This window comes from Clostridium sp. YIM B02506 (assembly GCF_022324845.1).
Classification (GTDB): domain Bacteria; phylum Bacillota; class Clostridia; order Clostridiales; family Clostridiaceae; genus Clostridium_T; species Clostridium_T intestinale.
This window is the reverse complement of the sequence record NZ_JAKGTG010000004.1, coordinates 115,343-173,013: the sequence shown is the minus strand read 5'-3', so window position 1 is coordinate 173,013 and position 57,671 is coordinate 115,343. Positions and strand designations below refer to the sequence as shown.

The 57,671-nt window shown below is 31.1% G+C and carries 52 protein-coding genes and 2 pseudogenes (2 of these 54 running past the window's edge); 34 read left to right on the top strand and 20 right to left on the bottom strand.

The genetic code is table 11. The features are described from left to right. On the top strand, positions 1–1,849 hold the 3' portion of the coding sequence (locus tag L1S49_RS05545; RefSeq protein ID WP_238902962.1) for a glycoside hydrolase family 2 TIM barrel-domain containing protein. 410 nt of this gene lie to the left of the window's left edge; only the last 1,849 of its 2,259 coding nucleotides appear in the window; its start codon lies off the left edge, out of view; its stop codon occupies positions 1,847–1,849. A 300-nt stretch (positions 1,850–2,149) separates the two neighbouring features. On the opposite strand, the gene L1S49_RS05540 is transcribed toward L1S49_RS05545, so the two are convergent. Continuing rightward, a complete protein-coding gene (locus tag L1S49_RS05540) occupies positions 2,150–2,311 on the bottom strand; it encodes a hypothetical protein (RefSeq protein WP_238902961.1) in 162 nt (53 codons plus the stop codon). A 450-nt stretch (positions 2,312–2,761) separates the two neighbouring features. Between L1S49_RS05540 and L1S49_RS05535 the strand changes: the two genes are divergently transcribed. From L1S49_RS05535 to L1S49_RS05510, 6 genes are all read left to right on the top strand, one after another. Further along, positions 2,762–3,028, top strand: a complete 267-nt coding sequence (locus L1S49_RS05535) for a CD3324 family protein (protein ID WP_238902960.1) — start codon at positions 2,762–2,764, stop codon at positions 3,026–3,028. A gap of 98 nt (positions 3,029–3,126) precedes the next feature. Then, a complete protein-coding gene (locus L1S49_RS05530) occupies positions 3,127–4,023 on the top strand; it encodes a GNAT family N-acetyltransferase (RefSeq protein WP_238902959.1) in 897 nt (298 codons plus the stop codon). A 306-nt stretch (positions 4,024–4,329) separates the two neighbouring features. After that, positions 4,330–4,557, top strand: coding sequence for a hypothetical protein (locus L1S49_RS05525; RefSeq protein WP_238902958.1), 228 nt, complete (start codon positions 4,330–4,332; stop codon positions 4,555–4,557). Positions 4,558–4,569: 12 nt separating this feature from the next. Beyond that, the gene (locus tag L1S49_RS05520) at positions 4,570–5,313 is read left to right on the top strand and encodes an AAA family ATPase (RefSeq protein WP_238902957.1); all 744 of its coding nucleotides are present in this window, start codon (positions 4,570–4,572) and stop codon (positions 5,311–5,313) included. 62 nt (positions 5,314–5,375) lie between these two features. Further along, a complete protein-coding gene (locus L1S49_RS05515) occupies positions 5,376–5,627 on the top strand; it encodes a kinase to dihydroxyacetone kinase (protein ID WP_238902956.1) in 252 nt (83 codons plus the stop codon). A 53-nt stretch (positions 5,628–5,680) separates the two neighbouring features. Beyond that, positions 5,681–5,989 (top strand): methylated-DNA--[protein]-cysteine S-methyltransferase, encoded by a 309-nt coding sequence (locus L1S49_RS05510; protein WP_238902955.1) that lies wholly within the window; start codon positions 5,681–5,683, stop codon positions 5,987–5,989. Positions 5,990–6,107: 118 nt separating this feature from the next. Here the strand turns inward: L1S49_RS05510 and L1S49_RS05505 are convergent, their stop codons facing one another. The 3 genes from L1S49_RS05505 to uxaC are packed head-to-tail and all read right to left on the bottom strand — an operon-like array spanning position 6,108 to position 9,427. Then, a complete protein-coding gene (locus tag L1S49_RS05505; RefSeq protein WP_238902954.1) occupies positions 6,108–6,965 on the bottom strand; it encodes an SDR family oxidoreductase in 858 nt (285 codons plus the stop codon). Position 6,966: 1 nt separating this feature from the next. Continuing rightward, on the bottom strand, positions 6,967–8,022 hold the full coding sequence (gene uxuA / locus L1S49_RS05500; protein WP_238902952.1) for a mannonate dehydratase: 1,056 nt from the start codon (positions 8,020–8,022) through the stop codon (positions 6,967–6,969). A 13-nt stretch (positions 8,023–8,035) separates the two neighbouring features. Further along, positions 8,036–9,427, bottom strand: coding sequence for a glucuronate isomerase (uxaC, locus tag L1S49_RS05495; RefSeq protein WP_238902951.1), 1,392 nt, complete (start codon positions 9,425–9,427; stop codon positions 8,036–8,038). A gap of 132 nt (positions 9,428–9,559) precedes the next feature. On the opposite strand from uxaC, the gene L1S49_RS05490 reads away from it, so the two are divergent. Next, positions 9,560–10,423 carry an AraC family transcriptional regulator gene (locus L1S49_RS05490; RefSeq protein WP_238902949.1) on the top strand — a complete coding sequence of 288 codons (864 nt, stop codon included), beginning with the start codon at positions 9,560–9,562 and terminating at the stop codon, positions 10,421–10,423. A 30-nt stretch (positions 10,424–10,453) separates the two neighbouring features. Here L1S49_RS05490 and L1S49_RS05485 read toward each other — a convergent pair whose 3' ends face one another. Further along, the gene (locus L1S49_RS05485) at positions 10,454–11,686 is read right to left on the bottom strand and encodes an AraC family transcriptional regulator (RefSeq protein ID WP_238902947.1); all 1,233 of its coding nucleotides are present in this window, start codon (positions 11,684–11,686) and stop codon (positions 10,454–10,456) included. A 153-nt stretch (positions 11,687–11,839) separates the two neighbouring features. Between L1S49_RS05485 and L1S49_RS05480 the strand changes: the two genes are divergently transcribed. Together L1S49_RS05480 and L1S49_RS05475 are read left to right on the top strand one after the other, a co-directional pair. Further along, a complete protein-coding gene (locus tag L1S49_RS05480) occupies positions 11,840–12,487 on the top strand; it encodes a bifunctional 4-hydroxy-2-oxoglutarate aldolase/2-dehydro-3-deoxy-phosphogluconate aldolase (RefSeq protein ID WP_238902945.1) in 648 nt (215 codons plus the stop codon). A 14-nt stretch (positions 12,488–12,501) separates the two neighbouring features. Beyond that, a complete protein-coding gene (locus tag L1S49_RS05475) occupies positions 12,502–13,449 on the top strand; it encodes a sugar kinase (protein WP_238902943.1) in 948 nt (315 codons plus the stop codon). Between the two features lie 157 nt (positions 13,450–13,606). On the opposite strand, the gene L1S49_RS05470 is transcribed toward L1S49_RS05475, so the two are convergent. Further along, positions 13,607–13,924 carry a hypothetical protein gene (locus tag L1S49_RS05470; RefSeq protein ID WP_238902941.1) on the bottom strand — a complete coding sequence of 106 codons (318 nt, stop codon included), beginning with the start codon at positions 13,922–13,924 and terminating at the stop codon, positions 13,607–13,609. A 527-nt stretch (positions 13,925–14,451) separates the two neighbouring features. Between L1S49_RS05470 and L1S49_RS05465 the strand changes: the two genes are divergently transcribed. Next, a complete protein-coding gene (locus tag L1S49_RS05465) occupies positions 14,452–15,201 on the top strand; it encodes an SDR family oxidoreductase (RefSeq protein ID WP_238902939.1) in 750 nt (249 codons plus the stop codon). Positions 15,202–15,410: 209 nt separating this feature from the next. On the opposite strand, the gene L1S49_RS05460 is transcribed toward L1S49_RS05465, so the two are convergent. Continuing rightward, entirely contained in the window at positions 15,411–16,388 is a 978-nt protein-coding gene (locus tag L1S49_RS05460; RefSeq protein ID WP_238902937.1) for an AraC family transcriptional regulator, read from the bottom strand. Between the two features lie 263 nt (positions 16,389–16,651). Here L1S49_RS05460 and L1S49_RS05455 point away from each other — a divergent pair, with 263 nt between their 5' ends. The 5 genes from L1S49_RS05455 (at position 16,652) to L1S49_RS05435 (ending at position 24,536) form a co-directional block, all read left to right on the top strand. Continuing rightward, entirely contained in the window at positions 16,652–18,010 is a 1,359-nt protein-coding gene (locus L1S49_RS05455; RefSeq protein WP_238902935.1) for a PTS transporter subunit EIIC, read from the top strand. 153 nt (positions 18,011–18,163) lie between these two features. Next, complete coding sequence (locus L1S49_RS05450; RefSeq protein ID WP_238902932.1) at positions 18,164–18,727, top strand: PTS glucose transporter subunit IIA; 564 nt, start codon at positions 18,164–18,166, stop codon at positions 18,725–18,727. Between the two features lie 27 nt (positions 18,728–18,754). Beyond that, entirely contained in the window at positions 18,755–21,562 is a 2,808-nt protein-coding gene (locus L1S49_RS05445) for an alpha-L-rhamnosidase (RefSeq protein WP_238902930.1), read from the top strand. A gap of 21 nt (positions 21,563–21,583) precedes the next feature. Continuing rightward, positions 21,584–23,014, top strand: a complete 1,431-nt coding sequence (locus L1S49_RS05440; RefSeq protein WP_238902929.1) for a 6-phospho-beta-glucosidase — start codon at positions 21,584–21,586, stop codon at positions 23,012–23,014. A 101-nt stretch (positions 23,015–23,115) separates the two neighbouring features. Then, positions 23,116–24,536 (top strand): IS3 family transposase gene (locus L1S49_RS05435; RefSeq protein WP_238902927.1). Its coding sequence is split into 2 segments (ribosomal slippage): positions 23,116–23,602 and positions 23,602–24,536, totalling 1,422 coding nucleotides; the frame shifts between segments, so codons are not numbered across the junction. A 323-nt stretch (positions 24,537–24,859) separates the two neighbouring features. On the opposite strand, the gene L1S49_RS05430 is transcribed toward L1S49_RS05435, so the two are convergent. The 3 genes from L1S49_RS05430 to L1S49_RS05420 are packed head-to-tail and all read right to left on the bottom strand — an operon-like array spanning position 24,860 to position 26,956. Beyond that, positions 24,860–25,708, bottom strand: coding sequence for a class II fructose-bisphosphate aldolase (locus L1S49_RS05430; RefSeq protein ID WP_238902926.1), 849 nt, complete (start codon positions 25,706–25,708; stop codon positions 24,860–24,862). A 24-nt stretch (positions 25,709–25,732) separates the two neighbouring features. After that, positions 25,733–26,254, bottom strand: a complete 522-nt coding sequence (locus L1S49_RS05425; protein ID WP_238902925.1) for a YjbQ family protein — start codon at positions 26,252–26,254, stop codon at positions 25,733–25,735. Between the two features lie 15 nt (positions 26,255–26,269). Then, positions 26,270–26,956 carry a triose-phosphate isomerase gene (locus tag L1S49_RS05420; protein WP_021803318.1) on the bottom strand — a complete coding sequence of 229 codons (687 nt, stop codon included), beginning with the start codon at positions 26,954–26,956 and terminating at the stop codon, positions 26,270–26,272. A 259-nt stretch (positions 26,957–27,215) separates the two neighbouring features. On the opposite strand from L1S49_RS05420, the gene L1S49_RS05415 reads away from it, so the two are divergent. Then, a complete protein-coding gene (locus L1S49_RS05415; RefSeq protein ID WP_238902924.1) occupies positions 27,216–27,941 on the top strand; it encodes a GntR family transcriptional regulator in 726 nt (241 codons plus the stop codon). Between the two features lie 141 nt (positions 27,942–28,082). Continuing rightward, positions 28,083–28,922, top strand: coding sequence for an aldo/keto reductase (locus tag L1S49_RS05410; protein ID WP_343073970.1), 840 nt, complete (start codon positions 28,083–28,085; stop codon positions 28,920–28,922). 64 nt (positions 28,923–28,986) lie between these two features. On the opposite strand, the gene L1S49_RS05405 is transcribed toward L1S49_RS05410, so the two are convergent. Both L1S49_RS05405 and L1S49_RS05400 read right to left on the bottom strand, forming a co-directional pair. Then, positions 28,987–29,199: a DUF2922 domain-containing protein gene (locus L1S49_RS05405; protein ID WP_238902922.1), complete on the bottom strand. Its 213-nt coding sequence runs from the start codon at positions 29,197–29,199 to the stop codon at positions 28,987–28,989. Between the two features lie 38 nt (positions 29,200–29,237). Beyond that, positions 29,238–29,465: a DUF1659 domain-containing protein gene (locus L1S49_RS05400; RefSeq protein ID WP_238902921.1), complete on the bottom strand. Its 228-nt coding sequence runs from the start codon at positions 29,463–29,465 to the stop codon at positions 29,238–29,240. A 282-nt stretch (positions 29,466–29,747) separates the two neighbouring features. On the opposite strand from L1S49_RS05400, the gene L1S49_RS05395 reads away from it, so the two are divergent. From L1S49_RS05395 to L1S49_RS05375, 5 genes and pseudogenes are all read left to right on the top strand, one after another. Continuing rightward, complete coding sequence (locus tag L1S49_RS05395; protein WP_238902920.1) at positions 29,748–30,194, top strand: hypothetical protein; 447 nt, start codon at positions 29,748–29,750, stop codon at positions 30,192–30,194. An 85-nt stretch (positions 30,195–30,279) separates the two neighbouring features. After that, on the top strand, positions 30,280–31,056 hold the full coding sequence (locus L1S49_RS05390; protein ID WP_238902919.1) for a hypothetical protein: 777 nt from the start codon (positions 30,280–30,282) through the stop codon (positions 31,054–31,056). 148 nt (positions 31,057–31,204) lie between these two features. Beyond that, positions 31,205–32,584: a 6-phospho-beta-glucosidase gene (locus L1S49_RS05385; protein ID WP_238902917.1), complete on the top strand. Its 1,380-nt coding sequence runs from the start codon at positions 31,205–31,207 to the stop codon at positions 32,582–32,584. A 342-nt stretch (positions 32,585–32,926) separates the two neighbouring features. Further along, positions 32,927–34,183, top strand: a pseudogene (locus L1S49_RS05380) (6-phospho-beta-glucosidase); the annotation flags it as partial. A gap of 172 nt (positions 34,184–34,355) precedes the next feature. Then, positions 34,356–36,659, top strand: coding sequence for a glycoside hydrolase family 2 TIM barrel-domain containing protein (locus L1S49_RS05375; RefSeq protein WP_238902915.1), 2,304 nt, complete (start codon positions 34,356–34,358; stop codon positions 36,657–36,659). Positions 36,660–36,734: 75 nt separating this feature from the next. On the opposite strand, the gene L1S49_RS05370 is transcribed toward L1S49_RS05375, so the two are convergent. After that, positions 36,735–37,976 carry a helix-turn-helix domain-containing protein gene (locus L1S49_RS05370; RefSeq protein WP_238902913.1) on the bottom strand — a complete coding sequence of 414 codons (1,242 nt, stop codon included), beginning with the start codon at positions 37,974–37,976 and terminating at the stop codon, positions 36,735–36,737. A gap of 245 nt (positions 37,977–38,221) precedes the next feature. Here L1S49_RS05370 and L1S49_RS05365 point away from each other — a divergent pair, with 245 nt between their 5' ends. The 8 genes from L1S49_RS05365 to L1S49_RS05330 all read left to right on the top strand — a co-directional run bounded on the left by L1S49_RS05365 (position 38,222) and on the right by L1S49_RS05330 (position 49,361). Further along, on the top strand, positions 38,222–39,031 hold the full coding sequence (locus L1S49_RS05365; protein ID WP_238902911.1) for an SDR family NAD(P)-dependent oxidoreductase: 810 nt from the start codon (positions 38,222–38,224) through the stop codon (positions 39,029–39,031). A 62-nt stretch (positions 39,032–39,093) separates the two neighbouring features. After that, positions 39,094–40,497 (top strand): MFS transporter, encoded by a 1,404-nt coding sequence (locus L1S49_RS05360; protein ID WP_238902909.1) that lies wholly within the window; start codon positions 39,094–39,096, stop codon positions 40,495–40,497. Between the two features lie 27 nt (positions 40,498–40,524). Then, the gene (locus L1S49_RS05355) at positions 40,525–41,826 is read left to right on the top strand and encodes a family 1 glycosylhydrolase (RefSeq protein ID WP_275299531.1); all 1,302 of its coding nucleotides are present in this window, start codon (positions 40,525–40,527) and stop codon (positions 41,824–41,826) included. A 42-nt stretch (positions 41,827–41,868) separates the two neighbouring features. Then, positions 41,869–43,680: a family 43 glycosylhydrolase gene (locus tag L1S49_RS05350; protein WP_238902905.1), complete on the top strand. Its 1,812-nt coding sequence runs from the start codon at positions 41,869–41,871 to the stop codon at positions 43,678–43,680. A gap of 24 nt (positions 43,681–43,704) precedes the next feature. Beyond that, complete coding sequence (locus L1S49_RS05345; RefSeq protein WP_238902904.1) at positions 43,705–44,550, top strand: TIM barrel protein; 846 nt, start codon at positions 43,705–43,707, stop codon at positions 44,548–44,550. Between the two features lie 55 nt (positions 44,551–44,605). Continuing rightward, positions 44,606–46,855 carry an alpha-L-rhamnosidase gene (locus L1S49_RS05340; protein WP_238902902.1) on the top strand — a complete coding sequence of 750 codons (2,250 nt, stop codon included), beginning with the start codon at positions 44,606–44,608 and terminating at the stop codon, positions 46,853–46,855. A gap of 211 nt (positions 46,856–47,066) precedes the next feature. Next, positions 47,067–48,518, top strand: coding sequence for a methyl-accepting chemotaxis protein (locus tag L1S49_RS05335; protein WP_238902900.1), 1,452 nt, complete (start codon positions 47,067–47,069; stop codon positions 48,516–48,518). A gap of 39 nt (positions 48,519–48,557) precedes the next feature. Next, complete coding sequence (locus L1S49_RS05330) at positions 48,558–49,361, top strand: SDR family oxidoreductase (protein ID WP_238902898.1); 804 nt, start codon at positions 48,558–48,560, stop codon at positions 49,359–49,361. Positions 49,362–49,483: 122 nt separating this feature from the next. Here L1S49_RS05330 and L1S49_RS05325 read toward each other — a convergent pair whose 3' ends face one another. Together L1S49_RS05325 and L1S49_RS05320 are read right to left on the bottom strand one after the other, a co-directional pair. Beyond that, entirely contained in the window at positions 49,484–50,098 is a 615-nt protein-coding gene (locus L1S49_RS05325) for a LysE family transporter (RefSeq protein WP_238902897.1), read from the bottom strand. Positions 50,099–50,221: 123 nt separating this feature from the next. Next, the gene (locus L1S49_RS05320) at positions 50,222–51,670 is read right to left on the bottom strand and encodes a PLP-dependent aminotransferase family protein (protein WP_238902896.1); all 1,449 of its coding nucleotides are present in this window, start codon (positions 51,668–51,670) and stop codon (positions 50,222–50,224) included. Positions 51,671–51,831: 161 nt separating this feature from the next. Here L1S49_RS05320 and L1S49_RS05315 point away from each other — a divergent pair, with 161 nt between their 5' ends. After that, the gene (locus L1S49_RS05315) at positions 51,832–52,677 is read left to right on the top strand and encodes a Cof-type HAD-IIB family hydrolase (protein ID WP_238902895.1); all 846 of its coding nucleotides are present in this window, start codon (positions 51,832–51,834) and stop codon (positions 52,675–52,677) included. Positions 52,678–52,803: 126 nt separating this feature from the next. Here L1S49_RS05315 and L1S49_RS05310 read toward each other — a convergent pair whose 3' ends face one another. Further along, a complete protein-coding gene (locus L1S49_RS05310) occupies positions 52,804–53,160 on the bottom strand; it encodes a NifB/NifX family molybdenum-iron cluster-binding protein (RefSeq protein ID WP_238902979.1) in 357 nt (118 codons plus the stop codon). A 232-nt stretch (positions 53,161–53,392) separates the two neighbouring features. On the opposite strand from L1S49_RS05310, the pseudogene L1S49_RS05305 reads away from it, so the two are divergent. Both L1S49_RS05305 and L1S49_RS05300 read left to right on the top strand, forming a co-directional pair. Beyond that, positions 53,393–53,869, top strand: a pseudogene (locus L1S49_RS05305) (4Fe-4S binding protein); the annotation flags it as partial. A gap of 98 nt (positions 53,870–53,967) precedes the next feature. Next, complete coding sequence (locus L1S49_RS05300; protein ID WP_238902893.1) at positions 53,968–54,420, top strand: DUF134 domain-containing protein; 453 nt, start codon at positions 53,968–53,970, stop codon at positions 54,418–54,420. A 70-nt stretch (positions 54,421–54,490) separates the two neighbouring features. On the opposite strand, the gene L1S49_RS05295 is transcribed toward L1S49_RS05300, so the two are convergent. The 4 genes from L1S49_RS05295 to L1S49_RS05280 form a co-directional block, all read right to left on the bottom strand. Continuing rightward, positions 54,491–54,970: an S-ribosylhomocysteine lyase gene (locus tag L1S49_RS05295; RefSeq protein WP_238902891.1), complete on the bottom strand. Its 480-nt coding sequence runs from the start codon at positions 54,968–54,970 to the stop codon at positions 54,491–54,493. Between the two features lie 100 nt (positions 54,971–55,070). Next, positions 55,071–56,303 carry a Ger(x)C family spore germination protein gene (locus L1S49_RS05290; protein ID WP_238902889.1) on the bottom strand — a complete coding sequence of 411 codons (1,233 nt, stop codon included), beginning with the start codon at positions 56,301–56,303 and terminating at the stop codon, positions 55,071–55,073. Continuing rightward, the gene (locus tag L1S49_RS05285) at positions 56,300–57,394 is read right to left on the bottom strand and encodes an endospore germination permease (protein WP_238902887.1); all 1,095 of its coding nucleotides are present in this window, start codon (positions 57,392–57,394) and stop codon (positions 56,300–56,302) included. The genes L1S49_RS05290 and L1S49_RS05285 overlap by 4 nt, the downstream gene beginning before the upstream one ends. A 5-nt stretch (positions 57,395–57,399) precedes the next feature. Further along, positions 57,400–57,671 carry the 3' end of a spore germination protein gene (locus L1S49_RS05280; protein WP_238902885.1) on the bottom strand. It continues 1,237 nt past the right edge of the window, so only the last 272 of its 1,509 coding nucleotides appear in the window; the start codon falls outside the window, past its right edge; its stop codon occupies positions 57,400–57,402.

Genomic DNA, 57,671 nt, shown 5'->3' with positions numbered 1-57,671 from the left:
AATAATTGGGGAAAGTCTTCACTTTGATCTAATGGATAATAGTAGAGATGGTATATATTTAACTCAAAAGGGTATAGCTGAAGACACCTTTGAATTAAAGATAAACGGAAATATAATAAATGAATTATCTGAAACAAAAGAAGTAAAGGTGGATTTTAAGTTAATAAATAAAGAAAATCAAATAGTATGTAGTAAGATAATTGACGTTAATGTTTCTAAAGAAGAGAACTTTGAATTATTAGAAACAATAAATGATGTTATTGTTTGGCAAGGAATAGAAAATCCATACCTTTATAAATCACAAATTGAGTTAGTTTATGATGGTCAAACATATGATAAGAGAGTTATAGAGATTGGTTTTAGAACAGTAGAAATAACTCCAGATAGAGGAGTATTCTTAAATGGTAAGTCTATTAAACTTAATGGTGTTAGTAGACATCAGGATTTTGATGGAATAGGTAATGCTTTAACTAAAGAACATATGGAATTAGACATGTCAATAATTAAGGAAGTAGGAGCAAACAGCGTAAGACTTTCTCATTATCAACATGATGATTATTTCTACACTCTTTGTGATCGAGAAGGAATATTGGCATGGGCAGAGATACCATTTATAAGTGTTCCAACAACAGCAGATAAAGAAAACAAAAATGCTAAGGACCAGTTAGAAAGATTAATTAAGCAAGCATATAATCATAGTTCTATATATTGTTGGGGAGTTCAAAACGAAATTACAATAGCTATAGAAAATGAACAAATATATGAAATGGTTAAAGAACTTGCTACTATAGCTAGAGAGTTAGATTCAAGCAGATTTATTGCACAAGCTAATATCCATTCTGTAGCAAATGAAAGTCCATTAAATGATATAACAAATTTTGTTGGATATAATCTATATTATGGCTGGTATTATAAAGAGATGAAAGATCTAGCAATCAGATTAGATGAATTCCATAATGTAAGACCTAATATACCTGTTATGGTTACAGAGTATGGGGTAGATACTAACCCTGATCTTCATTCATACAGCCCAACAGTAAAAGACTATACTGAAGAATATCAATTGTTATTCCAAAATAACGCTCTAAAAACTTTTAATGAAAGAGAGTTTATTTTAGGTGGTTATGTATGGGCTATGTTCGATTTCGGTAGTGAAATTAGAAATGAAGGTGGCAAAAAAGGAAGAAATCAAAAAGGATTAGTAACTATAGATAGAAAGATTAAAAAGGACGCCTTCTATTTATGTAAGGCTTACTGGTCAAAAGAGCTGTTTGTAAAACTAGCAGGAAGCAGATTTGTAAATAGACATGAAGAATTAAATGATATAGTAGTATTATCAAATGTAGAGAATATCAAGCTTTATATAAATGAGAAATTTATAGCTGAACTAAATGACAAAGAGCCAATGAAGAAATTCTCTAATATTAAATTAGAATTAGGAAAGAATGTAGTAAAAGTAGAAGCTATAGATAGTGAAAATAATACTTATACTGATGAAATAATATTAAACAGAACTGAAGAAGCAGATGAAAGTTATGTCCTTAAAAAGCCAGAAACAACAACCCATGTAACTAACTGGTTCCAAAAATTTGACTTAACGGATGTTCAAGAAGTGACACTTAAAGAAGGATATTATTCAACTTTTGATACACTTGATGAATTATATAAAAACGAAGAAGCAAAAGCTGTATTTAAGAAATACTTTGGAGATATTGCAGAAAGCGATCAAATGAGTGCAATGAGAGGATTAATGACTATAGACAGTATGTCTAAGAGATCAAGATTCAATATACCAAAGGAATTACTAAGCGTTATAAATAAGGAACTAAATGTTATACCTAAAAATTAAGATAAGCTTCAGAGAATTGAACTTACTCTTGTAGTAAAGGTAAGAAATATAATAAGATATATAGGATAGGTAGTTAACTTTACTGCTGAATCCTATATCTTTTTTAGTAATTATTAAACATAATTTGTAATTTTATGTGATTTGAAATTTGAAAATAAAAATTAAAAGGTTTATTTTTTATAAAAATTTGATATAATATAAATAAGAGAAGCTTAGTGCGCTAACACTAAGCTAATCCTTAGAACATTTATTTTGTTTTAGGGCTATTGGATTTAACAGAATATAGTAACAAAAAGGATGCTAATCTTGTGAGGATGGAGCATCTTTTTGTTTGCTCTTAATTTCAATATCAAGACCAATAAATTTTATTGAAATCTTTAGATAATGAACAAAAAGGTTATGTTTCAAAATCAATCGTATAACATAAACAGTAACAACACTCTTTATAATTAATTCAAGCATATCCAATACCACCCCCTAACTATTGATGAATAGCACCAATAGTCCTAGGGAGAGAAAATGTCCAAAACCCCCGTAGCCATCCTACTACGGAATTTAGAATATTACTTTAGAATTATACCATAAATGGGTAATTATATACATAAGAATAAAATGGAAAAAGTATATATGAAGTATGTAATCAAGATATAGGAACTAAATCCTGTATCTCTTCTATTTACAAATAACTATAGTTTTATTAAAATATGGTACAATTAAATATATATTCACTAAAAATTTTAGAGGGAGGTAATTTAAGATGTATAGAATGATTAGATTGAGAAATAGTCTAAGACAAGCTTTATCCCATGCAGAGTAAGGTATAGTAATGCTATTTCTGTATGGGAGTAATAGATTTACTATCTGCTAAGCTCTGCACTTTGTTTATAGATAAGTAAACAAGGAGTGGATAGTATGAAATATATAAATGCATCGGAAGTACTGCCAAAACATTTGTTGATGGAAATTCAAAGACATGTAAATGGCAAGATTCTATATATACCAAGTTGTGAAGAACATTCAGCTTGGGGTGAAAAGAATGGCTCAAAAAGCTATTTTGAAAATAGAAATAAAGAGATTAGAAATCTATATAAGTTAGGGTGTAATATAGAGGAACTATCTAAGAAATATGGATTGGCTTATGATACGATACGTAAAATAGTTTATAAAAAACTTGATTAGTTTATCTATATTTTTGGGGCAAGAATGACTATATATAAAGTTGGAATATTTATCATTCTGTCATGAATATATAATATTTTCATGAGGGGTGATTTTATATGAAGATAGGTTTTAGAAGTTATACTAATAAAGAAGGTATTATAGATGATTATCATAAAGTTAGAGATTTTTTTATTAAACTTGGATATGCAGAATTTACTTATGCTAGATGGGATTGGATGATAACACATAGCTGTTTAGACAGGTATTCTATAAGTAAAATAGGAATATGGGAAGAGGCAAATAATATTGTAGGAATAGCAACCTTTGATTGTCAGTTAGGAAAAGCATTTTGTTTGACATTACCTAAGTATGATTTTTTTAAGAAGGAGATGTTAATTTACTCTGAAGACAAACTTTCTAATAAAGGAGAATTTGGGATAGTAATTCCAGACAATGACTTGATATTTCAAGAGATTGCTTCAAATCTTGGATTTTATGCTACGCCAGAAAAGGAAAATGACTCTATATTTTACTTAGATAACACAGTTATAGAGTATAGGCTTCCAGAAGGATTTTATATTACTGATATGAGAGAAGCTTATGATCCTTATCAGTATCTTCGTGTACTTTGGAAAGGCTTTAACCATGAGCTTGATGGAGAAGGAGAATTAAAATATTCAAGCAAGGAAGAACAATTAGTAAAGGAAGAAATGATTCGTCCTAATGTAGATTTAAAACTTAAAATAACTGTAGTTTCACCAGATGGAGATTTTGTTTCTTACTGTGGAATGTGGTATGATCCTAAGGCTGGATATGCTGTGATAGAACCTGTAGCAACAGACCCAAGATATCGAAAAATGGGTTTAGGAAGAGCAGCAGTTTTAGAGGGAATTAAACGAGTAGGAGAGCTTGGAGCTAAGTTTGTAGTAGTAGGTTCCTCACAGCAATTCTACTACAGTATAGGATTACGTCCATTTAAAACATCAACTATTTGGAGAAAAAATTTATATTAAAGAATAAAAGATATTAATATTTAAGTCTGATTGTCAAAGGGTTAGTAAACTTTTCACTTAGTTTTATTAGCCTTTTCTATTTACAAGATTTAATAAGGCTATGAAAATTATGGTACAATTAAACTAGTCACATATGTATTTAATATTAATAAAATTTAAAATGACTAAAGATGATTTAATTTAATTATAAGATTTCAAATAAAATAGGACTTATATAAGTAATTTTGAATACATAAAAATTGTATGAATATACTATAATCTTTTAAAACTTATAGTATTCAAAATAGTAAAAGGGTGGATGTATACATGAGTAATAAATTTGATAGAAAGATCTCATTAAATAATAAACTAATTAATTTATCAATTTTTATTGGATGGATTATAATAATATTTGCTGTGATTACTGGGTTCATAATGTGGCAGAAAACCAAAGATTTATTTCGTATTGCATTTATAACTATTGGTATTTTAGGTGTTCTATTCAATATATATCTTTTATCAAGAGCAAAAGATAAGAAGCAAAAGAAACAATGAGGTGATACATACATGATAAAGGATAATGTGTTTATAAAAGAAATCTGTTTAAAGAAAGAAATTTATAAAGAAGAGAGTTATATTAAAAACCTACCTGTAGTTAGTAATTTAGATAGCCTAGATTTATCAAGTAATGTAACTTTTTTTGTTGGTGAAAATGGAAGTGGAAAGTCAACGTTACTAGAAGCTATTGCAGTTAATAGCGGCTTTAATGCAGAAGGAGGAACTAAAAATTTCAACTTTTCATCAATGGAAACTCATTCTGATTTATATAAGTATATTACTGTAGTAAAAAGTGTGAAGCGGCCTAAGGATGGATTTTTTCTTAGAGCGGAAAGTTTTTATAATGTAGCTACGGAAATAGAAAGGCTAGATTTAGAAGGCGGGGGCCCACCTATTATAGATAGCTATGGAGGAACCTCATTACATAAAATGTCACATGGTGAAAGCTTTATTACACTCATGACTAACAGGTTTGGTGGAAATGGATTATATATTTTAGATGAACCAGAGGCTGCACTATCACCATTAAAACAGATGTCTATGCTTACCGTTATTAATGAACTTGTGAAGAAAAATTCTCAGTTTATTATAGCAACTCATTCACCTATATTGATGGCATATCCAGATGCAGATATATTTGTTATTGATGATAATGGCATTATGAAAACCCCATATAAAAAGACCGATAATTACATGATAACAAGAAAGTTTTTAGAGAATCCTGAAAAGATGATGCATTATTTGTTTGAGTAAATTAGTATAAATATTTAGCTTTATATAATATAATAGTTCTAAAAAAGAAAAGGAGATAAGTTATGATAGAATATAAATTTGATACACAGTTATTAATTGAAGGAAAAAATCTTTCAGAAGATGAAATAAACGACTATATAACAAAAAATATTGAAGGTGATTGTTTACTTGCAGTTGGGGATGAAGAGTTAATAAAAATTCATTTTCACACAAATACTCCATGGAAAGTACTTGAGTATTGCGCCTCTTTAGGAGAAATTTATGATGTTGTTATAGAAAACATGGAAAGACAATCGAATGGGCTTCAAGGTTAAGAAATTTTAAAATATTTATGTATTTACTTTAGAAATAAGAGTTTGGAGAATACATGAAAAAGATTATGAATGAACAATTAATTTATGAAATACTTTCTGTTGTGGAAGAAATTCCAGAAGGGAAAGTAGCGACCTATGGACAAATTGCCAGCCTTATTGGAAGAGACAAAAATGCAAGGCTTGTGGGGAAGGTTCTAAGTATGTCAGAATTTTATGGTAGATATCCATGTCATCGTGTAGTAAATCATGCTGGAAGATTGGCACCAGGGTGGCAGGAACAACGACTTTTGCTACAAGAAGAAGGTGTATCCTTTAAGGATGAAAATCATGTTGATATGAAGAAAAATCATTGGGATTATTAGGATATAGTATAGAAAAAAATTGTGTTTTTAATAATGATGATTTATTTAATGAATACTTTTATATATAATAACAAAGTCCAGCTTTTGCTGGACTTTACTAATATACTTATAAATCTTATTAAACACCAGAATATGCTGAGAATCCACCGTCAATCGGAAGAACTACACCATTTATAAAGCTTGAAGCAGATTCATTTACTAAGAATAACAATGCTCCTATAAGTTCTTCTGGTTCTCCAAATCTTCCCATTGGAGTACTGTTTAGGATTTTGTGTGAACGCTCAGTTAAACTTCCATCAGAATTCTTTAAAAGAGCAGCATTTTGAGCTGTTACAAGGAAGCCTGGAGCTATAGCATTTACTCGTATTCCTACCTTAGCAAAATGTACAGCAAGCCATTGAGTAAAGTTTGATATAGCTGCTTTAGCACCTGAATATGCAGGTATCTTTGTAAGTGGAGTAAATGCATTCATTGAAGAAACATTTATTATACTACAACCTTCTCTACCTATCATATCTCTTGCAAATTCTTGTGATGGTAGTAAAGTTCCAAGGAAGTTAAGGTCAAATACAAATCTTACTCCTTGCTCATCTAAGTCAAAGAAAGTAATTAAATCTTTGTTATCTTCAGCTAAATCTTCTGGGAATAAGTATTCTTTTGTTGTTGTTCCCTTTGGATTATTTCCTCCAGCACCATTTATAAGAATGTCACATGGTCCTAACTTTTCTAATATAATTTCATGAGCTTTTTTAAGACTTTCTTTATTAAGGACATTAGCCTCAACACCTAAAGCTATTTTACCATTAGCTATAACTTCAGCTGCTTTTTTTTCAGCATTTTCAAGTTTTAGGTCAAGTATTGCTACTTTTGCACCACATTCTGCAAGAGCATCTACCCAATATCCCCCAATAACTCCAGCGCCTCCAGTTATAACAACTACTTTATCAGTTAAATCTATATTAAATGGAAGTTTCATTTTAATTTTCTCCTTTATCTGTTTTAGTTAGTGTTTCCCATATTCCAGTTAAGTACATTGCTCCTAAAGCGCGGTCATATAATCCATAACCAGCTCTTCCTGTTTCTCCCCAAATCATTCTTCCGTGGTCTGGGCGAAGGTATCCTTCATAATTGTGTTTGTGAAGAGCTTTCATTATTTCAACAAGGTCTAAAGATCCACAAGGTGAATAGTGAGCACTTTCTTCAAAGCCTCCATCTTCTAGAAGCTTAACATTTCTAACATGCATGAAGTGGATACGTCCTTGAGCAGCATATTTATCTATCATTTTTACTACATTATTAAAGCTTCCAGATCCAAGAGAACCAGTACAGAAAGTTAAACCGTTGTATTCACTATCAACAAGCTTTAAGAATCTATCTAGGTTTTCTTCGTTTGTAATTATTCTTGGAAGACCAAAAATATCATATGGTGGATCATCTGGATGGATTGCCATTTTAACGCCAGCTTCCTCAGCAACAGGTATTATCTCCTTAAGGAAATATTCTAGATTACTCCATAAATCCTCTTTAGTTACTTTTGAGTATTTATCAAATACTTCTTTAAGACTTTCTTTAGTATAACTTGAATCCCAGCCTGGTAAAGAAAGTTCACCAGTAAGTGGGTCCATGTCTTTAATTTGATCAACGTAATAAACTAAAGCAGTTGAACCATCATCTAATACCTTGTCCAACTGAGTTCTTGTCCAGTCAAATACAGGCATAAAGTTGTAGCATATTACCTTAACTCCAGCTTTACCTAAGTTTCTTATGTTTTCTTTGTAGTTTTCTATATATTTATCTTTTGTTTGTAAGCCAAGTTTAATGTCTTCATGTACAGGAACACTTTCAATTACATCAAAATTTAAACCAGCATTTTCAACTGTTTCTTTAAGAGATAATATGCTGTCCATACTCCATTTTTCACCTACAGGAACATCATATATTGCAGTTACAATACTGTGCATGCTTGGGATTTGTCTAATATATTCTATTTTTACAGGATCATCATTTCCGTACCATCTAAATGATAATTTCATAAGTTTATTCCTCCTACATTTCTAAATATTTCTTTATATTTTTAAAGCATATAGCTTCAACTATTTCTTTAAGAAGTTCGTCATCCTTCTCAAATTCACCAGAATCCACAAGGTTTCCTATAAAGCTGCATAAAATTCTTCTAAAGTATTCATGTCTAGCATAGGATAGAAAACTTCTTGAGTCTGTAAGCATTCCTAGAGAATAAGCTAACATTCCTTGTTCTCCTAGGGAAGTTAAGTGATCAGTAATGCCTCTTTTATGATCATTTAACCACCAAGCTGTACCAAACTGTACTTTACCTTGAACACCATCTTCACTAAAACATTGAGGAAGAGTTGATAAAACTATATTATCTTTTGGGTTTAATGTATAAAGTATAGTTTTTGGTAAGGAAGTTTCATTATTAATATCATTAAGTAATTTTGAAAGATGTGATGCAATTTCAAAGTCATTAGTAATATCAAAACCAGAATCAGGACCTGTTTTACCTTGCATTACTTCATTATTGTTTCTAAGAGCACCTATATGCAGCTGCATTACCCAGTTTCTATCATTATATTCTTTAGCAAGCTGTTTTAAAGTAAAGAACTTATATTTCTCTGCTTCAGACTTTGAGATAGAATCACCTTTTAATCTTTTACTAAAGATTAGGCTTACTTCAGCTTCATCTGTGGAAAAGTATTCTAAACTTTCAAGTGAGTGATCTGAAAGTTTACAACCAGCTTCATTAAAATAGCTAACCCTTAATTTTATAGCCTTTAAGAAATCTGAGTAAGTTTCAATAGATATAGAAGCTACGTTTGAAAGTTTTTTAATATAATCCTCAAAGTCTTTATTTAATAAATTTAGTGATTTATCTGGTCTAAAGGTTGGAAGTACTTTAAAAGTTAAATCACTTTTTTCACCTAATAGTTTATGATATTCTAAATCATCAATTGGATCATCCGTAGTACATATAAGCTTAACATTAGAGTTTTCTATAAACTTTACAGGAGATAGATTTTCATCTTTGATTTTTTTATTGCAGTAGTTATAAATTTCTTCAGAATTACTTTCTTTTAAAATTTCATTTACACCAAAGAAGTTTTTAAGTTCTAAATTTGTCCAATGATATAAAGGGCTTCCTATTAATCTTTCACAAGTTTTTGCCCACATTTTAAATTTACTAAGATCATCTGAATCTCCTGTTACATACTTTTCAGGAACTCCAGCATATCTCATTGCTCTCCACTTATAGTGATCAAACCCAAGAAAAATCTTAGAAATATTATCAAATGTGTTGTCTTCATATATTTCTTTAGCAGATAAATGACAATGGTAGTCATAAATCGGAGCATTTTTTGCAATACTGTGATAAAGGCTTTTAGCCGTTTTACCATTTAATATAAAATCGTTATCTAGCAATAACATCACCTCAATTAAGTTTGAAAGTATAATCTTTTTTACAAATTGATTATAACAATAACAAAAATTAAAAAGTATGTTATTATTGCTATATAACATGCAAAAATTGCTCAAATAATAAAGGAGTTTTAAATGAGAAATAAGGTTCAGCAGTACTCAAACAGACAGTATATGCTTTCTACTGATTATGAAATATTTCATTATAAAAATACTGAAATGACAGGAGTAAGCCTTCATCATCACGATTTTTATGAATGTTATCTTTTTATTTCTGGTGATGTAACTTACCATATAGAAGGTAGAATATATAATTTAGCACCTGGTGATATAGTACTTATTAATTCAAAGGAACTTCACAAGGCAATTATAAATAACAAGGATGCAGCTTATGAGAGAATTGTATTGTGGTTAAATAGATCTTTTTTAAGGAAAATATCAAGTGAGGAAACAGATTTAACCCTTTGTTTTGAAAGTGATAAGAAAAAAAATGTTTTAAGAATGGACTTTGAAACTCAAAAAAATGTAAGATTAGTATTAAATAAAATATTAAGTATTCAAAAAAATAGAGGTTTTGGGTATGAACTTTTATACTCAGCCTATATCACTGAACTTATGGTTTATATAAATACAATACTGTTTAATAAAGAGCTTGTTCTTGATATAGATATAAAAAAGAGCAATTTAATAGACAGTATAATAGAGTACATAAATAATAATATTGAAGAGGACATAAAAATAGATGAGATTTCAGAATATTGCTACCTTAGTAAGTTTCATCTCTCAAGAGAATTTAAGAGACATACAGGTACAACAATTCATAAATATATAGTTCAAAAAAAGCTTATTCAGTCAAAGGAACTTATACTTAACAATATATCTATAAAAGAGGTATATAAAAAATGTGGTTTTGGGGATTATTCTAATTTCTTTAGAGCCTTTAAAAATGAGTATGGAGTAACACCAAAGCAATTCTATGAAAGCATGTATAAAGAGTAAAAGGCTTAAAGCTGATTACCTAAATCAGTTTTAAGCCTTTAGTAAATATTCTTTTGGAGTATAAGAAGTTAGTTTTTTAAATACTGAACAGAAGTAATTATGGTTTTCAAAACCTACCTTTAAAGCAATATCAGTAATGGAAAGCTCATTTTGCTTTATTAGAAATTTTGCTTCTTCAATTTTCACCTTATTTATAAATTCAGTTATAGTAAGGTTAGTTTCCTTCTTAAAACTTCTTGAAAGGTGAGAAGGACTTATTCCTATTTCATTAGATATAGTCTTTAAAGATATCTTGTTGTAGAAATTTACTTTTATATAATCAATACATTTTCCTACTACAGGACTATATTGAGAAATTGAAAAACTTTTTACTAGATCACAATATTGTAAAGTCATCTCTTTCAATAAACTATCCAATTCTGCCTTACTTGTTACTTTTTCTATCAATATAGCGAACTTATCAGAAATATTGTGTATATAAATAGGGGAAACTCCACCTTTATCTGCACCTATTCTAAGAAGAGTATTAATAACAAAACCGTAATTTTTCCATGCTCTTAAAGGGTTATTAGGAACTCTGTGGGTTGGATTAAACTCAAAGCTGTTCATAAGCTTGAGTGCTTCTTCACTTTCACCTTTAGCTACTGAATTCTGAATTTCTCTTTCTAATTTATATCTAAATTCTATATCAGAATAAAACTTTCTATCATCTGTCTCTTGGGAGTCCTTTATATTTGAAATACCATTATTGCTTTGAACAAAGGATATATTGCTATTAATAAGAGGATTTGACGATAGATTTACCATAAGAGAGCCTATATTTTTATAAGTTTTACTATCTAATATAGTAATGGCTTTGTAGTATTCTCTAAGTTCTTGCCTATATCCAAGAGGAAGATTATTTAATTGAATGATCTTAGATATTAATAAGTCATCTGGAATATCTGAGAGAAAAGGGCCTACAATAATTGTTCCAGAAGAATAGTTTTGTTCAGTAAAAATTCCTAAACACAAATAATTAAGATTAAAATTATCAGTGTAGTACAATAAATCATTGGAGTTTTTATTCTTAAGAAGATTCTCCATATCTAATATACTTGAAAATCTTAAGTCTTCTATTATAAGAGGTTTTTGAAACTTGAACAATTGAAGTGAAGAGTTATGAGAACTATCAAAAAATTCCACATCTATATTAACTAGGTTATGAATTAATGAGCATAGATTATAAATCCCTTCGTCTATAGTATCAATTCCAACATTCATAGTGAACCTCCGTAAGTTTTTATATTTTTTATATTATAAGAATTTTATAATTAATGCAATAATTTTATACTTTATAGCAAAAAACTGAAAGTAATAATTGTCTAAAAGTTATAAATTTAAATTATTAATAATTTAAAGGGAGGATATAATCAAATGAAACGTTCAGAGATTATAAAAAACATAGTTGATATAGGGGTAGTTGCAGTTATAAGAGCTGAGTCAAAAGGGGAAGCAATTAAAATAATTGAAGCAGTTAAAAATGGAGGTATTAAGGTACTTGAAATTACCATGACTGTTCCTGGTGCTGTAGACATAATTAAGGAATTATCTGAAACCTATAGAGGAGAAGATGTAATTATAGGAGCAGGAACTGTACTTGATCCTGAAACAGCAAGAGTTTGTATACTAGCTGGAGCAGAATTCATTGTTAGTCCATGCCTAAGTATAGAAACTTTAAAAATGTGTAATAGATACGGGGTAGCTGTTATACCAGGAATAATGACAGTAACTGAAATTGTAGAAGCTTTAGAATATGGTGTAGAAATATTAAAAGTATTCCCGGGAAATGCTTATGGTCCATCCATTATAAGTTCCTTCAAAGCACCTTTACCACAAGCTAACTTTATGCCTACTGGAGGAGTAAATTTAGATAATGTAGCTGAGTGGATAAAAGCTGGAGCAATAGCAGTAGGTACAGGTGGTGATCTTACTAAAGGAGCTAAAACAGGAAACTATGAAGAAATCACAAAAGTAGCAGCTGAATTCGTGGAAAAAGTAAGAGAAGCTAGGAATAATATTTAGGTGGGGGTATAAAGATGAAAGAAGTATTAACCTTTGGAGAAACTATGGTGCTTTTTAATCCTCAAGCTAATGGTCCGCTAAGATTTGTAGAGAGTTTTAGTAAATCTATAGGAGGAGCAGACTCTAATGTTGCTATAGCACTTGCAAGATTAGGACATCATGTAGGATGGTTTTCCAAAGTTGGAGATGATGAATTTGGTAGATACATTAAAAATACAGTTCGTGGAGAAGGTGTAGATGTATCTAGATTAAAAGTTGATAAGGGAGCCAGTACGGGAATACTTTTTAAAGAGAGAGTTAATAATGGAAATCCAAATGTTTATTATTATAGAGCAGGTTCTGCTGCAAGTAGATTATCTATAGAAGATTTAGACATAGAGTATATAAAAGACACTAAAATCATTCACGTTACAGGAATAACACCAGCATTATCTGAAAGCTGTAGAGAAACTGTATTTAAGGTGCTAGAGATTGCAAAAGAAAATGGAATAACTATTTCTTTTGATCCTAATATAAGATTGAAATTATGGACTTTAGAAGAAGCAAGACCGGTACTTCTAAAAATTGCAGAAGTGGCAGACATCATATTCCCTGGAATAGAAGAGGGAGAGATGTTATTAGGATTAGAAACTGAAAAAGACATAGGAGAAAAGTTTTTAGAAATGGGCTGCAAAACAGTAGTAGTTAAGCTTGGAGAAAAAGGCTGTTATGTAGCAACTAAAGCTGAGAAGGAATATGTACAAGGATTTCAAGTAACAACAGCAGATACAGTTGGAGCAGGAGACGGCTTTGCAGCAGGATTTTTATCAGGAGTATTGAAAAACTTAAGTGTAAGAGAATGTGGAATACAGGGAAATGCAGTTGGTGCCATGGCAACACTTGTAAAAGGTGATATGGAAGGTTATCCGTATTATGATCAGCTTATGGCATTTATGGGGAATAAAAAAGGTATAGATAGATAAATAACAATAAGAGTTCAGCTATGATTAGTGCTGAACTCTATTTTATTATATTAGTTTGTTTTCTTCATTCTTGACGATCTTTACAGCATTGATAGCTACCAATGAACCGTTTTTTGTTTCAAAATAACTTTTTTTAAACATAGAAGGTAGCAACCAACTATTTGGTTGCTTTTCTTATATCGTTAAGTTTTATGATATCAAAAACAATATTTAGTGAGGATATAAAAATACCTAGCCTGAATCCATTTGCTAGTAACTTGGAGAAGTCTGTCAGGTTTTTAGAGGACATATAGAATAATAAATCTATTGTAACTATGAGGATCATAGATAAAAAGAAAAATGATACTATATTTTTTCTTTTTATAAATTTATTTGATATTTTTTTTGATAAAGAAAGATTCTTATTAATTAAAATAGCAACTAAATATATAGATGCAGATATGGCTAAAGGTACTAGGATTTCATTGTTTATCATTACTATCAATCTCCTTCATATTGTGTATTATTCTTTTTGTAATATATTTCAAAGCAAGAGGGTCACTTCGTGTCCCTCAATTATCTCCGGGCATAAATAAGCTTTCATCCTATTTTCTTTATCTGATGTCTAGCCACTGTAACACTCCCACCTTCTATTAAAGTGGGAGATAACAGTGGCACGACCCTAGATAAGTTCAACTAACCTTCAGTGGGAGATTAAAACTCCATCTGAAGCTAAGTTTCACTTTATAATACCATATTAAAATTTTCTTGTGTTTATTTTGTAATAAACGTATTAGATTTATGATTAATCGTATGAAAATAGGAGTTCCCCCATAAATGTGAATTTCAAATTTTTTAATATTATATTAAAGGAGAGAAACTTTTGTAGTAAGAAAAATTAAATTTTCACCTGAGGTTAAATAAGAAGGTTTGACTCTAAAGTTAACTTTAAGGCTATAATTTAAGGGAAAGTAGAAAATCATAAAGTCATAGAATCATGCAGTAATAAGAAGGAGGACTAATATGAAACGTGGAATCTTAGTAACAGGTGGTGCTCATGGCATAGGCAAAGCGATATGTTTAGAATTTTTATATGCAGGAGATATGGTTTGTTTTATAGATATTGATGAAGAACTTTCTAAAGAATTTGAAGGTCAATTTCAAAATTTATTCTTTTATAAAGGTGATGTAGCCAATCCTCAGGATTTAAAAAACTTTGTTGAGTTTTCTAAAGAGAAGCTAGGGAGAATTGATATATTAGTAAATAATGCCTGCAAAGGTTTGAAAGGGATTTTATCAGATCTTGATTATGAAGGTTTTGACTATGTATTATCTGTTGGTTTAAAAGCACCCTATGAACTTAGTCGTTTGTGTAAAGAAGAGCTTGTTAAAAATCGTGGAAGAATTATTAATATTGCTTCCTCAAGAGCTTTTCAATCAGAACCTGATAGTGAGGCTTATGCAAGTGCAAAAGGCGGAATTGTTGCTCTAACCCATGCCCTTGCAATATCTCTAGGTCCGGATGTTTTAGTAAACTGTATTGCTCCAGGCTGGGTTAATGTAGAAGAAGGTAGAAATGATTATTCTGATGAAGATAAAGCTTCCATTCCTGCTGGAAAGATAGGTAATCCTAAGGATATTTCTAGCATGGTTATGTACCTTTGCAGTAATAGTTTTATTACAGGAGAGACAATAACTATTGATGGTGGAATGAATAAGAGGATGATTTATCATAATGATTGGAATTGGAAGTATGAATTAGAAAAGAAGTAAATCTTCTTTATCATAAAATAAATCCTGTAGATAGTTTTTATATCTACGGGATTTATTATTAATGGATATCTATGAAAGTTGTCATCTCTTGTTCCTGAGCCTCCATGGAGAAATGATGGGACTTCTACACAGTATATTTCAACTAAGTTAGCAATGCAAAGAACTAATGTTAGCAGAGTTTTAAATCAATTTTCTTCTTAATAGGTATCTTATTGTACAGTAAAATCACTTAAAGTATCTTTATACTCCTTAGGAAGCACCCCATATTTCTCTTTGAATTTCAAATAAAAATAATTTAGATTTGTATATCCAACTTGCTCAGCAATTGAGTAAGCTGGCAGATTAGTAGATTTTAAAAGAAAAATAGCTTGTTTTAATCTTTGTTCATGAACAAGTTCTTTGAAAGACTTCCCCGTAGATTTTTTTAATATTCTTGAGATATGTGTAGGTGAAAATAAAAAATGATTCGCCGTTTTTTCTAAACTACCTTCTACATAATTTGTTTCAATATAGTGTAGAATACTAGCAATTGAAACACTTTTTGAGGGTATAGGGCTTATCATATCTACATAATATTGAGTGCTTCTAAGCAGTTGACCAAATAAAATCATCATATGAGCATTTATCATCTGTTGAGATCCTATTTGTAAATGGTCATAGTATTCACATAAAATATTTTTAATACTTTGACGAACAACAATATTTCTATTAGTATGAAAGATTATATAATTATTATCTTGTTTATCAGAAATAATTGAAGCTATTGTATCACCAACTATTGAGTTTCCCCAAAGCTGTTGCAAAAAAGTAAGATTAAAAAAGCTACTTTGCATTTGAATATTAATCAGTATATCTTTTTCACCTGCCCCTTCTATTGAATGAACTACTTTTTTATCAAGAATAATAATGTCGCCTTTCTGTAATTTGATTTTTTCACCATTAATATATTGTACGAATTCACCACTATAAATATAATTAATTTCACATGTCCCATGAAGATGAGGAGTTACTGGCCTAAACCTGTTTTGTTTAGAAATAAAGTATTCCTGACCATCGGTTTCGGGTGTAAATTTATAGAAGTAAACTTCACCCGTATATTCCTTAGGTGACGGGTAAGTTTGAGTTTTATATATCGTTTCTTTATCATTGAGTATATAAAGTTTTTTTTCTAAGCTTTTATAATCCATAGGTATTTCTCCTTTTAACGTAAGAAATTAGATAAAAGTTTATTTATATTATAACATGTTAGATTTTGATAGGAAACATGCTTTATAATGTCATTGTTGAAAATGTTTACTAAGAATATAATACACTTATAGAACAAATAAAAGCCGGCAAGAGTTCTTATGTATATGTATTAATTTGATATTTATTAAGTGTTAGATTTTAAGTTCAAGTATTAGTGTTACTGTAATTATACAATATAAATAGAGATTTAGGAGGAATCATGATGGATCATAAAAAAGTTGCTACTGAGGTTTTAAAAGCAGTAGGTGGTAAAGAAAATGTAAATAATTTAACACATTGTGTTACACGATTAAGATTTAAACTTAAAGATGAACAAATAGTAAAAAAAGAAGAAGTTGAGAAGATTGACGGTGTAATTCAAGTTATTGAAAAAGGTGGACAATATCAAGTTGTAATAGGAAACCAAGTACAATCAGTTTATAACGAAGTAGCAAAACTAATTGGTGAACTAAATGAAGCAGAAGATAAAAATGAAAAACAAGGTGGTATTATTGATAGAATAACATCGACAATTTCAGGAATCTTTATACCTGTACTAGGGGTACTAGCAGCTACTGGTATGTTAAAAGGTGTATTATTTGCCTTAAAAGTATTAAATATTTTACCTGAAGTATCAGGAACATATCAAGTTTTATATGCAGTTTCAGATACATTAATTTATTTCTTTCCTATATTCCTAGGTTCATCAGCGGCTAAGCAATTTAAAATTAATCAATATTTAGGTATGGCTATTGGAGGAGCAATGATTTATCCTACAATAATTGATTTTGTAACCAAAGGAGAAGGAATAAGTTTCTTAGGACTACCAATGGGTTTAATTAATTATTCTTCATCAGTTTTCCCAGTAATTATAGCTGTTTGGATAGCATCATATTTAAATAAAGCTGTAGAAAAAATAACACCTCAAGCAATTAAATTCTTCTTTGTACCTCTAATTGTTTTAGTTGTTATGGTCCCTTTAACATTCTTTATAGTTGGACCAGTTTTGACTTATGGAAGTAATTTATTATCACAAGTAACAATGACTTTATATAATGCTAGTCCAATTCTTGCAGGACTTGTTATTGGTGGACCTTGGATTCTAATTGTAATGTTTGGTCTTCATTGGGCATTCATTCCAATATTCATAAACAACTTTATGACACTCCACTTTGACCCAATTAATGGGCTTCTAGGAGCAAATCAATTAGCTATGGCTGGAGCAGCAATTGCTATTGCAATTAAAACAAGAGATTCCAAATTAAAAGGGTTATCTTATTCAACTGGAATTGCATGTGCTTTAGGAGTAAGCGAACCAGTTCTTTACGGTGTAATTATTCCTGCAAAGAAACCGTTAATAACATCTATAATTGGAGGAAGTATTGGTGGAGCTCTAGCAGGATTCTTTGGAGCAAAATCATTTGCTTTTGGAGTAGCGGGAGTATTTGGAATTCCAGGATATATTAACCCTGCAGGAATAGATTCAGGTTTTTATGGCTATGTTGGATCAATGGTTGTTGGATTTGTTGTAGCATTTATATTAACTTATATTTGGGGATATAAAAATAAAACTGAAGCTTAACAGTATGAAATTTGATTACGTTATAAAATACAATAATTTTTGTTGCCGATTCTTAACTTAAGAATCGGCATATATAGGTTATATGATTAGAGGGTTTTATTTTTATAACTTGATTTGTAGAAAATATTAAATTGTCGATAAGTGGAGGGTAATATGAAATTATCAGTATTTATTAAGAAAATATTTGGAGTAAAAGATAATTTACAAGAAGAAGTTAAGAAAGCAACGAGTAATAAAACAGATAATATTGATAAAAAACAGGAACTAGAATCAATTTATAGTCCCTTAAATGGTAGGCTTGTAAAGCTAAGTGAAGTAAATGATGAAACATTTTCAAGTGAACTGATGGGAAAGGGTATAGCTATAGAACCTTCAAATGGACGTGTTGTTTCGCCTGTTAATGGGACAGTTGAAGTACTTTTTAATACTAAGCATGCAGTGGCTATTAAAAGTGATAATGGTGCCGAAATACTAATTCATGTGGGAATTGATACAGTTGAACTTGAGGGTAAATATTTTAAATCACATATAAATCAAGGGGATAGGGTTGAAGCAGGGGATTTATTAGTAGAATTTGATGGTAAAGCAATTAAAGATGAAGGATATGATATTGTAACTTCAATAATTATAACAAATACAACTAGCTATAGTGAAATTAGAGCAAGTGAGCAAGAGAAAATAAAAGAAAAAGAAGTTCTAATTAATATTGTCAGATAGCAAATAGAGTGGAGGGACGTAGTTAATATGGAGATTATAGAGTTAAGAGTAAATCATATAAAAGAGCCACTAGGTTTTAATTTTGAAAAACTTCATTTTTCTTATAAAGTTCTTAATGCAAAAGGGAAAAAGCAAATAGCTGCACAGATTGAAGTCTCCTTAGATAAGGACTTTAATTTGTTAATAATGGATACAGGAAGAAGTGAAAAGATAAAGAGTAATTTTTATGACCATCAATTAAGACTTAATCCTATGACAAGATATTTCTGGCGTGTAACAGTATGGTCTGATGAAGAAGAAGTAGCTACAAGCGAAATTTCTTGGTTTGAAGCAGGTAAGCAGGATGAAAGATGGACTGCTGAGTGGATAACATCAACCCTCAATCAAAACATACATCCTGTGATTTGGAAAGAAGTAATCGTAGATAAAAAAATAAAAGAAGCCAGACTATATATTTGTGGATTAGGAGTGTATGAAACATATATAAATAAAGAGAAGGTAGGTAATGAATACTTAGCTCCAGGAAATAATGATTATAATAAATGGATACAATATCAAACTTACGATATTACAGAGTCATTAACTCATGGTAACAATGTAATTGAAGTTATTCTAGGGGATGGATGGTACAAAGGTAACTTTGGTTTTAATGGAGGAATGAATAATATTTTTGGTGATACTTATGCTCTAATTGCTGAAGTTCACATTATATTCAGTGATAACTCAAAAGAGATTTTAGTAACTGACGAAACCTGGAGTTCATATGAAAGTAAAGTTAGAGATAGTAGCATTTATAATGGTGAAGTTTTAGATTTAACATTTACTCCAGAAAAAATTTATGGTGTAAGGAAATTAGAATTAAGTAAAGATTTGTTAACAGAAAGATTAGGAGTGCCTGTCATTGTTAAGGAAGAAGTTATTCCAGTAGAATTAATTAAAACCCCAGCCGGTGAAACAGTTATTGATATGGGTCAAAATATGGTAGGATGGTTGAAGTTTAAGAATACCCTTCCAAAAGGAAGTAAATTAATTTTTCAACATGGTGAAATTTTGCAAGGTGGTAATTTTTATAGAGAAAATCTTAGACATGCTAAAGCAGAATTTGTTTTTACTTCAGATGGGATTGAAGGATGGATACGTCCACATTTCACTTTTTTTGGATTTAGATATGTAAAAATAACTGGATGGAATGCTGAAATTGATCTTAAGAATTTTATTGGTGAAGTAGTATATTCGGATTTGGAAATGATTGGAGAGGTTAAAACTAGTAATTCAAAGGTTAATCAGCTATTTTCAAATGCTTTATGGGGGCAAAAGGGTAATTTCTTAGATATACCAACAGATTGTCCACAACGTGATGAACGTATGGGGTGGACTGGAGATGCTCAGGTATTTTCTGCAACAGCGGCTTATAACATGAATGTATATCCTTTTTTCACCAAGTTTACTCATGACTTATGGCTTGAGCAAAAAGAACTTGATGGTGCGGTACCTATGATAATCCCAGTTATTCCAAATCCATCAATGCCAAGTAACAATATAACTTCTAGCGGGTGGAGTGATGCTGCTACAATTATTCCTTGGAATATGTACTTATTTTCAGGAGATAAAAGTATACTAGAAAGTCAATTTGAAAGTATGCGTGGATGGGTAGATTATATTAGTAAGAAGTCAGGAGATAGCTATCTATGGCATGAAGGATTCCACTTTGGCGACTGGCTTGCATTAGATGGTGAAAATCCTAAGGCACCAAATGGAGGTACAGATCCTTATTTTGTAGCATCAGCTTATTACTACTATTCAACAACTATTGTTGAGAAGGCGGCTAAAGTAATAGGAAATAAAAGTAATGCGGAGCATTATGGGGAATTAGCAAATGAAATTAAGTATGCAATACAGAAGGAATATATATCTGATAATGGTAAGTTAACTATTGATAAGCAAGCTGCATATGTACTTACATTATATATGGGATTATGCAGAGATGAGCATAAAGAAAGGGTTGCAAGGGATTTAGCAAATCGTATTAAGAAGGATGATAATCATATAAAAACTGGTTTTATTGGAACTCCATATATTTGTAAGGTTTTATCAGAGTTTGGTTATAATGATTTAGCTTATACTCTTTTATTAAATGAAGAATTCCCGAGTTGGTTATATGCAATTAATCTTGGAGCCACTACAATTTGGGAACGTTGGAACTCAGTACTACCTGACGGGACCATGAATCCTCAAGGAATGAATTCATTGAATCATTATGCATATGGTTCAATAGTTGAATGGATGTATAGTTATATGGTGGGAATTAGACCAGATGAAAAGTGTCCTGGTTTTAAAAATGCTATTATTTCACCTAAACCTAATTGGCAGATAAAACAGGCTGAGGGAACAGTGAATACAGCCTCAGGGAAATATAAAGTTAAATGGGAAATACTCAATAGTGGTAAATTAGAGATTAATATTGACATACCTTTTAATGCTACAGCAACTGTTAAATTACCAGATGCAAGAGTAAATGATTTTGATATAGAAGATGCTAGACAGGTAAATGATGATGTTGTTATCGAACTGTCAGCTGGTAGATATAGTTTTTACTACATGCCAACAAAAGAGTATATAAGAAGTTTTGATGGTTCTACAACTTTAAAAACATTACTTGAAACTCCATCAGTAAAGAATATAATTGCAAATATATTGCCACAGATTATTAATATTAAACCATATAAGCTTCCTATATATAGCTCAAAGAGTTTAGAGGAACTTAAAAATATTGAAGAATTAAAAATAGATGAAAAAGCTTTAAATGAAGTAATTAGACAGTTTAAGTTATTATAAAAACATTAGGAGGAAAGTGTTATGAGTGGTTTTCCAAAAGAATTTTTGTGGGGAGGGGCTATTGCTGCTAACCAATGTGAAGGTGGATATTTAGACGGAAATAAAGGGTTATCCATAGTAGATGTAATACCAACAGGAAAGGATAGATTTCCTGTTGCTCTAGGAAAAATGAAGATGCTTCAGTGTGATGAAGAGCATTATTATCCAAGTCATGAGGCAATTGATTTTTATCATCATTACAAAGAAGATATAGCATTGTTTGCTGAAATGGGTTTTAAAACGTTACGTTTATCATTATCCTGGACAAGAATATTCCCAAATGGAGATGATGAAGCTCCCAATGAACAAGGATTGAAGTTTTATGATGGTGTATTTGATCAATGTTTAAAATACGGTATAGAGCCATTAGTGACAATCACTCACTTTGATGTACCTATGAATTTAGTTAAGACAGTTGGTTCATGGAGAAGTCGTAAAGTGGTAGGCTACTATGAAAGATTATGTGAGGTAATTTTCACTCGTTATAAAGATAAGGTTAAGTACTGGCTAACATTTAATGAAATAAATATGCTATTGCACTTACCGTTTATGGGAGCTGGTCTTGTATTTGAAGAGGGTGATAATGTAGAAGCTGTAAAATATCAAGCTGCACATCACCAATTAATTGGCAGTGCAAAAGCAACTAAAATAGCTCATGAAATTAATCCAAACTTTAAAATTGGTTGTATGTTAGCTGCTGGAAATACTTATGCAAATACCTGTGCACCTGAAGATGTTTGGAAGTCTATGGAGAAGGATAGAGAAAACTACTTCTTTATCGATGTTCAATCCCGTGGAGAATATCCTAACTATGCAAAGAAAATGCTTGAGAAAATGAACATTAACATAGAGATGGAAGAAGGGGACCTTGAACTTTTAAAAGAACATACTGTTGACTTCATTTCATTTAGTTACTATTCTTCAAGATTAACTAGTGCAGATCCAGAAGTAAATGCACAAACAGAAGGAAACGTATTTGCTACCTTAAAGAATCCATATTTAAAAGCAAGCGAATGGGGATGGCAAATAGATCCACTTGGGCTTAGGATAACTTTAAATTCTCTATATGATAGGTACCAAAAACCACTATTTATTGTGGAAAATGGGTTAGGTGCTATTGATGTAACAGATGAAAATGGATATGTTGAGGATGATTACCGTATTGAATATTTGAGAGAACATATTAAGGCAATGAAGGAAGCGGTAGTTGAAGATGGAGTTGAACTTATAGGATATACCTCATGGGGATGCATAGATTTAATAAGTGCATCTACTGGAGAAATGAAAAAACGCTATGGTTTCATTTATGTGGACAAGGATAACGAAGGAAATGGAACTTTAGCTAGAAGTAAAAAGAAATCATTCTATTGGTATAAAAAAGTTATTAATAGTAATGGAGAAGATTTAGTTTAAGAAAATGATTGAGAAAATAAAAAGCAACTAATTTTGCTATCAATTTGTACCGACCCCAAAAAGTTAGACCAAAAATCTAACGATTGGAGGTCGGTATTTTTATGGCTAAGTATAGCTATGAATTAAAGAAAAAAGTTGTTGAAGCATATCATCGTAATGAAGGTAGCTACGAGTATCTAGCAAAGAAATATGGAATTACAAATAAACGTCAGGTTTTAAATTGGGTTCAAGCGTATGATGAACTTGGCAATGAAGGTTTACTAAGATCCCGTCAAAATAATAATTATTCTTTTGAGTATAAACTTCATATGGTAGAATTATATTTATCTAGTGAAACATCTTATCAGGAATTAGCGCTTTCCGAAGGAATAAAGAATAGTTCTCTTATTGTGAAATGGGTAAATGACTTCCGAATAGCTGGTCCTGATGCTTTGAGAGCAAAAAAGAAGGGACGTAAGAAAACTTTGGGAATTACAAGTAATAAATCTGAGGTAAAGTTTACTGAAACTACTTCAGTTGATACTGGAGCTAAACATATAAAGGAACTTGAGGATGAGCTTCTCAGGTTAAGAATAGAGAATGCATTTTTAAAAGAACTGAGGAGGCTGCGCTTAGAGGACGAGGCAAAAACGAGAGAATTGCACGAGTTATCTACAGTCTCCGAGGAGAATTCAAACTAAAAAATCTTCTCTCGTATTCAAATATGCCCAAAGCAACATATATGTATTGGCAAAAAAGATTAGATAGGGAAAATCCTAACCAAGAGCTTGAGGATAAGATTTTAGAAATACATAAAAGCAATAAAGATTATGGTTACAGACGTATATATGGAGAACTTCGTAATCAAGGATATGTAGTAAACAAGAAGAAAGTTCAACGTATTATGCAAAAGCTTAAGCTTCAGGTTACATCTTTCACCAGAAAAAGTCGTAAATATAGTTCCTACAAAGGTAAGGTTGGAACTGTTGCACCTAATAGAATCCGAAGACGATTTTATACACATATACCTCATCAAAAGATTACAACTGATACAACAGAGTTTAAATACTATGAGGTGGATTCTAATGGTCATATGACAATGTACAAACTATATTTAGATCCGTTTATGGATATGTGTAATGGAGAAATTTTAAGCTTTGGAATCGGTAAAAATCCTTCTGCTGATAATGTAATGAATGCTTTGGATAAAGCAATCGAAATAACCTCTGACTGTCCTTATAGAAGAACATTTCATTCTGATCAGGGCTGGGCTTATCAAATGAAAGCATACTCTCATAGGCTTAAAGAGGAACGAATTTTCCAGAGTATGTCACGTAAGGGTAATTGTTATGACAATTCAGTGATGGAGAACTTCTTCGGTATCTTGAAACAAGAGATATACTATGGTGTCATATACTATAGTTACAAAGAACTAGAATCTGAAATAGAGAGATATATAGAGTATTACAATAAGCATAGAATCAAAGAGAAACTAGGATGGATGAGTCCCGTGCAATACAGGATTAGCCTTCTAGCTTCATAAAATAGCGAGGTAGCCGAAACTATCTCGCTAATAAAGTCTAACTTTTTGGGGTCACATCAATTTATTAGTTGTTTTTTTATTTTTTAAACTCTTTCAGTTTATCTGATGTCTAGCCACTGTAACACTCCAATCCGAACTAAAGGAGAAAGTGACTCACACAAAATCAAAGATTTTGGTTCCCTACTTTTCTAATAGGTTGGAGATAACAGTGGCACGACCCTAGACATTGTGCCTCTTGTGGGTATAAGTTCAACTATACTCATAGAGAACAGGCGATTCAGATGGAGCTCAAACTCCACCTGAATCAAGTTTCACTTGATACCTTACTTATAGTCCTTCGAAAATACCTTAAAATAATGTCTAAGAATTTTTGCCATTCCTTCATTAGAAGCTTTTTTTAATGCTATAAAGTCTAACGGTTTTATTTCATCAATCTCCTTCATTGCACCTACTAAAAAGTCTGTAAATACATTAATTTTAGATATGCCTTCTATTGCACATCTATGAAGATTATCATCACCAGTTCCTGAACCACCATGCAAAACTAATGGAACTTCTATAGCCTTTGCTAATTCATTTAGTCTTTCAAAATTTATTTCGGGATTCTTATTGCCTTTATAAATTCCATGGGATGTCCCTATAGAAACGGCTAAAGAATCTACACCAGTTTGATTAACAAAAGATACTGCTTCTTCAACAGTTGTGTATATGGAAGAAGTTCCACTTTGTCCCTCACCTTGTCCAACAATTTCACCTTGACCAACATGTCCAATCTCAGCTTCAACAGTTATGCCTTTTGGGTGTGCAAGCTCAACAACTTCTTTTGTTTTGCGAACATTTTCCTCAAAGCTATCCATAGATGCATCTATCATTACAGAAGTAAAACCTAGATCTATAGCACGTTTAATGTAGCCCATATCTTCGCCATGATCAAGATGTAAAACTATTGGAACTTTAACGCTTTCAGCCATAAATTTTCCTACAATAGCTGCTTCTTCTAGAGAAATTATATTACGATGTGCTTGAGCAAATGATAGGATAATAGGTCTATTGTATTCTTCTGCAACTTCAACAAAGGTTCTAGCAGAATCTAAATCTAAAAAATCAGGTGCTGGAACTCCATAGTTATTTTTTTTAGCATCTAATAATATTTCTTTTGAATTAACTAACATTTTTCTCCCTCCATATTAAATCAATTATTCACCTATTATTATGATATTGCATTTACGAGTACGAGATCTTGTACGGTCAAAGTCTACAAAATAAACATATCCTGTTGTCCCAACTCCTAAGGCTCCATTATCAACTTCAAAAGTTTCACTAGAACCAAGTATAGTTGCTTTTAAATGTGCATCGCAGTTAAATAGCGCAGAACGATCTCCGTTTGGAAGATAACTTGAGGCATCTGGCCATGATTCAACAGCTTTATAATGTTCTTCCCCAGGATAATTGTATTGTCCAAGTGCAACATTATCTGGAATTATTTTTTTTAGTACATCATTTAAGTCTACTTGAAGAAATTCATCTCCATTTTCAGTGTAATCATGAACGAATTCTTCAAAGAATACTGAACAGGTAGTGTGTGGAGAAATTACAACACAAATACCATTTTGTATGTTACTTTTCTTTATTGACTCCCTTACTTGTGGAGTAATATCAAAAAAACTTGGTGTTTCTCCGTGCGATGTTAAACTTATTTGTTCTTTATAAACGCTCATATTATAACCCCCTATTTATTCCTTATCTTTTATTGCTCTAACCATTGCTTCAGCCCATTCTTCTATACGCTTTTTAGGATCTGGAGCACCTAAAATACCATTTGTTCCGCCAGTACCATCAGCACCAAGCTTAATAACGTTATAAACATCCTCAGCGGTGGTAACCCCTGAAGCTATCATAACTAAAGTATTAGGACTCATTTCTCTAATCTTTTCCGTAGTTTCTATTACATAACTGTTATCTGCTGTTTTACCTGTTCCTATTAATTCAGTAGGTTCAGCTAAGATTATGTCTGGATTAAATTTAGAAAGCGCAACTGCTTCAGAAACAGAGTCAGCGCATACTATAGTTTTTATATCAAGTTCACGTGCTCTTTCAATTGTCTTTGATAATTCCGCTACAGTCATTGGATTTTCAGCGTGATTTAAGAAAACTGCTTTTGCACCAGCCTCTTTTAAAGATTCTGGTAATACATGTCCCATTCCACGCCCTGGTTTTAAGGATTCCATATGCTGAGCAGTTACAATTACGTTAGTAGTATTTTCGCTAATATAACGAATATCTGCAAATGGACATGTAAAAAACATTTCTATACCTGTTTCTTTAGCTATTTTGTCAGCAGCTAGTGCTAAATCTAGAGATCGTTTTCCATATAGATAGGATTTTGGATTTACAACTAAAAATGGTGTTCTTATTTTCATAAATTAATAGACCCTCCTTTAATTTATATACTTACCACTGGTAAAATAATTGTACCATAGGTAAAAATGGTCATCAATATGAAAATAGAAAATATTATAAATTTCAGGACTTGAGATAAAAGAATAAGTGGAGTATAATTATTACCACTGGTAAACAAGAAAGGGCTTTTACTTGATGATTTTAATTAAATATATTATTATTAAGTGAAAATAAATTTTAAATAGATGATTTTAATTAATAGAAAGGGGCTGATTTTGAATGAAGAGAACAGGTACTCCATTACATTTGGAGATTCAGGATGAAATGATAGCCTATTTTTCTAAATTCGAATACTATTCACCATTACCAGGTGAACGTGATTTATCTAATATGTTTAATGTAAGTAGACCAACCATTAGAAAAGCATTAGAAAAATTAGAGGATGAAAATGTAATTGTAAGAATTCAAGGAAAAGGAACCTTTTACATAGGAAATAAAGTTCCAATAGATTATTCAGATTCTAATAATAATGGACTTGGATTATCTAGTATTTTAAGCTCAGCAGGGAAATTTACTAAAAACCGTGTACTTAAACAAGCTGTTGAATTCCCAAAATCCAATGTAGCATCTTATCTAAATATTTCTGAACAGGATTTAGTATTTCACTTAAAGAGAGTTAGGTATGTTAATGATGATTTGTATTCTCTAGCAGATGATTATATTCCATTAAAAATATGTCCTAAATTAATTGACATTGATTTTACAGAACATAATCTTTTTAGAACACTTGAGGAGCATAATGTAATTCCATATAAAGAAGAAAAAAATATAGAGATAAGAAAAGCTGATATTCAAGAAGCTACTTATCTTAATCTAAAAGAGAATGATCCTATTTCTATTACCCGTATTACAACCTACGATAAAGAGGGGAATATCATTCAGTATGCAACTTCTAAATCAGATGCGTATAAGAGTACCTTTAGAATAATATCTAAAAAAGAATAAAATATAAAGAAAGTACTTTTTGTGTAATTGTTTTGGTAGAAATCAAGAAAGTGCTTTAATTGTATAATAAGTATCCCTTTTTTGTTAAACTATTATTATAAGAATTTATAGTAAAGTTGGAGGATGATATAAATGAATAAGATGAGTGATAATTTTACACTTAGTAATGTATATAAAATTCCATGTGTTGGATTTGGAACCTGGCAGACACCAGATGGAGATACAGCAGTTAGTTCTGTAAAAGCAGCTCTTAGCTTTGGATACAAACATATTGATACAGCAGCGGTTTATGGTAATGAAAAAAGTGTTGGTACAGGGATTGCTGAAAGTAAGGTATCACGTGAAGAGCTTTTTGTTACAAGTAAAGTATGGAATAAAGATCGTGGCTATGAGAAAACCATAGCTGCATTTAATAAAACATTAGATGATTTAGGATTAGACTATCTTGATTTATACCTAATTCATTGGCCTGCAAATGCAAAGCAGTTTTCAAATTGGGATGAAATCAATCTAGAAACATGGCGTGCAATGACAAAGCTTTATAAAGAAGGAAAAATTCGTGCAATAGGTGTATCTAACTTTTTACCACATCACCTAAAGTCACTTATGAAAACTGAAATTCCACCAATGGTTAATCAGATAGAATTTCATCCAGGTCAAATGCAAAGTGAGACAGTGGATTATTGCAAGAAACACAACATGTTAGTGGAGGCATGGAGCCCACTTGGGACAGGAAGAATGTTATCAAATGAAACACTTAAAGAAATTGCAGCAAAATATAATAAATCTGTAGCACAACTTTGTATACGTTGGTGTCTTCAAAATGAAGTACTTCCTTTACCAAAGTCAGTTACTCCTTCACGTATTCAAGAAAATAGCGAAATATTTAATTTTGTTATTTCTAATGAAGATATGTCTTTAATTAACTCTATGGAGTATTGCGGTGGATCAGGAATGAATCCTGATGAAGTTAAGTTTTAGAAAAGTAAAAACACTATATAAAGACAAGAGTTCAGCAAAACTTAATGCTGAACTCTCTTTTTTATCAAATTATAGTATCTTCTTCTTTTTTGACTACTTTAGCAGAATTAATTGCAACTAAAGAGCCATTTTTTGTTTCAAAGAAGTTATTATCTATAATAAGATTCATTAAATTTTCTACTTCTTCCTTAGTTAAATTTGGTCTAACTCCAGATATAGATATAGAAGATTTTGAGCCATTGGAGGTGATAAAACTCAAAGAAAGAGTATAACTCATATACAACCCACCTTTCTAACTTAATATTTTTAATATATCTAATCTTTTTTTACTATTTTAGATACGTCAAATACTAAAGCGTCTCTGGTATCATTAGATAAAATACCTCTTATAGCTTCTGCAAGCTCATAAAGGGCATCTACATTATAATCAGGTCTTAAGCCAGAAAAATTAAGCTTTTTATAAATTTTTTCTCCTGCCTTGTTAACTCCATTTTCAACTTCTACAGTAAATTGAGATGAAGTAGCTACCTTTTCTACTGACATTTTTATCAACTCCTCATAATTGCTCACTCTTTACTATATGAAACAAAATAGAATTTGGGCACAATTTATCAAAAAAAATCGAATGTGGAAAAATAGCGCGAAAGTCTTGTGGAATCCTAAGTTAAATAACTTTATTTTAATATTATGTTTAATAACCATATAACCATATATCCAGAAATCCAGTTAACCAGAAAACTGGTTATCCAGAAATCCAGATATCCAGCTAAAAAATTGTATCTTTTAAGTTTTGGTAGAATATTATTTTAAAAAGAGGTGATATTTATGGCTGAAAAAGTAAAGTTGTCAGCTAATGAAGTTGATGAAATATTAAAAGAAGATGATGAAAAAGGCTCTATTAATATAGAGTGGAATGATGAGGAAGAGATCGACGGGGAAGTAGTAAATGAACTTATAAGTTCTAGGTATGAAGAGGTAACTTCTAACATTAAAAAGGAACCAGTTTTAATAAATAAAGAAGAAAAAGATTTTGAAGTTAGAAAAATAAAAAGAGGAAAACGCAAGACTCCTACAATAGACGGAGAGGAATTTGATGTAAAAAGAACCTATATGATGAGAAAATCAACTGTTAGAATGCTCAATCAGCTCAAAGGAATGAGTGAAGATGTAGATATTCATATGAGTACAATACTTGATATAGCTATTAGGCACTATTTTAATAGCGTAATTGAAGATGGTAAAAATGAAGTGTATTTAGGCAAGAAACAATAAAGGTTATTAAGAGACCTTTTCTTAATTTGTAAATCACATACTTTCTAAAAAAAATATGATACTATAGTTAGGGAGGTGTAGATACATGCCAAGTATTATTCTTTTATTATTAAATGTCATAAATACTGAAGAAGAAGACTCTGTAAATTATAAGATAGCCCACTATCTATTAAATAATACAAGCAGCTTTAAGTCTTTTTCAACTAGTAGTATTGCAGAGGGGTGCAATGTTTCAAAAGCTACAATAAGTAGGTTCTGTAAGAAAATTGGAGTAGAAAGTTTTTATGAATTAAAGTATATGTTTCAAGACAGGAAATCTGATTTAGAAGAGAAATATGGGCTTGTTGCGGGACATGAAAATAGCCACTCTTATTTTATAAATCAGGCTATAAATTCCATGAATTTATTAAAGGAAAATTTAGATATTTATCTTTTGAGTAACTTAATTGAGGATATTTTTAAATATAAAAAAGTTGCTATGTTTGGACATATGCAATCAGGTAGCATAGCAATATCAATGCAACATGAGTTGTTTTCAAGTGGAAAAATGGTTGATACTCGTATACCTTTTATGGCTCAAAAAAAATATATCGAAGAGTCAACAGAAGAAAATCTTATTATAGCTTTTTCTTCTTCAGGCACATATTTTTCACGAATATTTCAAAATGAAGAGTTTTTTAACAAAAGTAATGCAGCTAAAATTTATTTGATAACAACCTCAAGTATAAAGAAGCCTTCTTATATTGATCATGTTATTGCTCTGCCAAACAATAATATGTTAGAATCTTCTCTAATACTTGAGTGTTATGCAAAACTTATTGCTCTAAAATATTTTGAGTATGTAAATAAGAAATCAAAATAATACATAAATATTACTATAATATGTTCCCTTATACATTGTAAATTTCTTTATCTGAAACTTGTTTCACAAAATGAAATATTATTGAAGTGAGACAAGATTTAATCTATTGTAAAGGTATAGATCACTTAAGATTTAAGGAGGATTAGCAATGGATAAGAAGCCAGTTAAAATTGTTACAATCGGTGGAGGCAGCAGTTACACTCCAGAATTAATGGAGGGTTTTATAAAGAGATATGATGAACTACCAATAAGAGAAATTTGGTTAGTTGACGTAGAAGCAGGAAAAGAAAAATTAGAAATCGTTGGTGCTATGGCTCAACGTATGTGGGATGCATCACCATATGATGTAAAAGTTCACTTAACTTTAGATAGAAGAGAAGCATTAAAAGATGCTGATTTCGTTACTACTCAATTCAGAGTTGGTTTATTAAACGCTCGTATAAAAGATGAAAGAATTCCTTTCTCTCATGGATTATTAGGACAAGAAACAAATGGAGCAGGTGGTATATTTAAAGCTCTAAGAACAATACCTGTAATTTTAGATATAGTTGAAGATATGAAAGAACTTTGCCCTAATGCTTGGTTAGTTAACTTTACAAATCCAAGTGGAATGGTAACTGAAGCTGTAGTTAGATATGGTAAATGGGATAAGGTTATAGGACTTTGTAACGTACCAGTTGGAGCTATGATGAATGAACCAGGAATGATAGGTAAAACATTAGATGATTTAACTTACAAGTTTGCAGGATTAAACCATTTCCATTGGCATAAAGTTTTCGATAACAATGGTAAAAATGTTACTGCAGAAATCATTGATAAAATGTACAGTGAAGATGCTGGAATTCCAAAGAATATCCATGCAGTTGCATTTATGAGAGAACAAATAGATCAAATGCAATTAATCCCTTGTGGATATCATAGATACTACTACTTACAAGAAGAAATGTTAGAACATGGTTTAGAAGAATACAATGGAGTTGGAACTAGAGCTCAACAAGTTAAAGTAACTGAAGGTGAGTTATTTGAACTTTATAAAGATCCTAACCTAAACTACAAACCAGAACAATTAACTAAACGTGGTGGTACTCACTATTCAGATGCTGCTTGTGAAACAATAGCTTCTATATATGGTGATAAAAAGCAACACATTGTTGTTTCTACTCAAAATAATGGATCTGTTCCAGATCTTCCAGCAGATTGTGTTGTAGAAGTTTCTGCTTATATTTCAGCAAGTGGAGCTTTACCAATAGCATTTGGACCATTAGCACCAGCAGAACGTGGATGGTTACAAGTTATGAAGAACATGGAACTTTGTGTATGTGAAGCTGCTGTTACTGGAGACTACGGTCTACTTATGCAAGCATTCTTCTTAAATCCACAAATACCAAGTGGAAAAACTGCTAAACGTGTAATGGACGAGCTTTTAATAGCTCATAAGAAACATTTACCTCAATTTGCTGCTAAGATAGCTGAATTAGAAGCAGCAGGAGTAACTGTTAAAGATGAAATAGCTGGAAGTATAGATTAATTAGAATATTAAGAAATAAATATAGTTTAAGTGAAAAAGAACTTAGTTGAAAAACTAGGTTCTTTTTTATGCTTTAAAATATTAAACTTTTCTATATTCACTGGGTTTTACACCATAAAACTCAAAGAATTTTTTGTAAAAGAAGCTAAGATTATTATAGCCAATATCATGAGTAATATCATTTAATGATATGTATGTCAGAGAAAAATATGGTTAAAGAAATAATTGAAATGAAAAAAGAAAATTACTATAAAAAGTTAGGTTAGTTAAGAGGATGATATTATTATGGTAACAATAAAATTATTTTGTTCAGCCGGTAAGATAAAAATGTTTGAATTTAATGAAGATTATTTTTATCCAGCAAAAGTAGCAATCGATATGTATCATAATTTTAAAGAGGACAGTGCTCTTTTTGCAGAGATGGGATTTAAAACATACAGAATGTCTATTGCATGGACAAGAAATTTTCCTCTAGGAGATGAGGATACACCTAATGAGGAGGGCTTGAAGTTCTATGAAGATATTTTTTTAGAGTGTAAAAAATACAATATAGAGCCTTTAGTAACAATAACTCATTTTGATTGTCCAATGCACTTAATAAAAAAATATGGTTCGTGGAGAAATAGAAAATTAGTTGGTTTTTATAAGAGATTATGTGAGATAATTTTCACAAGATATAAGGGGCTAGTAAAATATTGCCTTACCTTCAATGAAATTAACATGATATTACATGCTCCATTTATGGCAGCTGGAATATATTTTGAAGAAGGAGAAAATCAAAATTTGGTAAAGTATCAGGCTTCACATAATATTTTATTAGCTATTGCTGAGGCTGTGAAGATTGCTCATGAAATTGATCCTGGTAATTTAGTTGGATGTATGTTAGCAGGAGGGAATCATTATCCTTATTCTTATAAACCAGAAGACTATTGGAAAGCTATAGAGAAGGATAGAGAGAACTATTTTTTTATTGATGTACAAGCAAAAGGAAAATATTCAAATTATGCATTAAAGAAGTTTGAGAGAGGGAATTGAACTTGACTACAAGATGGAGATATTGAGTTATTAAGAGACAATACAGTAGACTTTATATCATTTTCTTATTATTCCTCAAAGGTTGCAAGTGCAGACCTTAACGTTGGAGAGCAGACAGAGGGAAATGCATATAAATCAATTAAAAATCCATATATTAAATCTTCTGAGTGGGGATGGCAGATTGATCCTTTAGGTTTACGTTCCATGCTTAATGTGTTATATGATCGTTATAATAAACCACTATTTATTGTAGAAAATGGATTAGGGGCAGTAGATATACCTAATGAAGAAGGGTTTGTAGAAGATGACTATAGAATAAGCTATTTAAGAGAACATATAAAAGCTATGAAAACAGCAGTTGAAGAAGATGGTGTAGACTTGCTAGGATACACAACCTGGGGTGGAATTGATTTAGTTAGTGCAGGAACAGGACAGATGAGTAAAAGATATGGCTTTATATATGTAGATAAGGATGATGAAGGCAATGGAACATTGAAACGTTCTAGAAAAAAATCATTTTATTGGTACAAAAAAGTTATTGAAAGTAATGGAGAAATAATTTAGAGTTTAATATAAAAGTAAGAATTCAGCAAAATAAATGCTGAATTCTATTTTTTACATATAAATAATATTATTAATTACAAGATAATACGAGTTAATACAAAATATTGCGGGCTTATATCTTAAAAAAATAATATTCTATACCTATATCTATTAAAATCAGGGGGTAGGTACGGTGAGAAATATTATAAATATTAATAGAGGGTGGAAGTTTACTAGAAATAATGAGGAAGGATCAGTAGATAAGTATTTTAATGTGGAAGGTTGGGAAGCCGTAAATATACCACATACATGGAATGCTATTGATGGTGCAAATGGAGCAGATTTTTATAAAGGAGCCTGTTGGTATAGAAAAGAAGTGTTTCTGGATAGCTTATATAGAGGAAAGAGGGTTTTTATTGAGTTTAATGGTAGTAATAGCATTACTGATATATATGTGAATGGTAATTATATTGGTAATCATAAGGGTGGTTACTCAATTTTTAGATTTGATATAACTGATGCTTTGGAATATGGTAGCACAAATCTAATTTCTGTAAAGGTTGACAATACTGTTGTAGATGACGTATATCCTCAAAAGGCAGATTTTACTTTCTACGGAGGAATTTATAGAGATGTAAATATTATTATTGTCGATACTGTCCACTTTGACTTGATGGATTATGGCTCAAAAGGAGTATATATTGTTCAAGAAGAAGTAAATAAAGAAAAAGCTTCTCTAAAAATAAAAACTAGATTAGTTAATTCAATTGCAGAAAATAAGAAAGTGAGACTTTGGGCAGAAATATTTGATGGAGAAGATAACTTTATAACTTATGCGACAGAAGAAGTTATAATATTAGCTAAAGAAACTATAGAAGTAGAAATACCAGCTTTAATAGAAAAACCAGTACTTTGGAATGGAATAAAAAATCCTCATATGTATAAGATGAAAATTTCTTTGCAAAGTTATAATGATACTGTAGATGAGCTTTCAATAGATTTTGGAGTTAGATATTTTAAAGTTGATGCAGAAAAAGGATTTTTCTTAAACGATGAGCACTTATTACTAAAGGGAGTTTCAAGACATCAAGACAGAAAGGATATGGGATGGGCTATAACAGCTAAAGAAGAACTTGAAGATATGGAGTTAATTAAAGAAGTTGGAGCAACTTCCATAAGACTTGCTCACTATCAACATAATCAAAATTTCTATGACATATGTGATAGAGAGGGTATGGTAGTATGGGCTGAAATACCTTTTATTTCTGTTATGTCCAAATTAGAGCTAGAGGGAATTAATGCAAAACAGCAGATGATTGAATTGATAAGACAAAACTATAATCACCCATCAATAATGTTCTGGGGAATTCAAAATGAAATACAAATTGGTGGAGATAGACCAGAAGTAAGAAAACTTGTTAAGGAACTTAATGAGTTAACTAAAAAAGAGGATTCAACTAGACTTTCTACTATGGCAAATGTTATGTTTGTTGGAGATACCGATGAATATAATTATTTAACTGATGTGGTAGGAAGTAATAGATATTATGGCTGGTATACTGGGAAACCAGAAGATTTTTCTGGGTGGATTGATGGCTTTCACAAAACAAATCCAAATGTGGGGTTATGTATATCAGAATATGGAGCAGAGGGGATTGTAGAATATCATAGTAATTCTCCTCAGGTAAAGGACTATACTGAAGAATATCATGCTTTATATCATGAAAAAGTTTGGAATATTTTTAAAGATAGACCTTTTCTATGGGCTACTTATGTATGGAATATGTTTGATTTTGGTGCTAATATACGAGATGAAGGTGGAGTGAAGGGTCGAAATAATAAAGGATTAGTAACCTATGATAGAAGGATTAAAAAAGATGCTTTTTATATGTATAAGGCTCAATGGAGTGATGAGAAATTTGTTCATATAACAAGCAAAAGATTCATAGACCGAGTAGAAGACCGTATAAATGTTAAGGTGTATTCGAATTGTGATGTTATAACTCTATATATAAATGGAATTAAATTAGACTCAAAAGTTAGTGAAAATGGAATTTTTATTTTTGAAAATGTTGAGTTAAAAGAAGGAATAAACGTAGTTGAGGCACTGAGTAGTGAAGAAGGAATTATGCTAAAAGACTTAGCAAGATTTAATAAGGTACTTTTACCTAATTCAAGCTACGAGGCACCAGTAGAAGATAAGGGTGAAGAGGTAGAGAATTGGTTTCAAATGCCTGATTTTAGTGATGTGGTAATTGAAGAATTAGAAATAACTGATGATGTTTATTCTACTCGTTGTACTTTTGGAGAAATTTTAAAAAATGAAGAAACAAAAGCTATATTTAAAAAGTTTTTTGGTAATGCTGATGAAAATCCAATGTTCGCAATGACTTTAGGCATGACAGTTGATACAGTAGCAACAATGGCAAAAGAATTTTATACTGATAAATTAATGTATATGTTCAATAAAGAATTGACCAGGATTAAAAAGATATAAATTCAATAGAGCTTTTTAAATAAATTTATAAGAAGAGTCTGTAAAATCTATACAGACTCTTTTTTGTAAATTAGATTATTTTTTATCTTTCTTATTTCTATATTCTGAAGGTGTGGTTCCTTTAATTTTTTTAAATACTTTGGTAAAATAGTTAACATCATTAAAGCCAACAGTATAAGAAACATCAGTAATAGACATAGTATCATTTTCAAGAATAAATACTGCTTCATTGATTCTTCTTTTATTTATATATTCAGTAATGGTTTCGCCAGTTTCTTTTTTAAACTGTCTAGATAGTTCAAAAGAACTAACGTATAGGGATTCGGATATAGTGGTTAGGCTAAGATATTGGTTGAGATTTATACGGATAAATTCTATAGCTTTCCTAACAGTAGAACTGTAGTTCTTTAGTGAAAGCTTTTTTACTGAATTACAATACTCTACTTGCATTGTATTTATCAAATTTGTTATTTGTTGTAAGTTAGTACACTTTTCAATTTGGACTGAATATTTAGAAGATATACTGTCAAGATATATTGGGTGAAGCCCTCCTTTTTCAGCGGCTTTTCTAAACAACGTATTTAATACTAGAATATAATTTTTAGTGGAACGTAAGGGATCGTTAGGAATACGATCATGAACGCTGGATATTAAGGAATTATTTTCTTTCATTATGTTTTCGTATGATTCTATGTCACCCAATTCAACTGCATGCATCCATTTATTTTCAATGCTATATCTTCTTTCGAATTCCTCCATAGTTGTCTCAGTATTTTGTTTTATAATTTCAGGAGAGATTGAATATTCTGTTTGAAAATCATAGGTCAAGTTACCTATTTGTGGTATATCAGAGATCTGAGAATTGACAGTTGATACTATATAGGAAAGAAATTCTCCATTATTTTTAGCTTGATATGTACTGAATATAGGCAAGGTTAAATAATATTGTTTAACTATATTTTTAAGTGGAAGAGATATCTTATTATCTGAGACTATTGAATCAATCATTAATGTTGTAGGCTCTTCAAGAAGATATGGACCTACAATAATACTTCCAAGGTAATCAGCGTTATCATATATCTTAGCAGAGATAAAATTCAATCTATAGGAATTAGTGTGAAATAATACATTGTATTCAATACTTGAATAATTAAGTTGTAATTTATCTATTAAGCCTGAAAAATAAGGGGCTAATGAGTCTGGGACTCTTGTAAATCCATAATCAAATAGGATATTAGACGTAACATCCATAAAAATAGTATCTGTATTTGAATAATTAAATGCGAATTTACATATTTGTTTAATTTTATCTATCATTTTACTTAAAGTCTCCTTTACCGAAATACATTTTTTGAATTATTACTATATACTTATTATATATTTTTTGCTGATTAGCGCAATATTTTACGAGAAACAGATAAGGTTTTATTATAATATAGGGATGTAAACGTTAATCTGAGTAGATATTCAAATATAAAGATAAAAACTTTTATGTCTTAATATCTTGAATAATCAATTTAGATGGACAAATCAGATTTAAAAATATGTGGGGGGGGAATTAGGTGTTAGATTTTAGTAGCGTAAATGAAAAGGTTGTGATTGTAACAGGAGCAAGTAAAGGTATAGGAGAAGCAATTGCAAGATGTTATGCGGAACATGGAATGAAGGTGGTTTGTGCAAATAGAGATTTAGTACGTGGAAAGGAAGTAGCAGATTCAATAAGAAAAGCAGGTGGGGAAGCTATATTTTTTAATGCTGATTGTAGTAAAGCTGAAGATATAAAAGCATTAGTAGATTTTGCGGTGAATCATTATGGGCGTTTAGATGGAATTGTAAATAATGCTGGTATAGGAATGGGCGGAAGTCCATTACATGAGTATTCTTTGGAAGAATACGATAAAGTAACTAATTTAAATTTAAAAGGTTTATTTGTTGGAATGAAGTATGCTTTAGAGGCAATTTTTAAAAGCAAAACAGAAAACGGTTTTATTATCAATATTGCATCAATTGCAGGAATTATGCCGCAACGAGGACAAGCATTATATACTGCAACTAAGCATGCTGTAGTTGGGCTTACTCAGTCGGCAGCTCTAGATTATGCACCATACAATGTTACAATAAATGCAATTTGTCCTGGATATACTGAAACGGCTATTTTCGATGGGACGCCAGAGCAGGCAAAGCAATATTTTATAAATGATTGCCCAAGTGGAAGAATGGGTAAGGCAGAAGAATGTGCATATCTAGCGCTGTTTCTTGCATCTGACATGGCTAGATATATTAATGGCGCAGTAATTCCAATAGATGGAGGATTATCAGCAGGTGCTAAAAATGTGATTCAGTGGAAAAATCCTGAAATATTGAATATGTAAAGTTTATAAAGGTTCAGATAAAGCGAATATAATAGAATTTTAATTATACAGGAGGTTTTATTATGGTTAATCAAAAAGAAAAAATACAAAATAATGATAAACTAGGATTTGGAAAATTATTAATTTATAAAAGTTCAGATGTTACAGCAGCGGGTATATCTGCGATTGTACTTGGTTATTTGACTTTATATTGTACAGATACATTGGGAATTAATCCAGCCTTGCTAGGTACTCTTTTGATGGCAAGTAAAATATTTGATGCATTCACAGATATAATTGCTGGATGGTTAGTAGATAATACTCATACAAGATTTGGAAAGGCAAGGCCATATGAACTTTGTATTATAGGAGTTGCAGTTTGTACAGTAGGGCTTTTCGCAGCAAGCCCTGAATGGAGCGAATTTATAAAGTGTGCATGGATATTCTGTATGTATACTCTAGTATTTTCAGTATTTACAACACTAAGATCAGCAGCGAATGTACCATATACTATTCGTGCATTTAGCAATAATCAGAGAATCATCGCAAAAGTTGCTTCTTATGGTGGAATTATTACGATGGCAGCTTCTATAGCAATTAGTGTTGCATTCCCTATTGTTATGAGTAAGTTAGCAACTAGTGGAGCAGGATGGACTAAAACGGTTGCTATTTTTGTAATTCCATTAGGCATTATTGGCATCACACGTTTTATTTTCTTAAAAGAAGATCCATCTGTAGATGCAGGAGAGCAGCATCAAAAAATTTCAATAAAAGAAGTCATCCAAATGTTAAAGATGAACAAATACATCTGGTTGTATGCTTGTATTATGCTTTGTTATAATGTAACAACATCGCTTGGTATGGCCACCTATTATTTTAAATGGATTATAGGAAGTACTTCTTTAATTTCTGTAACATCTATGATATCCATTGTTCTGCTGCCAGTAATGTTTGTATTTCCAGCAATTATGCGTAAGATAGGTACTATGGGAGATATGATAGCAAGTTTTTGTGTAATAGGTATTATAGGATATATAATAGTATTCATTTCTGGTTCATTTCTTCCAGGAGTTTTAATCGGTGGAGCTATAGGGACATTTGCCACACTTCCATTGGCTTATTATGGCGTACTTTTCACAATGAAATGTTGTACTTATAATGAAATGAATGGTATGGCTAGGATGGATGGATCAACAGGTATTTTATCAAACTTTGCAACAAAATTCGGTTCTGCAATTGGATCTGCATTAACTGGGGTTTTGTTAGGTTTTGCAGGTTATGTGTCAGGCGCAAATATAACTACACAGCCAGATAGCGCATTAATAATGATTCGTATACTTTATGCTGTTGTACCAGCAGTATTTTTGGTAATTATTTTATTTTCATCAAAAGCATTCGCATCATTAGAGAGAAAGATTTCAAAATGGGAAGAAACTAGAAAATTAGAGACAGAAGCTACTGCACAGACTTTAGGTGTAGATAACTAAAAATAAAATGTGGGAGGAAAGTTTGATATGAAAAAATTTAATAATAATTTTATGATTGGCGCAACAACAGCAGCTCATCAGGTAGAAGGAAATAATAGATATAGTGACTATTGGGCACAGGAACAGTTAACACATTCAATTTTTAATGAACCATCTTTGGATGCAGTAGATCACTACAATCGTTATGAAGAAGATATTAAATATATGGCTGATGCTGGATTAAATACTTATCGCTTTTCTATAGAGTGGTCAAGAATTCAACCAGAGCCAGATAGTTGGATAGAAGAAGAAGTGGAACATTATAAGGCTGTTATTGCATGTTGTAAGAAATATGGAATTACACCAATGGTTACATTACATCATTTCTCATCTCCAAAATGGTTGATTTCAGAAGGTGGTTGGGAAAATCCTTCTGTTGTAGATAAATTCACTTATTATTGTAAACATTTAATGGAAGAAATAGGGCAAGAACTGGAGTATGTTTGTACAATTAATGAAGCTAATATGCGTCTTCAACTGGCAGCTTTAATTAAATCTATGATGAAAAGAATGATGGCTGGTGGGACAAAAGCTGATGCAAAGAGTAGTGAGAATAATGTACAAGTTGGTATTAATATGATGCCAGAAAACATGAAGTTAAATATGATGGAAACTGCAGAAGCTTTCGGAATAAAGGATCCAACGAAGGTTCATACATTTGTTTCTCAATGTACACCAGAAGGTGATATTCTTGTTATGAAAGCACATGAAGCGGCTAGAGATGCTATCAAGGCAGCTTACACTCATTTAAAAGTAGGACTTACCTTATCATTACATGACATGCAACCATATCCGGGCGGGGAGAAATTTGCAGAAAAAGAATGGGATGAAGAATTTTTACACTATCTTCCTTATATTAAAAATGATGATTTTCTTGGTGTTCAATGTTATACAAGAAAACAGTTCGATGAAAATGGGGTGACAGCACCAGACAAGGAAGTTCCTAAGACTCAAATGGGATATGAGGATTATCCGCTTGGAATCGTGAATGTTGTCAGAGCTGTAGCAAAGGATTTTCATGGTGATTTAATTGTAACAGAAAATGGAATTGCAACAAGTGATGATAGTCGTCGTGTGAATTTTATTAAGGAGGTACTAGAAGGAATCCAAGAATGTGTAGAAGAAGGTATTCCAGTAAGAGGTTATATGCATTGGTCTTTGCTTGATAATTTTGAGTGGCAAAAGGGATATTCAATGAACTTTGGTTTGATTGCAGTGGATAGGAATACGCAGAAACGTTATCCTAAAGAAAGCCTAAAAACATTGGGAAGTTTTATAAATCGTGTTTAGTTATGACTTACTATATAAAAATATAAATGAGGTGGTATGTAAATGAAACAATATTTTTGTAATCCTGTAAATATAGATTATCGATATCAGTTTAATAAAAGCATGCAAAGCTACGGTGAATTAGAGGTAGCTAGAGAAGCTGCTGATCCATCTATGATTTTATTTAAGGGAAAATACTATATTTTTGCTTCGATGACATTAGGAGTATGGGTATCAGAAGACATGGCAAACTGGGAAAATTATAGACTTCCGGATGAACTGCCTCTTTATGATTATGCACCAGATGCACGAGTTATTGGAGACTATGTATATTTCTGTGCTTCTAAGAGAGGAGAAATATGTGATTTTTACCGTACAAAGGATATTCTCAATGGACCTTATGAGAAGATTAATGGAAGCTTTGATTTTTGGGATCCGAATATGTTTTTAGATGATGATGGACGACTATATTTCTACTGGGGATGTACTAATATTACACCATTGTTTGGAGTAGAATTGGATCCAGTAACTTTAATACCTGTTGGAGAGCAAAAAGAGTTGATTTTTGGTGATGTCTATTCCAAAGGCTATGAGCGTATTGGGGAAGATAATACTGTATTTCCAGTTGTTGGGGAGGAGTTAGAAACTCGTTTTCAAGAATTCTTAAAGCTCAAAGGTGTGGATGCAAACAGTCTTTCACCACAGATGTTGTCCATGCTAAGAGGCTTTTTGAGTAGTGCTCCATATATTGAAGGAGCATGGATGGATAAATACAATGGGAAGTATTACCTACAGTATGCTTGTAATGGTACGCAATACAATGTTTATGCTGATGGTGTATATGTATCAGACAGTCCACTTGGTCCATTTACTCTTGCGAAGAATAATCCGTATTCTTATAAACCAGGAGGTTTTTTGCCTGGAGCAGGACATGGATCTACAATGTGGGATATATATAAAAATCTTTGGCATACAGCTACTATGCGTATTAGCGTAAATCATAGTTTTGAGCGTAGAGTTGGAATTTGGCCTGCTGGATTTGATGCAGATGGAGATTTGTTTTGTAATCAGAGATATGGAGATTGGCCATTGAATGTGGAGAAGGGATTAGTAGATCCATGGAGGAATCCAGAGTGGTATCTGTTAAGCTATAAAAAGATTATGACAGCATCTTCCAATGAAGAAGGTAAGGAACCAGAAAAAGCAGCTGATGAAAATGTACAGTCTTGGTGGAGAGCGGCTTCTTCTAAACAAGGAGAGTGGCTGCAGATGGATTTAGGAAAAGAATATGATGTAAGAGCTATTCAGATTAATTTTGCTGATGATAAGATAGAAATACCAGTTCCAGGAGAAGTTCGTGGAACTACTCAAGCAAGATATATTGACGAAGCAAATCATGTTACTCGTTGGATTTTAGAGGGATCTTTAGATGGAAAAGAGTATTTTACAGTAGAGGATAAGTCACAAGTAAATACTAACCTACCTCATGATTTAGTAGTAAATGAAAATGGATGGAAGGCTCGTTTTCTAAAGCTAACAATTTTTGAAATTCCTTATAATCAGAAAGCTTGCATTTCAGGATTACGTGTATTCGGAATTGGTTATGATGAAAAACCTACAGTACCTGAATTTAGTGCAATCAGAGTTAGTGATATTGATATGGATGTTACTATTAAAGAAAACGGTGCAGCAGGATATAATATTTTATGGGGACATGCTCCTGATAAGTTGTATCATAATTACATGGTTTTTGGTACTGAGAAGCGTGTTGGTGCTCTGGTTAAGGATGAAAAATACTATGTAAGAGTAGATGCCTTTAACGAATCGGGAATTACAGAAGGTAAGACAATTTTATTAGAAACATTAAACCGATAAAAGTTGAATGGAGAGTTGAATATTATGACAATTAAGGCTATACAACAATTTCAGCTTAGAACAGTCTTGGGAACAGAAAATAGAGCACGTGAAACGCTAAGTCTCATAGAGCGAGCTGGATATAACGGTATAGAATTGAATGGGTTCATGATTAAAAAAATGCCAATAATTGTTCGTATGCTTACCAGAATGGCAGGTATGCCAATGGGAAGTAGTGGTAATTTAGACTGGAAAATGCTAATGGAAAAATCAAACTTAAAAGTTGTAAGTATTCATGAGGATTTAGGCAGCATTTTAAATAGAACGCAGGAAATAATTCAGGAAGCAAAAACCTTTGAAACAGACTACATTGTAATAACAGGAATGCACCGTTTTGATTATTCAGACAAAAAAGCGGTACTAGAATTGATAGATAAATTAAACCATGCAGGAAAATTGCTAGAAGAATGTGGAGTTCATTTACTATATCATAACCATAATTGTGAGTTTCGTAAGGTTGAATTAGGAAAAACTGCCTATGAGTTGATTTTAGAAAATACAGATCCACAGTATGTGAATTTTGAGTTTGATTCCTATTGGCCGACTGAAGCAGGAGTAGACGCTCTGAGTTTGATGGAAACGCTTGGACAGAGAATGAAACTTTATCACATTAATGATAGGGGGACAAGGCTGAATGGACGTTCTGGTTCAATTTTAAAATCAGATAGTATGGAATTGGGGCATGGAAATATGAATTTAACGGCTATGATAGAGACAGCCAAAAAATATGACGTGAAGGCAATTATTCTTGAGAGTCATAGAAACTGGGTTGATAAATCCCCAATTAAATCATTTCAAATTAGCGCTGATTTTCTAAATAAGTATATTTAAAGGAGTGCAAAGGTTAATAATCTTTGCACTCAAAAAAGAGTGCTAGGAGGTAAATATGAAGAGTTTAAGAGAGTATTTTATTACATCAAATAAGGCGTATGAAGAAGGTAACGTTAGTGTTTTTAGACAACAGGTAAGTGGAGAGAATATTAAGAAAGCGACTCTATATATTACTGCACTTGGTATATATGAAGCTCAGATAAATGGTGAGAAGATAGGGAATCAGATGTTTGCACCTGGTTTTACATACTACCATAGAGATTTACAATATCAGAAATACGATGTGACAGATTTATTGATAACTGGGGAAAATGAACTAAAAGTATATTTAGGAGAAGGTTGGTATTGTGGAAGATTCACTTTTGATAATACAGTGAAAATATATGGAGAACAAGCAGCTGTTTCTTGGATACTTGAGGTAGAACAGGATGACTTTCAAAGTAGAACATACACCTCAGATGAAAGTTCAGTTGTTGAGTTAGAGTCACCATATGGGTATGCAGGATTTTATGATGGAGAAGTATATTTTGCAGAAGGGAATAAGAACGTAGAAGAAAAGACAACTGGAAATCCAGAAAAATATATGGGAAAAATTCCTGAAGTGATAGAAGAAACAATAATTACAGTAAAAATTCAGGAGGAAATGCCTGTAAAAAGAGTAATAAATCATGAGGATGTGACAATTTTAGATTTTGGACAGAATTTTGCTGGTATTGTAGAAATTGATCCTGCTAAGATGATAGGTAAAACTATAAAGATTCGTCATGGGGAAATACTTAATGCAGACGGAAGTTTGTATACAGAAAATCTACGAAAAGCTAAGGCGGAGATTATTTATCATAGAGGAACAGAGACAGAAAAATATCGTCCTAAATTTACTTATATGGGATTCCGTTACATGGAGGTTAGTGGGACAGAATACGTAGATGGAGTTATTACTGCATATGCCCTTTATAGTGATATGGAGCGTACTGGATATTTTTCATCTAAGAATAAAATGGTGCAAAAGCTTTATGAAAATCAAGTATGGGGGCAAAAATCAAATTATATTGAAGTACCAACTGATTGTCCGCAACGTGATGAACGTATGGGATATACTGGCGATGGGCATGTATTTGCTTTAACTGGAAGTTATAATTTTGATACAGAAAGTTTTTGGCGTAAATTTCTTAAAGACATAAGATATAGTCAAATGGACAATACAGAGGGCTATATAGGTTCTACTATTCCAGCAAATGGACCAGGCGGAATTGGGTTTCTGAGCATGTTAGGTTGGGGGAATGCAGTTACTATTCTTCCAGAAATGCTTTATTGGCAGTATGGTGAAGATAGATACCTAATTGAGCAATATGAGAGCATGAAACTTTTTGTAGAGGCAGAAATAAGAAAAATGGGAGAGGTAAATTTATGGAATGGTCCTAATTTAGGTGATTGGTTAATGCTTGGAAAAGATGTAACTTGGATGGCTATGCATAACAATCCTGTATCTAATTCATTTATAGTAAATGATTTAAGAGTATTATCTGAAACTGCAAAACGTCTTGGAAAAAAAGAAGATGCAGAGAGATATGAAGATCAGTTAAATAAAACCCGTAGTGCGTATATTAAAACATTTGTTACTGAAGAAGGAAAAATGATAGATGATTATCAGGGAGCATATATAATGGCATTAAAATTTGTGCTTCCAGAGGGAGAACTAAAAGAAAAAGTTCTAGAACAATTGATAGAAAATATCCGAATTAATGGAATGCAGACAGGCTTTTTTGCTACAGAGCATATTTTACCTATATTAGCTGAGTCAGGAAATAGTAAACTTGCTTATGATTTATTGATACAGGAAGGTTGTCCAGGGTGGATGTATCAAATAAAGTGTGGTGCTACTACAACTTGGGAGAGATGGGATGCACTTATGCCAGATGGAAAAGTAAATGAAGAGAAAATGAGTTCGGACAATATGGTATCATTTAATCACTATGCATTTGGAAGTGTAGGAGAATTTTATTATCAGTATATTCTTGGTATTAAACCACTGCTTCCAGGATATAAAAAGATAGGAATCTGTCCAATTGTGGATGAGCGTCTAGGAAGTGTATCTGGCTCCTATGAATCCAGAGTTGGAATAATAAAGGTATCCTGGGAATTTATTTCGCAATCTTTTAGAAATCAGGAATTAGAAAGTAAGGAAAAGACAGTTAAATTTAAAATAGAAACACCAACGAATGCAGAAATTGTATTGCCTGACGGCTCTGTGCATCAAGTGGCAGCAGGTGCCTATGAATATGAATGTGCATTATCAGTGAACTAATCTGAATTTATTTAAAAGAGCACAAAAATCGAAAGATAGTTAATGATTTTTGTGCTTTTTATTTTTACATTCTTTTATAGGATATTATTCAAAGATATTAGGGAGTGGGGCAATATTAAAAAATTCAAATAGTACGAGTAAATGCAAGATATTACGAGTGAAAAAATAAAAAAAGATATATATTCATATATATACTAAGGAGGATTTAGAAATGAATAATTCTAATATGAATAGCCATACGATAAGAGTAAATAACATTGTTTTAACTATTCTCTCTTCTTTTTTATTAGTGAGAATGATATTAATTTTTATGGGAAAAGGAGCATTTTTTTTATCTTATGTATCATTGGGAATATTTTTTCTTGGAATTGCTGTAGCCTCAATCTTTACTTACAAAAATGTTTTCCGTAAATTCACAAGCTATATATTATTGTTCAGTTTCTTGTCTAACCTAGTGTTGTCAATGTCAGATTCTTCCATTACAATAATGACAATGACTTTAGGTATATGCATTTCAGCCTTATTTTTGGATGAATTAATACTTATTAACTTTGGTACCATAAACATAATTTTATTTACAGTATTGCAAATCTTGAATCATAAAAGCTTTATATTAACATTAGTATTTTTAATTATAATTATTGTAGTTTTATTTTTTGTAAGCAAATGGGGGAGTGATTTAATAAGATCAGCCAACCAAAAGGAGTATCAGGCAGGTGAACTTTTGAGATCGCTAGATAAGATACTAAAGGTAATTAAAGAGAGCACAATATTATTAGATAAAGATATATCAGGTTGTAATAAAGCGACTATCATTTTGAATGAAATTAGTGATTTAATTGAAGGAACTGCTAAGGAGATTACTAAAGGAGTAGTGGATCAGTCTGAAAGTATTAATCAAATTAGCAGTATGATGAATGATGCTGGTGAAAAGGTGACATCAATAAATGATCTTACAAAAAACCTTTCCAGCACATCTAAAAATGCAAAACAAATAGTACTTGATGGATCAGAAAGAATAAATCATCTAGATAAACAGATGGGCATTATAAATATTGCTATATTAGAATCACTGACTACAGTACAAGAGTTAGGGAATAGTATTGATGAAGTCAATAATTTCCTCTATATCATAATTCAAATCTCAGAACAGACTAACCTACTTTCATTAAATGCTTCAATAGAAGCTGCCAGAGCAGGCGAAATGGGGAGGGGATTTGCAGTAGTTGCAGAAGAAGTAAAGAAACTTGCAGTGCAAAGCTCAAATGCTGTTAGACAAATAGACGGAATAATAAAAGATATAAAGAACAAAATGGACTTAGTAATGGAAAAAGTAAGCAATGGCAGTGTAGCAGTAAGTGAGGGGGAAATAGTTACAAAACATGTGGATAAAGGATTTGTAAAAATAAGAGAAGTTTTTAAAAGCATTGACGGAAATATATTAAATGAGCTGAAGATGACAGAAGAGATAGATGCTATTTTTAGTAAAATACGTGAACGGACAGAAGGTATAGCAAGTATATCACAGGAGCATTCAGCAGCGGCAGAAGAAATGCTTGCCACGACAGAAGAACAAAGTGAAAGTATTAAAAACATATATAGTTTAATGCAGCAAATCAGTATCTCGAGTGAAAGGCTACAGGAATTGGTAAAAAAGAAATAGAGGATCTTACAAGGAAAAATAAAATTAGGAGGAATAATTATGAAAGTAGTAAATAAGAATATAGTTGTAACCGGTGGAGGAAATGGTGTAGGAAGAGAATTGGTTCTAAATTTATTATCAAAAGGTGCAACGGTTATTGCAGTTGATATAAATCAAGTGGCTCTTAATGAAACATATGAAATAGCGGGTAGAAGTAAAAATTTATTAACTTATGTTGTAGATATTACAGATAAAGAGGCGGTTTTTAAATTTTCTAAAAATGTTATTTCATCACTTGGGCATATAGATGGTATTATAAATAATGCAGGCATTATCCAACCATTTATTGAATTAAAGGATTTAAAATTTGAACAAATTGATAAGGTAATGAATGTTAACTTTTATGGAACTTTATATATGACAAAGGCCTTTCTAAATCATCTACTAACAAGACCAGAAAGCCATATTGTAAACATAGCAAGTATGGGGGGCTTTTTTCCTTTTCCAGGACAAAGTACGTATGGTGCATCTAAGGCAGCTGTAAAACTAATGACAGAAGGGTTATATTCAGAACTTTTAGGATCACAAGTAAAAGTTTCTATTGTGTTTCCAGGTGGAATAGCAACAGATATAATGAAAAATTCAGAAATTACTGAGAAAAGTGCTTCAGATTCAGAAAAAAATTCAAAATTATTATTAACACCATATTCTGCTGCTGAAAAGATTATTAATGGAATGGAAAAAAATAAGTATAGATTGTTTGTTGGTAAAGATTCTAAGGCAATGAATTTTTTATATGGTATTTATCCTGGTTTTGCAACCAGATTAATAAAACGTGTTATGGGTACAAAAATGATATCATAAATTTATACAATTTATTTTATATTATTTCAATAAAAAAAGTTTTGCAATTTTAAAATAAGGTAGTTTCTTAGGGGATGTAGTAGATTTATTTTCAATAAATCTACTACATCCCCTCCTAATGATTAAATTATATTTAGATAAAAACTATATCCTAGTTTCAATCCATAATATACTATAACAAATCCACAAACTATATTGATAACCCTAAGAACTCTCTTATTAAAGCTTTGCTTAAAAGTTGATACTATGGTTGAAATACCAGTAAACCAACAAAATGAAGCTACACATACACCTATAATAAAAAAGGATGATGTTCCTTGAGGTAAAGATGCTCTAAACCCACCAAGTAATAAAGAACCATCGACAATAGCTTGGGGATTAACCAATGTAACCATAAAGCAAGTTAATATAACCTCTTTCAATGATTTGTCCACATCAACATCTGTTTGTGTATTAGGTGACTTCATGAGAAGTTGGATTCCTATATAAATTACTGCTATACAGCCAATAAGTAGGATAACTGATTTTATAGCTTTAGATTTTTCTATTAAAGCCCCCATACCAAAGAAACAAGCTAGTGATAGTGCTATATCAAAGAAAACTACAATAAGTGCAACTTGATAAGTTCTCATCCTATTCTTTATAACAGCAGTGTTTATTAGATACATGTTTTGCATTCCTATTGGGACAAGATAGGCTAGGCCAAGAAAGAATCCTTGAACTAAGTATTTTAACATGTTTATTTCCTCCTTGTTTTTACGTCTAAAACAATTATAGCTACCTAATTTATTAAAGTCTCCAACCAAATACAATAAATTTACCCCAACCAAAACAGCTCTTGAACTTTGCTTCAAGAGCTGTTAATCACATTCTCTAATCAATTTTGAAAGCTTTTTTAATCCTTCTTCTAGGTCAATCAAACTGGCATAAGAATACGAGATTCTGATATTTGAGTTGTTTGAAAAATCATATATATTTCCTATATTAATTAATAAACCATTTTTATAAGCATCTTTAAATAACTTATTCATTGATATTTGTTTATTTAAGTTTAACCAAATATAAAATCCCCCTTTGGGTTTATTCCATGTAGCAATATCAGAAAAATATTCATCTAAACATCTTAGTACTATTTGTCTGCGAAGCTTTAGATTTTTTCTTACCTCTAGAATATGTTTATTATATAAACCACTCTCAATCCATTCAGCTAAGGCCCATTGTGAAAGTGAACTAGAACCATAATCTGTCTGCATTTTAATATCGCCAAGTCTTTCAACAACAACCTCCGGACCTATTAACCATCCGATTCTAAGGCCAGCAGCTAGAGTTTTTGAAATACTACCTAAATATAGTATGTTATCATTTTTGTCTTCGGCTTTTAATGGTTTAGGAGGTTCTTCATCTAACCACAATTCTCTATAAACATCATCTTCTATAATAGGTAATCTTTCATTTGAACAAAGCTCTAAAATTTCATCTCTTCTGCTTTTAGGCATTATAATTCCTGTTGGATTGTGGAAAGTGGGGATAGTATATAGTAATGAAGTGTCTTTGCTGTTGATACTTTTTAAAATATCTTTTGGTTTAGCACCATAAGCATCCATATCAATTCCATTTAATCTCATTCCAGATGATTCAAATACGGAAAGTGACTTTATATAAGAAGGTCTTTCTGTAAGAACAGTTGATCCAGGAGATAAAATTCCCATGGATATTAGTTGGAATGCCTGCAAGGAACCTGAAACTATCAATATTGAATCTGGAGATACATTTATTCCATATTTTTTAACGTATTGACTTAATACCTGTCTTAGATATAAAAGTCCTTTTGGTTCCTCATAACCTAAAGAATTTATTTTGTCAGAGACATTAGTTAAGACTGTTTTCATCATTTCCTTAGGATACAAATCAGGAGATAGTTCACCTGTCCCTAAACGAATCATTCCTTCTTCAAACTCTAATTCATTTATTAATTGAATAGTTTGTAAATTAGGTTTATGTAATCCACTTGTTATGTAATTTTGCCAATTAGTAGGTGAGGTTGACATTAATACTGACCAGGCATTATTAACTATTTTTGTGCCACCACGGCTATTTCCTTCAATTAAGCCTTCAGCCTTTAGCTCAGATAAAGCTTCAATAACAGTGCTTCTATTTACTTCAAATCTCTCTGAAAGTTCTCTTTGAGTAGGAAGTCTACTACCAAGAGTCCACTCACCGTTTGATATTTTTTCTTTCATATAAGATACTATCTGTTTATATAAAGATGTACCTGAAGATTTATCAGGCTTCCAATTAATTTTAATCATAAAATACCTCACTTAATTGTGGTTTATGAAACAAAGGATACTATAGAAAGTTTTAGAAATCAATATAATAAGATTTCATTTTTAGAAAACAACAAGTCCTTTTATGCTTTATAATTATAATATAATGTACTTAAAAATTCTTATAATTATGAGGTGGGTTTATGACAGATAGAAAGATGATATTTATAGATGTTGATGGAACTTTGTGTAATGATGAAGGTTTAGTACCTGAATCTGCAGCTGTAGCTATAAAAGAAGCAAGAAAAAATGGACATGTAGTTTATCTATGTACAGGACGTTCAAAAGCAGAAATTTATGACTTTATAATTGAAATAGGCTTTGATGGAATAATTGGAGCTGGTGGTGGTTTTGTAGAGATTGGTGAAGAAATGCTTTATCATAAAAAAGTTAGTGAAGAGAATGTTAAGCATTTAGTTGACTTTTTTACAGAACATAAAGTGGATTTTTATATTGAATCTAATGGTGGATTATATGCAAGTGAAAATTTAATTCCAGAGTTAGAAAGACTTATTTATGGAGATATAGAAAGTGATCCAACTGCAAAACATAAAAAAGAAAATAATCCAAATCATTTTATTGAAGCATTAATTAGTGGAGAAGATTTATATAGGAATGATGTTAATAAAGCTTGTTTCTTAGAACCTAAAGGAATTACTTTTGAACAGATTAGAGATGAATTTAAAAATGAGTTTGAAGTTATTCATTGTACAGTTCCAATGTTTGGAGATGATAGTGGAGAGCTTGGAGTTCCAGAGGTGCATAAGGCAACCGCCATCGAAACTCTTTTAGAGCATTTAAACATTGATGTTAAAGATACCATAGCTTTTGGGGATGGAATGAATGATGTAGAAATGTTTGAGTTTTGTAATTTAGGGATTGCAATGGGAAATGCAAAACCAGGTTTAAAAGAAATTGCTGATGAAATTACAGATACTCACGATGAGGGTGGTATTTATAATAGTTTCAAAAAACTTGGATTAATTTAGTAGACTTTTAGATATAAAGTTACTAAACATTCATTTATAGAGTTGTAAAATGTAAAGAGTAGTAATGGAATTTATTTAGTCCAGTGCTACTCTTTTTAATATATTTAAGTTTAATGTTTTTGTTTGCTAGCTTTGACAATCATGATTGTGGCATAATTCAGAAGAAGAAATTAGAGAACCATCAAGCCACTTTTGAGCAACTTCTTGTACATTTCCAGAGCAACCACGTAAAACTTCTATTCCAGCATTATTTAAAGTTTTTAATGCGCCTTCGCCCATGTTACCAGCAAGTAGAACTTCAACACCCATATCAGAAAGTGTTGTAGAAATGTTTGATTTACAACCACAACCTTTAGGAGACTGTAGAATCTCAGAAGAGAGTATTTCTTTAGTTTCAGTATTAATAGTAAAGATAGTGTAATACTCACAGTGACCAAAATGGTCATCAATAGAGTTATTACGAGATGGTAATGCTATTTTCATAAAATATACCTCCATAAAATTTTAATAAAATACACAAAACAAAAAAAGTTATTGTCATATGCCATTAATAATTATATTAAACTTGTTAGTGGCATATGTCAATAATGATTTGAAAATAAGGTAAAATATGAAAAATATTTATTTGTATTTGATGTGGATAAGTAATTAAATCACAGAAATAAATGTTTATATTTAATAAAATATAAGAAAATGTAATAAGTGGGGGTAATAAATGAAAAGCATCTTTAACTGGTGGAAAAAATATTCGTTTATAGTGTTAATAGGATTTTTTATAGTAGGGTTAGTGGATTTAAGATTTGCTGTTATAGCAGCCATTTGCATGATTGCACCTGGGATTGTTTCTGTATTTAGAGGGAGATATTGGTGTGGTAATTTGTGTCCAAGAGGAAATTTTTATGATAATGTAGTTTCAAAATTTAGTAATAAGAAAAAGGCACCTAAATTTTTAAAGTCTTATTACTTTAGAGCTTTAGTATTTATAATTATGATGACTATGTTTACTCTAGGAATCAAAAAAAGTTGGGGGAATTTATATGGGATTGGAATGGTGTTTTATAGAATTATTTTTATAACAACAATAATAGGAATAGTATTGTCTTTAAGATATAATCATAGAACTTGGTGTAATTTATGTCCTATGGGAACTTTGGCTTCTATTATATCTAAATTTAGAAAAAGCAATAGGATATAATAAAATTACTATAAAATAGTTTATATATTTGAAGATTTATAGGTAGTTATATATAATTAAGTTAACAAACATCTAGTATCTTGAGGGGGTAAATGATGGTTAGACCAACAAAGCATAGAGCTGTAGAGTTTTTTCCAGAAGATGATTACTTTGCACCATGTAAAAAAATGAAGTGCAGAGCTAAATCAGAAGTTGAAGAAATTATTTTAAAAATAGAAGAACTTGAAGCAATGAGATTAAAGGATATTGAGAATTTAAGTCAAGAAGAATGTGCTGAAAAAATGCAGATATCTAGGCCAACCTTTCAAAATATTATAAATAATGCAAGAAAAAAGGTGGCTATGGCTTTAATAGAGGGTAAGGCAATAAAAATAAGTGGAGGAAATTATATTAGAAAGTCTTGCAAGTATAAGTGTTTTGATTGTGGGAGCAATTATGAAGTAAATAGTAGTGAAGATAAGTTTAATTGTCCTAACTGTAAGTCAGAAAAAGTTGCATGTTTAAAAAAGATGGATACTTGCAAAAAATGCTGTGAAGAAACTATTTAAGTTCTATCAAACTTAATAGAAAGAGTAGTAATAGAATTTAAAGCTATTACTACTCTTTATTTAAATGTTATTATTCTGGATAGTTTAAGTTCTTGTCACTAATATTTAGAAGAACTTCATTAAGGAATTTCTTTCCTAAATATTTAGCCATAGGTAGATTCATATCAAGATAGTTTCCACAATCTCTTGCAGATGCTCCAGGAATTTCTCCCTCAAAATCTGCAATAAATTTATATAAACCAGTTAATAAATCAACTATGTCTTTTGAAGCATAATCTCCATTTAGTAGTAGATAAAAACCTGTTCTACAACCCATAGGACCAAAATAAACAATTTTTGATCCAAAATCAGCATGATTTCTTAAATATGTGGCACCTAAATGTTCGATAGCATGCATTTCAGCTGTATTCATAACTGGCTCAAAATTAGGTCTTGTCATTCTGATATCAAAAGTAGTTATAATATTTCCACCTACATTGTCTTTTCTTGAAACATATACTCCAGGATGTAATTCTAAATGATTAATTGTAAAACTTGCGATTTTTTCCATTCTATTTCCTCCTCTGCTTTAAAAACAGCTTAACTTTAATATTATAATATATTATAACATTATTAATTTCATTGTGAATAATCTTAAGAATTTATGAGATTTAATTTTCTGGTCTTTTTAGATTTGTTGGAGCAATATGTTTTCCAAAATCTTTAATTTTTACATCAAATTTAATATTAACCTCGGCATCAGTGTATTTATCCATCCAATTATAGTTTTCTAAGTCATCATATAATCTAAATTCTTTTCGTACTACGATTGACCAATTAAAGGGCTCTCCGTGGAATTCTTCCTGAGTTTTTTTTACTAGCTTCGTAGCTTTATCCTCTAAGTATTCTTTTATTGATTGTTCCAATATTCTCTGATTTTCTTGATTTTCAACATAATCAATAAGACTTGGAATAGCGGTAATACTGAGTTTTAATGGAACTGTGACATTAATAACAGGATGTTCATTATTTATATCAATTTTGATTTTATTTTTTCCTCTAAACATCATAGTAGTTACTCTTTCCTCTTCCTTCATTGGGTCAGGAAAACTAATAATTAAATGATTTGTTATAATCTTTGGTCTTAAGATTAATGCAAGTCTAGTTTCGTCTCCAGTTAGTGTTCCAATCATTTTTCCTTTTCTAAAGACAGCTGAGCCCATCATTTGAGTAGGATTAGGTTCTTGTTCAGGTATCTCTCCTGCTAAGTAATCTGTTTCATTTTCAGCAAATTTTTTTTCGTTTTCTTTAATAGTAGTCGCATAAGTTCCAAGAAATAAACCTAGGTCATCTGAAGTACGTTGAGAAAGTCTGTGAAGATTAGATAAGGGTACATATCCGGAATCTTTCCAGCGACTTGAAACAAAATCATAATATTTAGCAACCCTAGTATCGAATTGAGGATCGGTTTTTCTTATAAATTCAGAGGCTTTTTCCTTGCAGACTATAAAATCAAAATTACGCCTAATATCCCGATCTCTTTGAGCTGCTTCTATTAAAGTGAATAGTTTATCTGTTTTTGCAAATTCTTCACTGACTACTACTGCTTTAACATGAGCAAATGTTAATCGTCTTGCGATAGACATACTTGAAATCTCTCTTGCGGTAATTAAGTCTTTTGATAACAAAGTAATAATATTAGTAGCAGGTTCATCAACATTAACTTTGGCAGATGTTCCAACTTGAGGGTTAGTGACTTGGAAGGTTACACTTATATTATTAAAATCAGCGTCATCTATACCTATTACTGCAACATAACCTATATCCTCTATTTCTGCTTTATCCCAGCAGCCTGAAAGTAATGACGTTAAAATTAGTATTAATACAACTTTAATAGTCTTCATCTTTTGTATTCTCCTTTTAGTTTAGCTATTACATATAATAAAATAGGGAGTCCTATTACATAAATCCAAAACATAACAATAGTAAATTCTCTATAGCCTAAAACATATTTAGTAAAATTATCAGGAACTATCGACATTAGGAAAGTTGAAATTCCTATTAGAACCATAACTAATTTGTGATTTTTGCATTTTATAACATTAGATAATATAGTAGACACGGTACTAAAATACAAGGAAAATCTAATAGAAGTTCCTAAAGCCCAAAATCCAAGAAAAATAGCTTCCATATTAGTAGCAAATCTCCCTACGTTTACTAAACGTGTTAACTGATGATATGGATAATTTAAAACAGATAGGGTTGGATATCCATAGACACTAATATAAATTATCATAAAAATAGATAGCTGTAGAGCTGCTATAAGAAACCCTAATAAAGTTGCATTTCTATAATCTTTAAAAGATCTTACTAGTGGGAAAAAAACTGCTAAAATAATAAATTCTCCTAAGATTGTGGAGTGAGTAGTACCTTCCTTTAATAAAGTAAAAACACCAGGACCTCCTAAAGGGAAAAGATAACTAAAGTTGAATTCTTTCCATAACATAATTACTAGAATTAGTAGTATGCCTTGTAGTGAAAAGTAAATTATCCAACTTAAACTACCTATTACACTAAAGCCCTTATTAGCGATATAGCAACTACTTACAATTAATAAGAGTGTTATAACGTAAAGAGGTGTTTTTATATAGAACAAGGTATTTAAAATATCACTATAACTTCTTATAGTAATTATCACATATTGTAAAGTAAGTATTAATAATAAAAACACAAGAATAAGTCCAATAACTTTCCCTGTTAATAGATATATTATGTCTATTATATTTTTATCGGAATAAAGCTTTAATAATGAAAATAGGCATAAAATTGGGATTATTATTACTAAGCCTGAGATAATAGGCAGCATCCATGAAGAATTTAATCCTAATTTAGTTAATAAAACTGGTGTACTGTCAGTAACTTTCATACCTAAACAAATTATTATTAGAGTGATAAGTTCTCTAAAACCAATTTTCCCATCATATTTTTTTATCATGTCCATCACTCCATTCTTTTACCTTTTCTTCTTACAGAATTAATATTAGAAATATTAGAAGGTCTTAACACTTGCTTCCATAGAGGTGCTCTTGTTAAAAAATCATGAGAAGAAGGGTAGTGAGGAGCGTAAGGAGACATAAATGGAACACCAAAAGATGTAATGTTAATCATATAAGCCAAAAAAACTGAAAATAGAAGTGATATTCCAAGGAATCCCATAAATGCGCCAGCAAGTAAAAATAGAAACCTGGATATCCTTATAGCATAACTAAGAC

Bases quoted from the DNA above. Each gene is read 5' to 3' on its own strand.
- L1S49_RS05540 (WP_238902961.1), bottom strand. From the start codon at position 2,311: ATGCTTGAATTAATTATAAAGAGTGTTGTTACTGTTTATGTTATACGA.
- L1S49_RS05535 (WP_238902960.1), top strand. From the start codon at position 2,762: ATGAAATATATAAATGCATCGGAAGTACTGCCAAAACATTTGTTGATG.
- L1S49_RS05530 (WP_238902959.1), top strand. From the start codon at position 3,127: ATGAAGATAGGTTTTAGAAGTTATACTAATAAAGAAGGTATTATAGAT.
- L1S49_RS05525 (WP_238902958.1), top strand. From the start codon at position 4,330: ATGAGTAATAAATTTGATAGAAAGATCTCATTAAATAATAAACTAATT.
- L1S49_RS05520 (WP_238902957.1), top strand. From the start codon at position 4,570: ATGATAAAGGATAATGTGTTTATAAAAGAAATCTGTTTAAAGAAAGAA.
- L1S49_RS05515 (WP_238902956.1), top strand. From the start codon at position 5,376: ATGATAGAATATAAATTTGATACACAGTTATTAATTGAAGGAAAAAAT.
- L1S49_RS05510 (WP_238902955.1), top strand. From the start codon at position 5,681: ATGAAAAAGATTATGAATGAACAATTAATTTATGAAATACTTTCTGTT.
- L1S49_RS05505 (WP_238902954.1), bottom strand. From the start codon at position 6,965: ATGAAACTTCCATTTAATATAGATTTAACTGATAAAGTAGTTGTTATA.
- uxuA (WP_238902952.1), bottom strand. From the start codon at position 8,022: ATGAAATTATCATTTAGATGGTACGGAAATGATGATCCTGTAAAAATA.
- L1S49_RS05490 (WP_238902949.1), top strand. From the start codon at position 9,560: ATGAGAAATAAGGTTCAGCAGTACTCAAACAGACAGTATATGCTTTCT.
- L1S49_RS05485 (WP_238902947.1), bottom strand. From the start codon at position 11,686: ATGAATGTTGGAATTGATACTATAGACGAAGGGATTTATAATCTATGC.
- L1S49_RS05480 (WP_238902945.1), top strand. From the start codon at position 11,840: ATGAAACGTTCAGAGATTATAAAAAACATAGTTGATATAGGGGTAGTT.
- L1S49_RS05475 (WP_238902943.1), top strand. From the start codon at position 12,502: ATGAAAGAAGTATTAACCTTTGGAGAAACTATGGTGCTTTTTAATCCT.
- L1S49_RS05470 (WP_238902941.1), bottom strand. From the start codon at position 13,924: ATGATAAACAATGAAATCCTAGTACCTTTAGCCATATCTGCATCTATA.
- L1S49_RS05465 (WP_238902939.1), top strand. From the start codon at position 14,452: ATGAAACGTGGAATCTTAGTAACAGGTGGTGCTCATGGCATAGGCAAA.
- L1S49_RS05460 (WP_238902937.1), bottom strand. From the start codon at position 16,388: ATGGATTATAAAAGCTTAGAAAAAAAACTTTATATACTCAATGATAAA.
- L1S49_RS05455 (WP_238902935.1), top strand. From the start codon at position 16,652: ATGGATCATAAAAAAGTTGCTACTGAGGTTTTAAAAGCAGTAGGTGGT.
- L1S49_RS05450 (WP_238902932.1), top strand. From the start codon at position 18,164: ATGAAATTATCAGTATTTATTAAGAAAATATTTGGAGTAAAAGATAAT.
- L1S49_RS05445 (WP_238902930.1), top strand. From the start codon at position 18,755: ATGGAGATTATAGAGTTAAGAGTAAATCATATAAAAGAGCCACTAGGT.
- L1S49_RS05440 (WP_238902929.1), top strand. From the start codon at position 21,584: ATGAGTGGTTTTCCAAAAGAATTTTTGTGGGGAGGGGCTATTGCTGCT.
- L1S49_RS05430 (WP_238902926.1), bottom strand. From the start codon at position 25,708: ATGTTAGTTAATTCAAAAGAAATATTATTAGATGCTAAAAAAAATAAC.
- L1S49_RS05425 (WP_238902925.1), bottom strand. From the start codon at position 26,254: ATGAGCGTTTATAAAGAACAAATAAGTTTAACATCGCACGGAGAAACA.
- L1S49_RS05420 (WP_021803318.1), bottom strand. From the start codon at position 26,956: ATGAAAATAAGAACACCATTTTTAGTTGTAAATCCAAAATCCTATCTA.
- L1S49_RS05415 (WP_238902924.1), top strand. From the start codon at position 27,216: ATGAAGAGAACAGGTACTCCATTACATTTGGAGATTCAGGATGAAATG.
- L1S49_RS05410 (WP_343073970.1), top strand. From the start codon at position 28,083: ATGAGTGATAATTTTACACTTAGTAATGTATATAAAATTCCATGTGTT.
- L1S49_RS05405 (WP_238902922.1), bottom strand. From the start codon at position 29,199: ATGAGTTATACTCTTTCTTTGAGTTTTATCACCTCCAATGGCTCAAAA.
- L1S49_RS05400 (WP_238902921.1), bottom strand. From the start codon at position 29,465: ATGTCAGTAGAAAAGGTAGCTACTTCATCTCAATTTACTGTAGAAGTT.
- L1S49_RS05395 (WP_238902920.1), top strand. From the start codon at position 29,748: ATGGCTGAAAAAGTAAAGTTGTCAGCTAATGAAGTTGATGAAATATTA.
- L1S49_RS05390 (WP_238902919.1), top strand. From the start codon at position 30,280: ATGCCAAGTATTATTCTTTTATTATTAAATGTCATAAATACTGAAGAA.
- L1S49_RS05385 (WP_238902917.1), top strand. From the start codon at position 31,205: ATGGATAAGAAGCCAGTTAAAATTGTTACAATCGGTGGAGGCAGCAGT.
- L1S49_RS05370 (WP_238902913.1), bottom strand. From the start codon at position 37,976: ATGATAGATAAAATTAAACAAATATGTAAATTCGCATTTAATTATTCA.
- L1S49_RS05360 (WP_238902909.1), top strand. From the start codon at position 39,094: ATGGTTAATCAAAAAGAAAAAATACAAAATAATGATAAACTAGGATTT.
- L1S49_RS05355 (WP_275299531.1), top strand. From the start codon at position 40,525: ATGAAAAAATTTAATAATAATTTTATGATTGGCGCAACAACAGCAGCT.
- L1S49_RS05350 (WP_238902905.1), top strand. From the start codon at position 41,869: ATGAAACAATATTTTTGTAATCCTGTAAATATAGATTATCGATATCAG.
- L1S49_RS05345 (WP_238902904.1), top strand. From the start codon at position 43,705: ATGACAATTAAGGCTATACAACAATTTCAGCTTAGAACAGTCTTGGGA.
- L1S49_RS05340 (WP_238902902.1), top strand. From the start codon at position 44,606: ATGAAGAGTTTAAGAGAGTATTTTATTACATCAAATAAGGCGTATGAA.
- L1S49_RS05335 (WP_238902900.1), top strand. From the start codon at position 47,067: ATGAATAATTCTAATATGAATAGCCATACGATAAGAGTAAATAACATT.
- L1S49_RS05330 (WP_238902898.1), top strand. From the start codon at position 48,558: ATGAAAGTAGTAAATAAGAATATAGTTGTAACCGGTGGAGGAAATGGT.
- L1S49_RS05325 (WP_238902897.1), bottom strand. From the start codon at position 50,098: ATGTTAAAATACTTAGTTCAAGGATTCTTTCTTGGCCTAGCCTATCTT.
- L1S49_RS05320 (WP_238902896.1), bottom strand. From the start codon at position 51,670: ATGATTAAAATTAATTGGAAGCCTGATAAATCTTCAGGTACATCTTTA.
- L1S49_RS05315 (WP_238902895.1), top strand. From the start codon at position 51,832: ATGACAGATAGAAAGATGATATTTATAGATGTTGATGGAACTTTGTGT.
- L1S49_RS05310 (WP_238902979.1), bottom strand. From the start codon at position 53,160: ATGAAAATAGCATTACCATCTCGTAATAACTCTATTGATGACCATTTT.
- L1S49_RS05300 (WP_238902893.1), top strand. From the start codon at position 53,968: ATGGTTAGACCAACAAAGCATAGAGCTGTAGAGTTTTTTCCAGAAGAT.
- L1S49_RS05295 (WP_238902891.1), bottom strand. From the start codon at position 54,970: ATGGAAAAAATCGCAAGTTTTACAATTAATCATTTAGAATTACATCCT.
- L1S49_RS05290 (WP_238902889.1), bottom strand. From the start codon at position 56,303: ATGAAGACTATTAAAGTTGTATTAATACTAATTTTAACGTCATTACTT.
- L1S49_RS05285 (WP_238902887.1), bottom strand. From the start codon at position 57,394: ATGATAAAAAAATATGATGGGAAAATTGGTTTTAGAGAACTTATCACT.